Consider the following 56705-nt stretch of genomic DNA (forward strand, 5'->3'; position numbering starts at 1 on the left):
CATCTCGCGCTCCACATGCCCAAGAAAGCCCCCCAAAAGGAGGAACCCCGCTCCAGACTCCCCCCATCTCTTGGGCCCCCAACTCCACGCCTCACGCCACCCGGTCTACCCTCAGCGCCAACTGCACAGACGTCGTCGTCCTCAGCACCCCATCCAACTCACCAATCTCGTCCAACAACGCGTCTAAGCGTTGCGTGCTGGGTGCTCGGAGGATGGCCAGGTAGTCGAACTCGCCGCTGACTGCGGCCAACTGCCGAAGCTCCGGCAGAAGACTAAGCCGCTCGATCACCGCCTTGGCGGACTTGGGGCTCACCGACAGGTTGACGTAGGCCTGCACCCCTTGCACGCCTTGCGTCGCGCCCAACCGGACTGTGTAACCCACGATCGTGCCATTGCCTTCAAGGCGAGACAGACGAGCCACGATGGTCGTTCTTGCCACGCCCAAAGCACGCGCTAAGTCAGCCGTGCTGGTGCGGGCATTGGCTTGCAACAACGCCACCAAACCTCGGTCCAAGTCATCAAGCATCGCGCTCATGGTTTTCCCTATACATGGCAGATCGTCGAATCCGGAGGACGATTCGATGTTCGAAATGCCAGTATCGACGACTTGCTCATTTCTTTCGACGGCGACTTTTCCTAAAGTGGCAGTAGGGCCGCGCATACGCGGCAACACCACTGAACCCTCGGAGAACCCCATGAAGATTGCATTGCTCGGCGCCGGACACATCGGCCAAACGATCGCCCGTCTGTTGCACGCCACCGGCGACTACACCGTGACGGTCGTCGACAAGAACGCCAAGTACCTTGCCGTCTTGGCCGCCGAGGGCATCGCCACTGCGGAGATCGACACCGAGAACAAGGCCGCCTTGGCCGCGCAACTGCGAGGCAAAGACGCTGTCGTCAACGCGCTGCCGTACCACTTGGCAATCACCGCGGCAAGCCTCGCACTGGAATGTGGCTGCCACTACTTCGACCTGACCGAAGACGTCGCCGCCACCAAAGCCATCAAGGACATGGCCCATGGCGCGGCTACCGCCTTCATGCCGCAGTGCGGCCTTGCCCCGGGTTTCATCGGCATCGTGGCGCACCACCTGGCCAAGCAATTCGACGAAGTACGCGACGTGCAAATGCGCGTGGGCGCCCTGCCGGCCTTCCCGACCAACAAGCTCAAGTACAACCTGACCTGGTCCGTGGACGGCCTGATCAACGAGTACTGCCACCCCTGTGAGGCGATCCATGGCGGCGAGTTCATCTCGGCCTTGCCGCTGGAAGGCTTGGAGCACTTCAGCCTCGACGGCACCGAATACGAGGCCTTCAACACGTCTGGCGGCCTGGGAACCCTGTGCGAAACCTGGGCGGGCAAGGTGCAAAACCTGGACTACAAGACCGTGCGCTATCCGGGCCACCGCGACCTGATGAAGTTCTTGTTGGAAGACCTGGCCTTGGCCGGCGACCAAGAGAAGCTCAAGGACATCATGCGCAAGAGCATGCCGGCCACGATGCAAGACGTTGTGTTGGTGTTTGTGACCGTCAGTGGCATGAAGAACGGCGTGCTGCTGCAAGAAGTTTTTGCTCGGAAGATCTTCGCGGACCGCGACGTGAAGGCCCCGTTGAGCGCGATTCAAATCACCACTGCCGCCGGCATTTGCGCCGCCGTGGACCTGTTCCGTGAAGGAAAGTTGCCGCAGAAGGGCTTCGTTCGCCAAGAAGAGGTGGCATTGCCTGATTTCCTGGCCAACCGCTTCGGCAAGGCCTACCAGCAGTCGCGCCAAGTCGAATCCATCGCCTAAGCTGCCGCACCACCACCAGATCCACGCCGCCGCCCTGGCTTCCACGGCTGCGGCGTTTTGCCTTTCGAAAGTCGACCATGACCACCTCTTCTTCCCTCCAAGCCCAAACCTTGCTCGAGCGCTTGGGCGTTTCAACTGCGCTGTACACGCAAGGCACTTTGGTGGCGCGTTCACCCGTGGACGGCGCCGTCATGGGGCAAGTCGTCGAGTCGACCGCAGCCGACATGCAAGCTGTCATCGGCCGCGCTCATGCAGCTTTTCTTCAATGGCGCGTGATCCCCGCGCCCAAGCGCGGTGAATTGGTGCGTGTCTTTGGCGAAGTGCTGCGTGCGCACAAGGCCGACTTGGCGGCGCTGGTCAGCCTGGAGGCCGGAAAGATCGCCAGCGAAGGCCTCGGTGAAGTCCAAGAGATGATCGACATCTGCGACTTCGCCGTCGGCCTGTCGCGCCAGCTGCACGGCTTGACCATCGCCAGCGAACGCCCCGGTCACCGCATGATGGAGCAGTGGATGCCTTTGGGCGTCGTGGGCATCATCAGTGCCTTCAATTTCCCGGTCGCCGTTTGGGCATGGAACGCTGCGCTTGCGCTGGTTGCAGGCGACACCTGCGTCTGGAAGCCCAGTGAAAAAACGCCATTGACGGCGCTGGCGACCCAAGCGCTGTTCGACAAGGCCGTGGCGGCCTACGTCGCCGCGGGCCATGTGGCCCCTGAGGGCCTGAGCCAAGTGCTCAATGGCGGTGCTGCCGTCGGCGAGGCCCTGGTGACTGACGTCCGTGTGCCCCTGATCAGCGCCACCGGTTCGACGCGCATGGGCCGCATCGTGGGTCCTAAGGTGGCTGCGCGCTTCGGGCGCTGCTTGCTGGAACTCGGCGGCAACAACGCCTTGATCGTCAGCGACAAGGCCGATTTGGACCTGGCCGTGCGCGCCATTGCATTCGGAGCCTGGGGGACGGCAGGCCAGCGCTGCACCACGACCCGCCGGGTCATCGCGCACCACAGCGTGCACGACGCTTTGGTCGAGCGTCTGGAGAAGGTTCGGGTGCAATTGAAGATCGGACATCCGCTCCAAGAAGGCACCTTGGTCGGTCCCCTGGTGGATCGGTTGGCCTTCGACGCGATGCAGTCGGCGTTGGCGCAGGCCAAGGCCCAGGGCGGGACGGTCCGGGGGGGTGAGCGTGCGCTGGCAACGGAGATGCCAGAGGCCTATTACGCCGCGCCTGCGCTGGTGACGATGCCAGCCCAGACCGAGGTCGTGTGCCACGAAACCTTCGCCCCCATCCTCTACGTGCTGAAGTACAGCCAACTGGACGAGGCCATCGCGCTGCAAAACGGCGTGCCGCAGGGCCTGTCGAGCGCGATCTTCACCACCGACATCCGCGAGGCCGAGGCCTTCATGTCGGCCGCGGGCAGCGACTGCGGCATCGCCAACGTGAACATCGGCACGTCGGGCGCCGAGATTGGCGGGGCCTTCGGTGGCGAGAAGGAAACCGGCGGGGGGCGCGAGTCGGGCTCCGATGCGTGGCGCCAGTACATGCGCCGCGTCACCAACACGGTCAACTACAGCAACAGCCTGCCTTTGGCGCAAGGGGTGAAGTTCGATGTCTGAACAGGCTGCCAATGGCGTGTACCGCCTCGTGAAGGGGCTGTTGGGCGCTTCCGCGGCCGACGCCTTGTTCCTGCAGTTGGAGATCGATCCGCGCTTGGTGCGCCCATTGGGCGACACGGTGAGCCGGGCCGAGATGGCGCAAGCGCTGAACATGGCGCTGTTCTACGACCTGCACGAGCGCGTGCCCGAAGGGCACGATTACGTGCAGGATGTGATGGCGGCTGGTCAGAAAATCACCTTTGACCACGGTGCCTTGCGCACGGTGGCTTGGCCCAGCGGCGCCTTGCCGCCGGGCGAGGCGGCCATTTCCCGCGTGCTGCGCCCCTTGGGGTTCGCTGTGGCGGACACCTACCCCTTGCCGCGTCTCAAGATGACCGGCCGAGCGTGGGCGCATGCCGACTTCCCCGAGACCATCGCTCAGTTCTTCGTCAGTGAGCTGCACCCCGAGCGTTTCAGTGCAGAGTTCCAGGCCGCGGTGACCCGCGTACTCGCCGACAGCGTCGACCCGTTGGGACCGCAGGACATCGGACGGCTGGAACGGCTTGGCCGCGATGCCGTGCTGCCTTGGGCCGACGCCTTGGCGCTGATGCCCAAAATCGTCGCCTGCTTCGGCCGGCAACACGGTGGGTTCTCTCTGGCCGACTACGAGACCCTGCTGGCCGAATCGGCCGAAATGGCTTGGATCAGCACCGAGGGCAACGCCTTCAACCACGCCACCGACCGCGTGAGCGACCTGCAGGCCTTGAGCGACGGCCAGAAGCAACTGGGCCGTTCCATCAAAGACGCGATCGAGGTCAGCCAAAGCGGGCGGGTGATGCAAACCGCCTTTCGTGCGGCGCAAGTGGCACGCGAATTTCTGGGTGCCGACGGCGAGTGGGTCACTTGCCACGTGCCGGGCTCGTTCTACGAGTTCATCCAGCGAGAGCGCTTGCAATGCGGGCGCCTGGACCTGGCCTTCGACGCTGGCAATGCGACGGCCATTTTCAAGATGACGACGCACGAGGCGCTGGAGATCTTGAACTGATGAACATCGACGCGTTCCTGCGGGAGGCGGGGGCCTTGGCCACCACGGACGTGGAGCCGCGCTACCTGAGCGGTGCCCGGTACGCCGCCGGGCAGGCCCTCGCGGTGCTGCGTCCGAGCACGCCGGCCGAAGTGGCCCAACTGCTGGCGAGTGCGGCGGCCCACGGCGTGTCCGTGCTGACCCAGGGCGCACACACCGGCTTGGTGCAAGCCGCCACCCCGACAGGGCAGGTGCTGCTCAGCACCGAACGCCTGCGGGGCGTGTTCGAGCTCGACGTCTTAGACCGGACTTTGCGCGTCTCGACGGGTTACCGGCTGTCCGAGGTCAACGAGCGTCTGGCACCCCATGGCTTGCAGTTCGCCATCGACCTCAGCGCGGACCCCAGCATCGGGGGCATGTTGGCCCACAACACCGGTGGCACGCGCATGCTCAAGCACGGCGACGTTCGCGCCAACACCCTTGCGTTGGAGGCCGTTTTGCCCCGCGGCGAAGTGCTCCGGCTGGGCCGGGGCCTGGCGAAGGACAACGCGGCGCTGGCGCTGCAGCACTTGTTCATTGGCAGCAGCGGGGCGCTCGGCGTCATCACCGAGGCCACCCTGCGTTTGCAAGCCCTGCCAAAGCAAACCGCCGTGGCCCTGGTGGCTCCGGCCAGCTTGGACGCCGTTTGGCCGCTGTACCAACGTTGGACCCAAGCGTTCGGTGGGCTGATCTCGGCCTTTGAGGGGCTCAGCGATCGCGCCTTGGCCGCGGCCATTCACGTCCAGGGCGGGGCCTCTCCGTTCGCCGAAGGCCTGCCGCCCTACAGCCTGTTGATCGAACTGGCCAGTGACTTGTCGAGCGCGCAACTGGACCTGCGGGGCCTGTTGCACAGCGAGTTGGAAGCGGCGTTCGAGCGCGGCGACGTCGTGGATGCCGCCTTGGACAAGGACGAGGCCTTGTGGGGGCTTCGCCATGCGGTCAGCGAGGGCCTGCGCGAGCGCGGTTCGGTCATCGGTTTTGACATCAGCTTGCCTCGCCGGTCGGTTTGGGCCTTCCGCGAAGCGACCCGGGACTGGCTGGCTGCGGAGTTCCCGCCCGCCGAAGTCAGTGATTTCGGCCACCTGGGAGACGGTGGGCAGCATTTCAACCTGGTGTGGCCCCGCAGCTCGCCCCCCTTGGCGCCCGCGGACCTGAGGCGACTGCGCGAGGGGGTGTACGACCGCGTGGCCGCCCACGGGGGCAGCTTCAGCGCCGAGCACGGGTTGGGGCCCTTGCTACAAGCCACCTACCGACGGCACACCCCCGAAGCCGTGCGGCAGGCCAGCGCCCGCGTGATCCAAGCCCTGAGCGAGGCACCGACCTCACCGAACGCCCCCTTCGATTTCTCGTGATCGCGAAGGCGATTGCCCCCAGGGCCCGTCGGCGCGCCCACAATGCGCGCCCATCATGCTGAGCAAACGCGCCTTCACCACCCTCGCCGCCTGCGCGGCCTTCGCGATGGCCAGCGGCCCGGCCGTGGCGCAGGTCCCCGCCTCGGCGCCGTCGGCCAGTGCCCCTGCTGCCGAGAGCCCGACCGCTTGGATCGACCGATTCGTCACTCTCAACGTCGTGCCGCACCTGCGCATCCACGCGGCCCACGACGAGCTCACCAAGCAAGCCGCGCTGGCCATGGTCACCGAGCATCTGCCTCGCGTGCGGGCCCTCATGGCGGCTTGGTGGCAGCAAGAACTGGCCGCTGACCAGCCCCAACTCGCCGCCGACCGCACCATCGCCCGGCTGTACAACGAGTTCGCCCTGTGGAGCTTGGACAGCACAGGGCCGGCGCACGATGCCCTGGTGCTGCAGGCCCTGCAAAGCGAAACCGCCTGTCACCCCCTGGCGGAGCCCGTCACCGAGTTCGACCAGCGTCTCACCCGCCTGCGCAGCCTGCCACCGGAGGCGCTGACCCAGGCCCTGGGGCACGAGCGGGCCCTGCTGGCGCGTTGGGGGCAGCCCCGCCAATTGCCGACGGCCAAGTCCCTGCCGGTGGCGGCTTGGTTGGAAAAGGTTCGCAAGGGCGACACGGCCGGCCTGCTGCCCCTGCCCGGCACTTTGCGGGCCTACGGCCCCGACGCCCGGCCGGGCCAGCGCAAAGAGGCCTCGCGGGCCCGTGCATTGGATCGTTGCCTGCTGAACCATTGGGCTTTGCGCAGCGAGCTGGCGCGACCGGAGTTGCAAGCCGATGCCGCAGCGCGGGCCTTGGCCCTGGCGCGTTTTCGCGAGGGCGTGGCCATCCAGTTGCCGGAATTGCTCTGGACGAGTCGCGAGGCCGCGGGCACGCCGCTCAAGTCCGACGACGGCTACCCGGAATTGCCCAAGCGGTTTGGCGTCGAGGGCACGGTAACGTTGGTGGTGGAGTTGGACGGCAAAGGCAGCTTGCTCAACGCCCAGGTGCACGACCGGCAGTTGCGGGTCCCTGGCATTCCAGCCGATGTGCGGCCCGCCGCCTTCGAGGCCCTGCTGGACGAGGCCTCTTTGGCCAAGGCCAAAGCATTGACCTATCGCGCCCCCGTGGGCGACAAGCTCAAAGACGGCGTGATGCGGGCCACCCAGCCTTTCGTTTGGGCGCTGCAGTAACGCGGTCAGCTACCCAAACAAAGTTGTCAGGACTCTACTTTGACGACTGCAATAGACAGGTTGTCCCCAGCGCCCTGAGCGCGTTGGCGTGCCTTGTTGATGAGCAGCTCAACCGATTCGCGTGGGGGCAGTGTGGTGGTCACTGTCGCCAATTCCCGTTCATTGAAATAGTGCCACAGTCCATCGCTACAACACATCACAACATCGCCAGGCATCAGTTTGCCCAAGTCAGTTACTACGGGCTCAGGCTCTTGAACGGTCCCTAGGCAGGCTGTCAACAGGTTGCTTTGTGGGTGAGACTGAGCCTCAGCTTCGGTTAGTTGTCCTTGGTCGATCAGGCGCTGAACGTACGACTGGTCGTAGGTTCGGCGGATCATTTCCCCTTGACGGAACAGGTAGACCCTGCTGTCACCTGTGTGCAGCCAATGGCAGGCGAGGTCAGCCGTGATCAAGAAGCAAGCGAGTGTGCTGTGGGGCTCTTCTTCCGCAGAGAGCGCGGTGAGCTTGATCATCAAATGGGACTCACTGCAAATCTGCCGAAGCAGTCCCTCGCCCGACTCCTCGGAGGGGCTGTACCGTTCAAACAATTGCTGAGCGGTTAAGACGACTTGGTCCGCAGCTTTCCGGCCGCCGCTCTTGCCCCCCATCCCGTCGGCCACCAGTGCCAAAAGTGCGCCACTGCCGCGGTGATGCGGAATCACGCAAACCTGATCTTGTTGGTACTGTCGGTCGCCGCGGTGTGTTCCCGTGGCTGCGATGAGTCGGGGCGCTAGTGGCTTTCGGCTGCGCGGCTTGTTCTCGCTCATCGCAGTGGGGGCGGTGGGGATGATGGGTTTCACCACAGTTTCCACCACGGCTTGCGCTGCGCCGCCTCGTTCTCAAGGTAAGAACTGCGTGGAAAGTTCTTGCGCAAGACCTTCTCGGTGTCGGCCTGCAACTCAGGCATGTTGAGGGCGCGGTAGCTTTGGGCCATCAAAAACAAGGCTTCCTCTGCTGCCGGCGCGTACTGGTACTCAGTCAGTGCCGTTTGGGCGCGATTGATGGCGGCCAAGTAGGCACCGCGCTCGTAGTAGTAACGAGATACGTGAACTTCATGCCGTGCCAGCATGTTGGTGATGAAGTCGATCCGCAGTCGTGCATCGTCGGCGTAGCGCGACGAGGGAAAACGATCGACCAAATCCCGGAACGCGTTGAGAGCTTCTCGAGAGGCTTGCTGATCGCGCTCAGAAATGTCTTGGCCCGCCCAACGGCCAAAAAATCCGGTGTCTTCATTGAAGTTCACCAAGCCCTTGAGGTACAGCGCGTAATCGAAACCCGCGCTGGAAGGGTGCAGCTTGATGAAGCGGTCAAGCGTGGCGAGCGCGGGTGCTTTCTCGCCGCTCCGGAACTGAGCCCATGCAAGTTCGAGCATTGCTTGCTGTGCCAGCAGCGTGCCGGCCGCACGTCCCTCGATTCGCTCGAGCTTCTTGATGGCTGGCTCGAAGCTGCCAACGCTCAAGTCTTCTTTGGCCTCTGCATACAATTTGTCGAGGCTGGCTTGTGAACTCGGGTCGTCCTTGGGAGTGGTTCCACATCCCGCCAGCCCGGCCAACAGCCCGACGATCGCGACGGCTCGCAGCGTGTTGAGCTTGGCGCGCGAAGTGGTCTGGGTTGATTGCATCGAACGAGCGGTCATGAAACGGTTTTCTCAGTTTGCCCCGGCGGGCCATCGCGACGAGTTTATCGGATGGGCGAGGCATGCCAGCTAAGGGCATGGGTGGTTTGGCGCCACCGGAAGATCATGAGTTTGATGAGGCGGTCGACGGTGAATTGCACTCGGTGATCGCTGAGGTGTCCGTCGGGTTGAATTTGCAAGGCGCGAGGCTCGACCAGTGCTTCACAGAGGATGCTCGTGCCCATTCCCGGGCCTATGTGCAGGACCTGATTGAGCAAGGCGCAGTCATGATTGACGGCGTCGTCTGTCGGCAGGCGTCCAAGCGAGTTCGGCTCGGTCAAGGGCTTCGCATCGAATGGCGGACGCCAGAGTCCGAGATGGCGTTTGTGCCAGAGCCGGTACCGCTCGATGTCGTGTTCGAGGACGAGACCTTGATGGTGGTGAACAAGCCAGCTGGCTTGGTCGTGCATCCGGCCGCGGGCAACTGGCGCGGGACCTTGTTGAATGGGCTGCTGGCACATCACACGGCGGCGGCTCACTTGCCCCGAGCGGGGATCGTCCACCGCTTGGACAAGGACACTAGTGGTCTCATGGTCGTCGCGAAGACCTTGGGGGCGTGCCAAGCGCTTGTGAAGGCGATCGCAGCGCGAGAGGTTCAGCGAGAGTACTTGGCGCTTTGCCATGGGGCTTGGAAGACGGCCGAAGCCGTTGAATTGCCGATCGGTCGGGATCCGCAGTCCCGCGTTCGCATGGCTGTGGTTCCAAACGGGCGCGCAGCACGCACGGATTTCACCCCGCTGGCAGTCAACGAGCGCTTCTCGCTGGTGCATTGCAAACTGCACACCGGTCGCACGCATCAGATTCGCGTGCATGCAGCCAGCCGTAAACACCCGCTGGTGGCAGACGGTGTTTATGGCGGCGCGTCTGCGCTGGGCATGGGCCGGCAGGCACTGCATGCGACTCGTCTCGGATTCGCGCACCCTTCGACAAAGCGTGCCATGCAATGGCAGCAACCGCTGCCAATGGATATGCAAGCGGCATGCGATTCACTTTGGCCCGACCGATTTACGGGCGAGTGGCCTTAGGCAGTAGAATCACGGCCCATTTGGCGCACGGACGACCGATCGAGGTCGTGGCAAGAGCGCAGTGGTGGTTGGGCGCCGGTTGGCGCCCTGGGTTGGTCACCGTGGGCTTCGGCCCTCTTCGCGGTTAGGACGCGTCGCCGACGAAATTGGCGATGTCGGTCTGTTTGGCCAAGATCCCCATGGCAGGGGCGGTCCAAAAGGGGTCGTCCCGCAGAGCAGAACGGTTGCGATCAAGGATGCATGAGCTTGAGGCCAGGGCCATCGTGGAGGCTGCGTTGCTGACAGCGCAGCGGCCGCTGGCATTCAAAGAGTTGCAGACCTTGGTTGGCGAACGACTTGGGCGTGAAGAGCTCAAGGACGTGTTGGCCGCATTGGCAGAAGAGTGGCGGCAGCGAAAGAGCCTGGAGTTGGTCGAGTCGGCGATGGGGTGGCGATTCGCCACCCAGCCTGGTGTCAGAGCGCACTTGGAGCCGCTGCATGCAGAACGGCCGCAGCGGTATTCACGCGCTGTGATGGAGACCCTGGCCGTGATTGCGTACCGCCAGCCCGTCACTCGTGGCGACATCGAGGATATTCGCGGTGTGGTGATTGGTTCGCCGATCATCAAGCAGTTGGAGGATCGCGGTTGGATCGATTGCATCGGTCATCGCGATGCGCCTGGGCGGCCCGCGCTGTATGCGACAACGCGCCAGTTTCTGGATGATCTGGGGTTGGCCTCTTTGTCCGAACTGCCGCCCTTAGAAGGGCCCGATGGCACGCCTGTGCTGCCGGATTTGCCTGCGCAGGCCAGCTTGCTTCCGCTTGCGGAGGTGGATTTGCTGGTTGCGGGAGATGTGGTCGATGCCGAAAGTCCCGAGCTACGGGCCGGCGTCGAGGAGGGATCCGCCGCGGCGGAGCCCACTGCGAGGCAGGAATCGGAGGCTGATGCAATGCAATCGAGTAGCAGCCCAAAACCCGGCGAGTACCCAGAGACAAACCCGCCCAATGGCGGCATCCATTTTCTTGACAAGTCGAGCGACGCATGACTGACGAAACCCAAGGACCGACGAGCCCGGCGGACGACGACGCAACCAAGGCGCCGAAGCCCAAGCGTCGCACGCGCAAGGCGGTTGAGTCCGTGGACTCGGTGGTGCCGCCAACTGGCGACGCACAACCCGCGCTAGACGAGGCGCCTGCGGCGCCTGCTCGCAAACGCACGCCACGCAAGCCCAAGGCGGCGGCGCCTGAGGAAATCCAGGGTGCCACTCCGCTTGCGGAGGTCGGGCCGAGTTCCGAAGGTGTGACCTTGGTGGAGACGGGCGACGCGCGAGCCGACGACGAACCGGCTGCCCCATCTCACGCACCGAGCTTGGTTCTCGCCAGCGAATTGGCGGCCCAGGCGGTGGAGGCCCAGCTGAAGGGTTTGTTTGCGGAAGGTGATGCACCTGCTGCCGATGCAGCCACCCATGCTGAGCAAGTGGCAGAGCCCGATCGGCGTGTCCTGGCGCCGGAGCCCGATGCGCCGAAGTTGCAAAAGGTGCTGGCCCAATCCGGGGTTGGATCGCGTCGCGATATTGAGGCTTGGATTGCTGATGGCAAGGTCGAGGTCAACGGCGAGCCTGCGCACATCGGGCAGCGCGTGGTGCACGGTGATCGAATCGCCATCAATGGCAAACCAGTCAAAGTTCGCATTGCGCCGCCGCTGCCTCGGATCTTGGCCTACCACAAGCCAGTCGGAGAGATCGTTACGTTCAACGATCCGGAGGGGCGCCCGACGGTTTTCCGTTCGTTGCCCAAGTTGCCCATGGGGAAGTGGCTGTCGGTCGGGCGGTTGGACATCAACACCGAGGGTTTGCTGCTTTTCACGAACAGCGGTGACTTGGCCAACCAGCTCATGCATCCGCGATTCGGGGTGGAGCGCGAGTACGCGGTCCGCACGCTAGGGACGCTGGAAGACGAGCAGAAGGCCAAACTGTTGGCTGGGGTGGAAGTGGACGGTCAAACGGCCGCGTTCAAGAGCATCGAGGCTGCCGGCGGTGAGGGTGTGAACCGCTGGTATCGCGTCGTCATTACCGAGGGGCGCAACCGCGAAGTGCGCAAGTTGTTCGACACCGTGGGGCTCACGGTCAGTCGCTTGATCCGCGTGCGCTACGGCAACCTTGTTCTTCCCCTGGGGCTGAAGCGGGGCGTTTGGGTGGAGTTGTCGGGCTGGGACGTGAAGCAAATCCGTCGCTTGGCAGCACCGGCAGGCCAGGGATCGGCGCGCGACGAGGGGGGGCGCCAGCGCGACGGCAAGGTGCAGGAGCGAGGGCGCGACAAGGGGCGTGGTCCCCGGGGGGATGGTCTGCCTCGTCCGGAGCGTGACGACCGGCCGCCGCGTCCAGAGCGTGGGGGCATGGCGCCGCGCCAGCCTCGACCGGAGGACGACGATGACTTCATGCCCAGGGACATCAATCCCTTGGAGCAGACCTTCGATCGGCGTTTTGCCAAGAACAAGGGGCGTGGCATTCCACAGGGCTTCGGACACGGCGCGAATTCGCCCTATGCGCGGCAGGAGCAGCAGCGGGGGGGCGGTCCTCGCGAACCCGACCCGCTGCAGACCTCCTTGGGCTATATCGGGGCTGACAGCTTCTTGCGTCGTGGCGGCGGCGGCGGTGGTGGAGGTGGTGGTGGTGGTGGTGGTGGTGGACGTGGCGGCAAACGTCGCCGTTGATTTCCATCTCAGCATCGGGGAAACCCGAGCTTTCGCCTTCTCGACACTACAATCGCGGGCTTTGCCCGATGCCCCCATGTGGGGCGCCAACCAGGAGAACTCAAATGGCGCTCGAACGCACCCTCTCGATCATCAAACCCGATGCCGTGGCCAAGAACGTGATCGGCCAAATCCTGTCGCGCTTCGAAGGCGCCGGCCTGAAGATCGTGGCGGCCAAGCTCGTTCAACTCTCTCGCGCTGATGCCGAAGCGTTCTACGCCGTGCACAAGGCCCGTCCGTTTTTCAACGACTTGGTCAACTTCATGATCTCGGGTCCGGTCATGATCCAAGTGTTGGAAGGCGAAGGCGCCATCGCAAAGAACCGCGAACTGATGGGCGCAACCGACCCGAAGAAGGCCGAAAAGGGCACGATTCGCGCTGACTTTGCCGACAGCATCGATGCCAACGCTGTGCACGGCTCCGACGCTCCGGAAACCGCCGCGGTTGAAGTGGCGTTCTTCTTCCCGGGCATGAACGTCTACGCGCGCTGAAACGCCTGACGTGACCGCAGACGCCACCAACCTGCTCGGGCTCGACCTCGACGGTCTGGTGGCGTTTTGCCAGCAGCTGGGCGAGAAGCGCTTCCGCGCCGTTCAGCTTTATCGATGGATTCACCAGCGCGGGGTTGCTGATTTCGCGTTGATGACCGACTTGGCCAAGTCCCTGCGCGACAAGCTTTCTGGCGTCGCTGTGGTGGAGGGCCTGAAGGTGCTCACCGAGCAGAGGTCGTCCGATGGGACGATCAAGTGGCTGTTCGACGTTGGGCAAGGCGATGCCGTTGAGGCCGTTTACATCCCCGAGGACGATCGCGCCACCTTGTGCATCAGCTCCCAGGCGGGGTGCGCCGTGGGTTGCCGCTTTTGCTCCACCGGGCACCAGGGGTTCAGCCGCAACCTCCGCACCGCTGAAATCGTCGCGCAACTCTGGTTTGCCGAACACCTGCTGCGCAAAGAGCGAGGCAGCGACGACCGCGTCATCTCCAACGTCGTGATGATGGGCATGGGCGAGCCGCTGCAGAACTACGCGGCGTTGGTCCCCGCGCTCAAGACGTTCCTGGACGACCATGCGTACGGCCTCTCGCGTCGACGTGTGACCGTCTCGACCAGTGGGGTCGTGCCGATGATCGAGCGCTTGCGTGAAGACTGTCCAGTGGCGCTGGCGGTTTCGCTGCACGCTCCGACGGATCCGTTGCGCGATCAATTGGTGCCGCTGAACAAGAAGTACCCCATCAAGGAGTTGCTCGCCGCTTGCAATGCCTACCTCAGTGCGGCGCCGCGTGACTTCATCACCTTCGAGTACTGCATGCTGGACGGGGTGAACGACAGCCCCGATCAGGCCCGTGAATTGGTGCAATTGGTCAAAGGCAAAGTGCCTTGCAAGATCAACCTGATTCCTTTCAACCCGTTCCCGGCCAGCGGCTTGCTTCGCAGCCCGCGAGAGCGCGTGACTGCCTTTGCCGATGTGCTGCTGCAGGCCGGCATCGTCACCACGGTGCGCAAGACACGCGGCGACGACATCGATGCCGCCTGTGGCCAGTTGGCGGGCGAAGTGCAAGATCGCACGAACGCACCGCAGCGCATGACCCGCGCTCCGGTCCATGTCCATCGGCCGTCCAGGCCTTCGCATTGACCCATGCCCCTTTTGGAGTGCTCCATGCGCTTGCGCCTTTCCCTGCTTTTGGTCATTGCGATGCTCGCGACCCTCGTCGGGTGCGTGCAGACCGGTGGTGCCAGTGGTGCTCGAGAGGTGCCCAAAACCGACATCGACAGCAGCGACTTGGAGCGCCGCGCGGCCATGCGCTTGGAGCTGGCGGCCGGTTACTTGGCTCGGGGGCAACATGCGGTGGCTTTGGACGAGGTCAAGCAGGCCCTGTCGCTGCGCCCCGATTCGAGGGAGGGGCTCAACTTGCGAGCCCTGGTGCTCGCTGCCATGGGCGAGCGCGCTGCAGCCGAGGAAGGCTTTCGGCGCACGCTCGCGCTTTACCCTCGCGACCCCGATACCTTGCACAACCAAGGCTGGTTCTATTGCCAACAAGGGCGATTCCAAACGGCGCAGGCCAGTTTTGCCGAGGCATTGACGCAATCGGAGAATCGCGCGCCCGCTCGCACGTGGTTGGCCAAGGGCGTGTGCGAGGGCATGGGGGCGCAATGGGCTGAAGCGCAACAGAGCCTGCAACGCGCGTTCGAGCTTGATCCGGGCAATCCGGCCGTCGCCTTCAACTTGGCCGAAGTTCTGCTGAAGAACGGGCAACTGGAGCGGGCCCAGTTTTACGTGGCGCGTGTGAACGCCCAACGGGAAACTGTGAATGCGCAGTCGCTATGGCTGGCAGCTCGCATCGAGCACCGGCGGGGCAACATGGCCGGCGCCACGGAGTGGGGGGAGCGACTGGTCCGTGAGTTCCCGCAGTCGAAGGAGGCCCTGTCCTATGGAGCACGCCGGTTCGACGAGGGTGGCGCATGAACCCTGGTGCAAGCGGGGAGGGCGCAGGCGCCCAACTCAAGGCCGCGCGGGAACAGCAAGGGCTGGACTTGGGCGTGTTGGCCGCGCAGTTGAAGGTGCCAGTGGCTCGGTTGGAGGCCTTGGAATCCGGCAACTGGTCAGCCTTGCCCGATGGCCCGTACGCGCGAGGCTTGGCCAAAGCGGTTTGCCGGGTGCTGCAGATCGATGCCGGTCCTCTGTTGCAGGCGATGCCGGGGACGGAGTCGAACGCGCTGGAGCGCGTGTCCTCAGGACTGAACCAGCCGTTTCGTGAAGATGGTGCTGTATCGACCTGGCCGAAATGGTTGGGTGTCGCGATTGTCTGCACGGCGGCGGTCTTCGCTGCCTTGATTTGGTGGTCACCGATCGCGGATTGGCAGCCCTGGCGTGCCGATCCGCAGGTCGTGGTGCCCATCGGGCAAGCCGTGCCTGAGGGAGCTGACTCCCGAACTGAAGTGCGCATGGCCCCCGCCACGTCGGCGTCTGCACCGTCCGCGGCACTGCCGGCTTCGACGGCCAGTGTCGTCACGCCCGTGCCGCGCCCGGAGACCGATCAGGCGGGCGGAACTTCGTCCACCGTGTCCGCAGGCGCATCCGTGCCGGCGCAAGGGCCAGAGCGCGCAGCGCCATCGGACGGTTCGTTGCGCATCGTGGCGCAGCAAGCCACTTGGCTCAGTGTGATCGACGGCCGTGGCCAGAGCTTGACGTCCCGGCTCGTGCCGGCTGGCGAGACGGTGCTCTTGGACCCCGTGGCGCCCGTGCGCTTGACGATTGGCAATGCCCCAGGCGTGCGCTTGGAGTGGCGGGGTCAAAGCCAAGATTTGAGTGCCTTTGCACAAGTGCGCGTCGCGCGCCTGGAGTTGCGTTGATGGAATCCCTCAGCCCGATCTTGCCAACCGCCACGCCGGTGCGGCGGAGCCTGCAAGCCCGTGTCCGCTGGGGCGATCGGCTCGTCACCATCGGCGGCGATGCCCCGGTTCGCATCCAGTCGATGACCAACACCGACACGGTGGACGTGATTGAAACGGCCATCCAGGTCAAGGAACTCGCGGTGGCGGGGTCGGAACTGGTGCGCATCACGGTGAACACCCCTGAGGCGGCGGCTGCGGTGCCGCACATCCGTGAGCAACTCGACCGCATGGGCGTCGACGTGCCTTTGGTGGGGGACTTCCACTACAACGGACATCGCCTTCTGATGGATCACCCGGCCATGGCGTCGGCCCTGAGCAAGTACCGGATCAACCCGGGCAACGTGGGCAAAGGGGACAAGAAGGACAAGCAGTTCGCGCTGATGATTGAGGCGGCCCTTCGCCACGACGTGCCGGTGCGCATCGGCGTCAATTGGGGCAGCTTGGACCAAGAATTGCTCGCCGAACTGATGGACGAGAACGGCCGGCGTTCGGCCCCTTGGGACGCAAAAAGCGTGATGTACCAGGCCTTGGTCGATTCGGCCTTGGGGTCGGCGGCCTATGCCGTCGAATTGGGCATGGCGCCTGAGCAGGTCATCGTCAGCTGCAAGGTCAGTGGGGTCCAGGACTTGATCGCGGTGTACCGGGAGCTCAATCGACGCACGAGGCACCCTTTGCACTTGGGGCTGACCGAGGCGGGCATGGGCACGAAGGGCACGGTCGCCAGCGCCACGGCCTTGGCCATCTTGTTGCAAGAGGGCATTGGCGACACGATTCGCGTCAGCCTGACGCCGCAGCCCGGTGAAGCCCGGACGCAGGAGGTGGTGGTTGCCTCGGAGATCTTGCAGTCCCTGGGGCAACGCACGTTCAATCCCAGCGTCACGGCCTGCCCGGGCTGTGGGCGCACCACCAGCACCACCTTCCAAGAACTGGCCAAGCAAATCGATGACTTCCTGCGGGGTCAGATGCCCGTGTGGCGGGCCAAGTACCCTGGGGTGGAAGCGATGAAGGTGGCGGTGATGGGATGCATCGTCAACGGGCCCGGCGAAAGCAAGCACGCCGATATCGGCATCAGCCTGCCGGGCACCGGGGAAGCCCCGGCGGCGCCGGTTTTCATCGACGGTGAGAAGGCCTTGACCCTACGAGGGGAAGGGATCGCCCGGGAGTTTCAAGTTCTCGTCGAGAACTACATCGAAAAGCGCTTTGGCAGCGCGGCGCAGAACGCATGACTGAACCCAAAAAGCCAGCCCCCTTGACCGGGGTGAAGGGCATGAACGACACCTTTGCTCCAGAGTCCGACCGCTGGGAGTGGCTGGAGGGCGAGATGCGCCAGTTGCTCCGCCTGTATGGCTACCGCAACCTGCGCACGCCCATCGTGGAGCCTACTGCGCTGTTCGTGCGGGGTATCGGCGAGGTGACCGACATCGTCGAGAAGGAGATGTACACCTTCACCGACAAGCTCAATGGCGATGAGTTGGCCCTGCGCCCTGAGATCACGGCGGGCATCGTGCGCGCCACCATCGAACACAACGCGCTTTACGACGGTCCGCTGCGCGTCTGGTCCATCGGCCCGGTGTTTCGCCACGAGCGACCGCAGAAGGGTCGCTACCGACAGTTTCACCAGTTGGACGTGGAGGCCTTGGGCTTCGCGGGTCCGGATGTTGATGCCGAGTTGATCTTGCTCACCCGGGCACTCTGGCGTTGCCTGGGTTTGGTCGAGGGCGAAGACATTCGCCTGGAGATCAACAGCCTGGGGGAGCCCGAGGAGCGTGCAGCGCACCGCGCGGCCTTGGTGGCCTACTTGGAGGCGAACCGCGACCAACTGGACGCCGACGCACAGCGCCGCTTGCACACGAACCCGCTGCGCGTGTTGGACACCAAGAACCCTGCCATGCAGGCCCTGGCCGACGGCGCGCCGCAATTGCTGGACTTTCTGGGGGCGGAGTCGCAGGCGCATTTGAGTGCCGTGCGTGCGGTTCTGGACGCCGCCGGTTTGGCTTACACCGTGAACCCCCGTCTGGTTCGCGGCCTGGACTATTACAACCGCACCGTCTTCGAATGGGTCACGCCCCACTTGGGCAGCCAGGCGACGGTGTGTGGCGGTGGACGGTATGACGGACTCATCGCTCAATTGGGTGGCAAGTCGGCACCGGCCGTGGGCTTCGGCTTGGGCATGGAGCGCCTGTTGTTGTTGCTTGAAGCAATGGGCAAGACCGCGCCACCCGATGCGCCAGACGTGTATGCCGTCGTGCCCGACCCCAGCGTCATGCCGGTTGTGGCTCCTGCGGTGGAGGCAATGCGCGCCCAGGGTCTGTCGGTCTTGTGGCACGCTGGCGGCGGCAGCATGAAGTCCCAATTCAAGCGGGCCAACGCAAGTGGCGCCCGCTGGGCGTTGATCTTCGGTGGCGACGAACTCGCCCGTGGAGAGGTGGCCATCAAAGACCTGCGGGACGCCTCGGTGGTGCAGGTCTGTCGAGCACTCGACGACGTCTCAGGATGGACGTCTGAGTTGAAGACCCGCGCCGCATAATGCCGCGCCTATTTTTCTCTTTCCGATAGCGAGCGCCGCATGGCCACTTTGGACCTCGAAGAACAACAACAACTCGACAACCTGAAGGCCTTCTGGGCCAAGTGGGGCAACCTCATCACCGGGGTGCTCACGGTCATCGTTGTGGCTGCGGCGGGCTGGAACCTGTGGACCGAATGGCAGCGCCGCGAGGCCCAGGCGGCAGGTACCGCGTACGACGCTGTGGAAGCCGCCCTCCAAAAGAAAGACCTGAAGGCTGCGGGCGACCTGTTGGCCCAAATGCAAGCCGAGCACCCGCGCACCACTTACACGACCCAGGCGGCTCTCGTGCTGGCTCAGGGGCATTTGGCCGCAGGCAAAGCCGAGGATGCCGGCAAGACGCTGGCGTGGGTGACCACCCAGGGCCAGCCGGCGCTTTTGCGCGATTTGGCCCAATTGCGTTTGTCTGGGGTGCACCTCGAAGCAGGCCGCTTCGCAGAAGCCGAGGCGGCCCTGGCGGCTGTCAAGGAGTCCGCTTACGCTGCGCTGGTGGCGGACCGCCGGGGCGATGCAGCCCAACTGCAAGGTAAGGTCGACGAGGCGCGTGCGCAGTACAAAAAGGCCTACTTGGCCATGACCGAGCAACAGGGCTACCGCCGTATCGTGGAAGCCAAGCTTATGGCCTTGGGTGTGGACCCGGCCACCTTGACGCCGGTGGAAGTGAAATGATGCACCGTGCTGCTGCGTCCGGCTTGCTGAGCCTGTCCGTCTTGCTGGGATTGAGCGCCTGCTCTTTGTTTGGCAGCGACGCCCCCAAGCCCAAGCCCTTGGCGCCCGTGGAAGCCACCATGGCTGGTCGCGTGGTGTGGACAGCGCGAATCGGGGCGGTTGACTTCCCGATGGCGGTGGCGACGGCGGGGGAGCGCTTCACCGTGGCCGACTCCAGCGGTGTCGTGACTGCCCTCCGGGCCAACGACGGGGCTGAGTTGTGGCGCACGTCGGTGGGTGAGAAGTTGAGTGCAGGGGTGGGCAGTGACGGTCGCTATGCCGCCGTCGTCACTCGAAACCAAGAATTGGTGGTGCTGGATGGCGGGCAGGTGATCTGGCGCAAGGCCTTGCCGTCGCCGGTGCACACCTCGCCCCTGGTGGCGGGCGAGCGCGTGTTCGTGCAGGGGGTGGACCGCGCCGTTCAAGCCTTCGACGTGCTCGATGGCCGGAAGCTTTGGGACATGCGCCGACCCGGCGATGCATTGTTGCTGGCCCATCCTGGCGCGCTATTGCCCTACAAGGACACCTTGGTGGTTGGGCAAGGCCCGCGTTTGGCCGGTGTTGACCCCCTGCGGGGCACTTTGCGTTGGGAGGTGAACTTGGCCAACCCGCGCGGTACCAACGAGGTTGAGCGGTTGGCCGACGTCGTGGGTCCTCTGGTGCGGGTGGGCGACTTCATTTGCGGCCGCGCTTTCCAATCGGCGGTGGGCTGTGTGAACGCCACCCGCGGCAACTTGGTGTGGAACCGCCAAAGTGCTGGGGCCGTGGGCGTGGGGGCTGACGCTGAGGCGGTGGTCGGCGTCGACGCTTTGAGCCGCATCAGTGCCTGGCGCACCACGAATGGCGAATCGCTGTGGACCTCCGAGGACTACCAGTACCGTCAGATGACGGCCCCCCTGATGCAGGGGAAAACGGCCGTTGTCGGGGACTTTGAAGGGGTGGTGCACTTCCTGGACCGCAACACAGGCAAGCCGCAGTTGCGCGTGCAAGCCGGCAGCAGTCCGTTGGTGTCTCAGCCTGTGCTCTCTGGCAACACGATTCTCGTGGTCGCGAAAGACGGCGGCTTGCACGCCCTGAGGACCGAGTAAGGAGCCCGCCACATGAAGCCGGTCATCGCACTGGTGGGCCGGCCCAATGTGGGCAAGTCCACGCTCTTCAATCGCTTCACCAAGAGCCGCGACGCGATCGTGGCCGATTACGCTGGTTTGACGCGCGATCGCCATTACGGCGACGGCCGCGTGGGCAAGCGCGAGTACATCGTGATCGACACCGGCGGTTTTGAGCCAACGGCTGAGACCGGGATCGTGAAGGAGATGGCCAAGCAAACGCGGCAGGCGGTGGCCGAGGCGGATGTGGTCATCTTTGTCGTCGACGTTCGCGGGGGCTTGTCAGCCCAAGACCACGACATCGCGCGCTACCTTCGCACCGCCGGCAAGAAGGTGTTCTTGGCCGTGAACAAGGCGGAGGGCATGCGCGATTCGCCCTTGTTGGCGGAATTCCATGAGCTGGGTATCGGCGAGCCCATCCCCGTTTCAGCCGCGCATGGGCAGGGGGTTCGCAGTTTGCTGGACCTCGCCTTGGATGACTTCTTTGGTGACGAGGACGACAGTCTCGAAGAAGCGGACGAGGGCGAGCACCCCATTCGATTGGCTGTGGCTGGACGCCCTAACGTTGGCAAGAGCACCCTGATCAACGCTTGGCTGGGCGAAGAGCGACTGGTGGCTTTTGACATGCCGGGCACCACACGGGATGCGATCCATGTGCCTTTCGAGCGCAACGGCCAGAAGTTCGAGTTGATCGACACCGCCGGATTGCGCCGCAAGGGCAAGGTGTTCGAGGCCATCGAGAAGTTCTCGGTGGTCAAAACCTTGCAAGCGATTGCCGATGCGAACGTGGTCCTGTTGCTCTTGGATGCGACCCAGGGGGTCAGCGACCAAGATGCGCACATTGCCGGCTACATCCTGGAGAGCGGCCGGGCCGTGGTGCTGGGCATCAACAAGTGGGACGCGATCGACAGTTACCAGCGCCAGATGCTGGAGCGTTCGATCGAAGCCCGCCTGTCCTTCTTGAGGTTCGCGCCGATTCTTCACCTCTCGGCGCTGAAACGACAGGGTTTGGGGCCGCTGTGGAAAGCACTTGGCGAGGCCTACGCCTCTGCGTTCAAGAAGATGAGCACGCCGGTGTTGACCCGGTTGGTGCACGACGCCGCCCAGCACCAGGCTCCGAAGCGATCTGGCGCCTTCCGCCCCAAGATGCGCTATGCGCACCAAGGGGGCATGAACCCGCCGATCGTGGTGATCCATGGGAACTCGCTGGATCACGTCGACGACAGTTACAAGCGCTACCTGGAGGCGCGCATCCGGGCCCATTTCGGTCTGGTGGGCACGCCCCTCCGGATCGAAATGCGATCGGCCGACAACCCCTTCGACGACCGCGAGCGCTGAACCGAAATCGGCCCTGTGTTAAGGTCTTCCGCCTCTCCATCAACGAACACGGAACATATCGTGAGCAACAAAGGCCAATTGCTGCAGGATCCCTTTTTGAACCTGCTGCGCAAGGAACACGTGCCGGTGTCGATTTACCTGGTCAACGGCATCAAGCTGCAAGGGCAGATTGAGTCTTTCGACCAGTACGTCGTGCTGCTGCGCAACACGGTGACGCAAATGGTCTACAAGCACGCGATTTCCACCGTCGTGCCGGGCCGAGCGGTGAACTTCAACCCCGCTGACAACGCGGCCCCCTGATCTTTGGCGTCGGCGCAGGCGCTCTCATTGCATTGAACCCCCATTTGGATCCAGCGGCCGGCCCCGCGCGGGTCGTGCTGGTCGGGGTGGACTTCGGTCGCGACCCCGACTTTGACGATTCGCTGGACGAGTTGGCGTTGCTCGCGTCAACGGCCGGAGACGAAGCGGTGGCCCGGGTGATCGCCCGCCGCAAGGCGCCTGACGCAGCCCTGTTCATCGGTAGCGGCAAGGCCGACGAGATCAAGGCGTTGGTGCTTGGCCATGAGGCCGAAGCCGTGCTGTTTGACCAGGCCCTGTCACCCGTGCAGCAACGAAACCTTGAAGTGCACCTAGGTGTGCCAGTGTCGGATCGCACGGGCCTGATCCTGGAAATTTTTGCGCAGCGTGCTCGCAGCCACGAGGGCAAACTGCAGGTCGAGTTGGCGCAGTTGCAGTACCTCGCGACCCGCTTGGTGCGCCGCTGGAGCCACTTGGAGCGCCAACGCGGCGGCATCGGCACGCGGGGTGGGCCGGGTGAGCGCCAGATGGAGCTCGACCGGCGGATGATCGAGCAACGCATCAAGCAGTTGAAGATCAAGCTGCACAAGGTCGAGCGCCAGCGGGATACCCAACGGCGTGCCAGGGCGCGTGGCGGCAGCCTCCGCGTGTCCCTCGTGGGTTACACGAACGCAGGAAAGTCCACCTTGTTCAATGCCTTGACCAAGGCGGGCAGCTACGCGGCCGATCAGTTGTTTGCCACCTTGGACACGACGACTCGCGGCATGTACTTGGGCGAGGGCGTGCCCCAGCTGGTCCTGAGCGACACGGTCGGGTTCATTCGCGACTTGCCCCACAAGCTGGTGGATGCCTTCAAGGCCACCTTGCAAGAGGCCTCTGAGGCACAACTTCTGCTGCACGTCATCGACGCCAACAGCCCCAAATTGCACGAGCAATGGGCAGAGGTGGAACGTGTCTTGGAAGAGATCGGCGTGGACGAGACCCCGCAGGTGGTTGTCTTCAACAAGATCGATGCGTTGCCCGCTCACCAACAGCCGCGCAGTGCGTTGGACTGGGTGGAACGCCCCAATGGCACCCGTGTTGCGCGGGTTTTCGTAAGTGCCCATTCCGGCGAAGGTTTGGCCAATCTGCGCCAATTGCTCGCCCGCGCCGCGCTGGACGAGCCCTTGATCCCCGACGTGCCGCCTCCATCTGCGCAGCCTGACCTCTTTGCCCCCCCTCACTGACCATTTGACTGCCCCCATGCGTGTCCCCCAATCACTTTTCAGCCGCCTGCGGGCGCACTTCCCGGGCATGAAGGCGCAGCAGGAGGGTCCGCCCGACTTGGACGAGCTGTGGCGCGACTTCAAGCGCAAATTGAGCAACCTAGTGCCTGGTGGAGGCGCCGGTGGTGGTGGGCGCCGCGACGAAGGGGGGGATCCCGACTTCAAGGCCGCAGGCGCAGGCTTGGCAATTGCCGCCGGCATCGTGGCCTTGGGCTGGTTGGGCAGTGGCTTCTTCATCGTGCAGGAGGGGTCGCAAGCGGTGATCACCTCGTTTGGCAAGTACAGCAAGACCGTCGATGCGGGCATCCAGTGGCGCCTGCCTTACCCGTTCCAAGCCCACGAGCTGGTGCAGTTCAGCCAAGTGCGCACCAAGGAGATCGGCGCGTCGACGGTCGATGCGTCGACCGGGTTGCGCGACTCGTCCATGCTGACGCAAGACGAAAACATCGTGGACATCCGCTTTTCTGTGCAGTTCCGCATCAAGGATTCGAGAGACTTCCTTTTTGAAAACAACCGGGCCGATGACGCCGTGGATCAAGCGGCCGAAACGGCCGTGCGCGAGATCGTTGGGCGTTCCAACATGGACTCGGTGCTGTACGAGCAGCGCGATGCCATTGCCAACGATCTGGCGAAATCCATCCAGACACAGTTGGACACGCTGAAGGCGGGCGTGCAGATCGTGAACGTGAACGTCAGCAGCGTGCAAGCACCGGAGCAGGTGCAGGCGGCTTTCGATGACGCGTTCCGTGCCGGCGCAGACCGCGAGCGGGCGAAGAACGAAGGCGAGGCCTACGCAAATCAGGTCATTCCCACGGCCAAGGGCATGGCTGCGCGCCTCTTGCAGGAGGCCGAGGGCCATCGCGCACGCGTCGTGTCGGTGGCCGAGGGCGATGCCCAGCGTTTCCGTTCGGTGTTGGCGGAGTACCAAAAGGCGCCTGCGGTGACCCGAGATCGTCTCTACACCGAGACCATGCAGCAGGTTTACAGCAACGTCAGCAAGGTGCTCGTTGATGCGAAGTCGGGCTCCAATCTCCTTTACTTGCCCTTGGACAAACTGATGCAAGCCGCCGGCGCGCCTGCACCTGTGGCGGCCCCTCCTGCGTCGACTGTGACGCCGGCGCCCGCTGCGCCTGCGGACATCGTTGGTGGCTCGGATCCCCGCTCACGCGATGGCGCACGGGGCCGTGATCGCGAAGGCCGTTGAGCTTCGAGTCGAAAGAACGAGACATGAACCGAATCATTCCCTTCGTGCTGGCGGCCCTGTTGGCCTTGGTCTTGGCCAGTTCCACACTGTTCATCGTCGATCAACGTCAGTTCGCTGTCGTGTACTCGCTCGGTGAGATCAAATCGGTGATCACCGAACCCGGCCTGAAGTTCAAGCTGCCGCCACCTTTCCAGAACGTGGTGATGATGGATCGGCGGGTTCAAACCCTGGAGAGCCGCGAGCCTCGTTCCATCTTCACGGCCGAAAAGAAGAGCGTGGTTGTCGACTGGTTGGTCAAGTGGCGCATCAGCGACGCGCGGACCTTCATTCGCAACAGCGGGACCACGATGGGCAACCTCGAGACGCGCCTGGCGCCGATCGTTCAGGCCGCGTTGAACGAAGAGGTTACCAAGCGGACCGTGCAAGGAGTGTTGTCGACCGAGCGCGATGCCGTCATGCGCGGCGTCGCCAAGCGCCTGACTGAAGATGCCAAGCAGTTCGGTGTCGAAATCGTGGACGTGCGAGTGAAGCGGGTTGATTTCTCTCGAGAGATCACGGATGCCGTTTACCGCCGAATGGTGTCGGAGCGGCAGCGCGTGGCCAACGAGTTGCGATCGACCGGCAGCGCATTGGCCGAGGAGATCAAGGCCAAGGCCGACCGTCAGCGCGAAGTCATCGTTGCGGAGGCTTATGCCGAAGCGCAGCGCATCAAGGGTGAGGGGGATGCCAAAGCCTCGGCCATCTACGCCGATGCCTTCGGCCGTGACCCGCAGTTCGCGCAGTTCTACCGGCAGCTGCAGGCCTACCGAGAGTCGTTCCGGGCCAAGACCGACGTGATGGTCATGGACCCGAACAGCGAGTTCTTCAAGGCGTTGCGCACCGGAGGCCCCGCAGCCGCCGCGGCTCAGCGGAAGTGACCGACTTGCAGGACTGGTGGTGGGCGGCGCTGGGGCTCATGCTGGTGGCGGAGGGCCTGATGCCCCTGCTCAGTCCCGGAACTTGGCGTGAGTGGTTCGCCAAGTTGGTTCGCCTGAGTGACGGTCAACTGCGCTTCGTCGGCCTGTCCAGCGTCCTGTTGGGACTGTTGTTCCTCGCCCTCGCCAGGTAGTCGGTGCTAGGGCAGGCCCCTAGAATGCCGTTTTTAATCCCCGGCGTTTTTTGCATGAGTTCGGCTTGGCTGTTGCCTGAGCATGTTGCCGATGTGCTGCCTGCCCAAGCCCGTCGCATTGAAGAGATGCGGCGCCGGCTGCTGGATCTGGCGTACCGCTACGGCTGTGAGTTGGTGATGCCTCCCCTGGTGGAGCACTTGGAGTCTTTGCTGAGCGGCGCGGGTCGAGGGCAAGAACTTCGCACCTTCAAGCTGGTAGACCAACTGTCTGGCCGCACCCTGGGATTGCGGGCTGATACCACGCCGCAAGTGGCGCGGATTGACGCCCACCTGCTGAATCGGCAAGGGGTGACGCGGCTTTGCTACTGTGGTCCCGTTGTTCACACCCGACCGAGTGGGCCTTTGGCGTCGCGAGAGCCTCTGCAATTCGGCGTAGAGGTTTACGGCCATGCGGGGCTGGAAGCCGATCTCGAGGTGCTGGAGTTGGCCTTGGATGCGCTATCAGTGCTGTCTGTGCCAGAGCCCTTCCTGGACTTGGGCGACGCGCGTTGCTTGGATGCGCTGCTGGATCACGCTGCCGCTTCCCCGGCACAGCGAGGCGCAGTGCTTCAAGCCCTGGCCGTTCGCGAGCCGGCGCATTTGGCCCGAGCCTCCGAAGGTCTGCCGGAGCTTGTTCGGCATGGCTTGCGAACGCTGCTGGATTTGGAGGGCGGGGCGGAGGTCCTGTCGAATGCCCGTTCAACCTTGCCGGCGCTGCCTGGGATTGCTGCAGCCCTTCATGATTTGGCTTGGTTGCACGAACAGTTGCTGCGCAGTCACCCAGCCTTGCGCATCGGCATCGATCTGGCGGCTGTTGCCGGGAATGCCTACTACACGGGCGTTTGCTTCTCGGTGTACGGGGCGGCGCAGCACCAGCCCTTGTTGCGAGGGGGGCGCTATGACGAGGTGGGCGCCGCTTTCGGTCGTCGACGGCCCGCTGCAGGGTTCAGTTTGGACTTGAAAGCTTTGGCTGAGGCCATGCCTGGTGAGCGGCAGCGGCCGGCGGTGCGTGCGCCCTGGGGCGACGATGCCGGCCTTCGCGAGGCCATTCGCAGGCTTCGCGACGCCGGCGAAACCGTGGTGTGCATCTTGCCTGGACACGAGGACGAAGGCGAAGAGTACGCCTGCGATCGCGAGTTGATTCGTGACGCGGCGGCTCAACGATGGATCTTGAGGGCCTTGCCCTCCAATTGACGGAAGAACTTCCATGAATGCAAGCAAGCGCGGCCGCAACGTGGTGGTCGTTGGCACCCAGTGGGGCGACGAAGGCAAAGGCAAGGTGGTCGACTGGATGACCGACCACGCTCAGGCGGTGGTTCGATTCCAAGGAGGGCACAACGCCGGCCACACCCTCGTGATCAAAGGCGTCAAAACGGCCCTGCAACTGATTCCGTCGGGGGTGATGCGAGACGGCGTGCGCTGCTACGTCGGCAATGGCGTGGTCGTGGATCCGGCCCACCTGCTCTCAGAGATTCAGCGCCTTGAATCGGCCGGTGTGGAGGTCCGCTCTCGGCTGCGCATCAGTGAGGCCTGCCCGATGATCTTGCCTTTCCACGTGGCCGTGGACAAGGCGCGGGAAGCGCTGCGTGAAAGCAGCGGCAGCGGGAAGATCGGCACGACGGGCAAAGGCATTGGGCCGGCCTACGAAGACAAGGTGGCGCGCCGTGCCTTGCGTTTGCAGGACCTCAAGCACCCTGAGCGCTTTGCCAACAAGTTGAAGGACTTGCTCGTGCTGCACAACGAGGCGCTGACGGGCTACTTGAATGCCGAGGCACTCGACTTTGATGCCGTCTATGCCGGCGCGATGGCGCTGGCGGCCGAGGTCACGCCTATGCTGGCGGACGTGGGCTACGAGTTGCATCAAGCGCACCAGCGCGGCGACAACATCTTGTTCGAGGGGGCGCAGGGCACCTTGCTCGACATCGACCACGGCACCTACCCTTATGTCACCAGCTCCAACTGCGTGGCGGGCAATGCCGCCGCCGGTTCGGGGGTGGGCCCCCAAATGCTGCATTACATGCTGGGCATCACCAAGGCGTATGCGACACGGGTCGGCAGCGGTCCTTTCCCGACGGAACTCGATTGGGAAACTGAAGGCACGGTGGGATACCACTTGTCCACGGTGGGGCAAGAGCGGGGCACTGTCACTGGCCGGGCCCGGCGCTGCGGCTGGATCGATGCTGCCGCCTTGAAACGGGCCATGATCATCAATGGCATTTCGGGTTTGTGTTTGACCAAGCTGGATGTGCTGGATGGGCTCGATGAGGTGATGATGGCCGTGGGTTACGAGCTCAACGGCCGTCGCATCGACATCTTGCCCATGGACCCCGCAGAGATCGCCGCTTGCAAGCCCATCTACGAGACCTTCAAAGGCTGGAAGGGCACGACCTTCGGGGTAACCTCGTTGGACGGTTTGCCGTCCGAGGCGCGACAGTACCTGCGGCGGATCGAAGAAGTGGTGGGTGTGCCCATCGCGATGATCTCGACCGGCCCGGACCGTGAGCACACCATCGTGCTTCAACACCCCTACCAAGCCTGAAGTCAAGGAGCTCGAAACCATGCTGACCGACGACGGCAAGCACCTGTACGTCTCTTGGGACGAGTACCACCTGCTCATCGAGCGATTGGCCCTCAAGGTCCACGCTTCGGGCTGGGAGTTCGATCAAATCTTGTGTCTGGCGCGAGGCGGCCTGCGTCCCGGTGACGTGCTGTCGCGGGTGTTCGACAAACCCCTGGCCATCATGTCGACCAGCAGCTATCGCGCCGAGGCGGGTACCGTGCAGGGACGCTTGGACATTGCCGAAACCATCACCATGCCCAAGGGCAAGCTGGCGGGGCGCGTGCTGCTGGTGGATGACTTGGCCGATTCCGGCGTCACCCTGAAAGCGGTGGTTGAGCGCCTTCGGGCCTCACCGGCCATTGAAGAACTGCGTTCTGCCGTGATCTGGACGAAGGCCGTGAGCGTGTTCCAGCCCGACTACCAGGTCGAGTTCTTGGACACGAGTCCGTGGATCCACCAGCCCTTTGAGGACTACGACACCCTGCGTCCTGAGGATTTGAAGCGAAAGTTGTCGTACTGATGTCGCTAGCACCGGCCCGCCTCGGCGGGCCTTGTCTTCAGTCAGAAATGAAAAAAGCCGGCTGCTTTCGCAACCGGCTTTTCCTGTTCTTCTTCTGTTCTGGTGCCCAGGAGAGGACTCGAACCTCCACGGAGTTACCCGCTAGTACCTGAAACTAGTGCGTCTACCAATTCCGCCACCTGGGCTTTGCTTTCACGCCTGGCGGCGATCAGCGAAGAAAGAGACTATACCATCAAAAAAATTGACTCCGCAAGCCCCCTGAGTGCCCAGCTGGGGCTTTTGCAAGAAATCACGGGCACTTTGCAGGGCCACCGGGACGGGCATGGCTTCGTCCTCAATGCGGCGGGCCCTGACGTTTTCTTGCCTCCGGCTGAAATGCGGGCGGCCTTGCACGGGGACACCGTGCGGGTGCGGGTGGTTCGCATGGACAAGCGAGGCCGCCCAGAAGGGCGCGTGATCGAGATCGTGGAACGACGGGCGCGACCCTTGATCGGGCGACTGTTGTTGGAGGGAGGCGTCTGGCTCGTGGCGCCCGAGGACAAGCGTTTCGGTCAGGACATCTTGGTGCCCAAGGGGGCGACGGCGCAAGCTCGACCCGGGCAGGTGGTGTCGGTCGAACTCACCGAGCCCCCCACCCTGTATGCCCAACCGGTCGGCCGCATCACCGAGGTGCTTGGGGACATCGACGATCCGGGCCTGGAGATCGAGATTGCGGTGAGGAAGTACGAGGTGCCGCATCGCTTCAGTGCCGAAACGCTGGCCCAAGCGGCGAAGTTGCCGGACCGGTTGCGAGCGGTTGACTTGAAAGGGCGCGTGGACTTGCGCGACGTCGCGTTGGTGACGATCGACGGCGAAGACGCACGGGACTTTGACGACGCGGTGTACTGCGAACCGGTCAAGGTCGGGCGCGGTAAGGCGGCGCCCATGGGGTGGCGCCTGTTGGTGGCAATCGCCGATGTCAGCCACTATGTGAAGCCCGGCGAGCCCTTGGATCAGGATGCTTTGGAGCGCGCCACGTCGGTCTACTTTCCCCGACGCGTCATTCCAATGCTGCCGGAAAAGTTGTCGAACGGCCTGTGCTCGCTGAACCCAATGGTTGAGCGCTTGTCGATGGTCTGCGACATGCTGGTGGAGCCGGATGGAGAAACCTTGGCCTACCAGTTCTACCCTGCGGTCATTTGCTCCCAGGCGCGCTTCACGTACACGGAAGTGGCGGCCATTTTGGCCAACACGCATGGTCCGGAAGCCATGCGTCGTAAGGAGCGGGTTCAGGATCTGTTGAACCTTCATGGGGTCTACCAGGCCCTTTTGTCTGCGCGAGGGCGGAGAGGGGCGGTCGATTTCGACACCCCGGAGACGCAGATCGTGTGTGACGACAACGGCCGGATCGAAAAAATCGTGCCTCGCACGCGCAACGAAGCGCATCGCTTGATCGAAGAGGCCATGCTCGCGGCCAACGTCTGCGCTGCGGAGTTCATCGCGCTGGCCGAGCACCCTTGTGTGTTCCGCGTCCACGAGGGACCCACCGTGGAGAAGCGGCAGACTTTGCAGGCGGCGCTGCGGGCCTTGGGCATCAACGTCACCCTGCCTGAGAAGCTAACGCCGAATGATCTGCAGCAGTTGGCGCAGTCCACCAAGGAGCGCCCGGATCATCAGCAAGTGCACATGCTGCTGCTCAGGTCCATGCAGCAAGCCCTGTACACGCCCTACAACAACGGTCACTTTGGCTTGGCGTATCCGGCCTACACCCACTTCACCAGCCCGATCCGCCGCTACCCAGACCTGCTGGTTCATCGAACCATCAAGGCCATCTTGGCGGGGAAGAAGTACGGGCTGAAGGGGGGGGCTGGCGATGCGCTCGCGGCCTGGGAGCAGATTGGCCTGCACTGTAGTGCGAACGAGCGGCGAGCCGACGAGGCCTCGCGCGACGTCGAAGCGTGGTTGAAGTGCCGTTACATGCGCGATCGCTTGGGCGAGGACTACCTGGGGCACGTGACCTCGGTGACGCCGTTTGGGTTGTTCGTGCAACTGGAATCCTTGTTCGTCGAAGGCTTGGTGCACATCACGGAGTTGGGAGGCGAGTACTTCCGGTTCGACGAGGCGCGGCAAGAGTTGCGGGGCGAGCGCACGGGCATTCGCTATGGCTTGGGTGCCCGTCTGCATGTCCAAGTCGGGCGCGTTGACTTGGACGGGCGGCGCATCGAATTCCGTTTGTTCAAGGACGGTGAAGGCCGAGCAGTGCCGAAGCCAGCCAAATCACGCAGTGACGACGCCGGTGAGGCCCTCCCGGCCTCCGTGGTGCTAGACGACCTTCGGCTTCAAGATCGGCAGGCGAAGTCGGAGAAGGCGGCGCGCGCCAAGCAACGGCGCGCTGCGCAGGGCGGAGGTTCCGGGCAGGAGGGGCCGAGTCGCAAGAAGTCGGGCAAGCGGCGCCGGACTTGATGGCGTCACGCCGGGTGCAACGCGGCCATCCGAGCAATCAGTTGACTGGCCACCAAGGGGCCGCCTGCCAAGGGGCACCCCTCGGCGGCGGCGCCGTGCCACGCGACGGCGAGTGCCGCCAACTCGTCCGTGGGTGCTTGAGGGGCTTGGGCCATCAAGCCCCCAAGCCAGCCTGCCAAAACGTCGCCCGTGCCCGCCGTGGCCAAAGCGCTGTGGCCTGTCGTGTTCAGCCAAGGTGGGCGTCCTGGGTGGGCCACGATGGTGCCTGAACCTTTGAGCACCACGGTGCATTGGGCGTTGTCTGCCAGAGTTTGAGCGCAGGCCAACCGGTTGGCCTGCACGTCTGCCGTCGTGCACTTCAACAAGCGCGCTGCTTCGAGCGGGTGGGGTGTCAGCACGGTGGGTCGTCCTCGCCGAGCTTGCAAGTCGGCGGCCCAGTCGTGCTGGCTGGCCAGCGCATTGAGGGCGTCCGCGTCCAGCACCAATTGCGCGGCGTTGAGCAACAATTCGGGGAGGTGTTGATCGATGGTTGGGCCTGCGCCGCAACCGGCCACCACGGTTTGCGCGACGGGGATCTGCCTTCGTTGCATCAACTCCGGTTGTGCGGGATCGCCTGCGCAGCCCACCAAGTACACGCGGCCGGCACCGGCGGCCAAGGCGGCTCGCCCCGCCAACCGGGCGGCACCTTCCATCCCGGGTGAGCCGCCCAAAATCCAAGCGTCACCCTGGCGCCCCTTGTGGCCTCCGTGTGGCATCGCCGCCCGAGGCGACCAGCGAGCCCATTCCTGCAACTGCGTCGCGCCGACCAGGCGAGTGATGCCGGGCGCGCTGGGCGCTGCCCCAAGGTCGGCCAGCCACAGGTCACCGCACAGGTCTCGACCTGCGCCCGTGAACAGGCCAGGCTTGGCGGCGATGTAGCTGAGGGTCCAGCGGGCGCGGGCTGCGCCGTGGTCTTGGCCCGAGTCGATGTCCAGCCCGCTCGGGGTGTCCAGGGCCAGTATGGGAGCGTGGCTCGCACGGAGCACTTCAATGGCTTGGGCCATGGCGCCCCCGGGTGCTTCGCGCAGTCCGATGCCCAGCAATGCATCGATCACGCAATCGGCGTCTGCGCCGGGCGCAGTGCCGTGGCTCAGTGCCACGCCGGCGTCCAAGGCGCCGGCCAGTGCCTGTGCGCGGTCGGGCTGAGCGCTCGGCCTGCCCCATTGGTGGACGGTGACGCGAAGCCCCTGCGCATGCAGCAAACGAGCCAGGACCAAGCCGTCGCCGCCGTTGTTGCCAGGACCGCACAGGACGTCAACTTGGCGCGCATGGGGGTGCACCGCCCGCAGCAGCTGCGCCCCCGCCAGACCCGCTAGCTCCATGAGCGACGGGCGCTCGGCAAGCGTTGACGCAGCTCGTTCCATCGCGCGAATGCGGGCCGTGTTGTGCGCCCATGTGGCGCGGGGCAGGGGAACGAGTCGCTCTGGCATGGGGTGCCTCGTAGAAACCCGCTATACTCTTTGGGTTTTGCAATTCGCTGCCTCGCGGCAAGCTTGCAAATCGTCCTCAACTCGCGGGCCGGGAACCGAATGGTGCCACTGCCGATCGGCAATGGTCGCTCCCTGGCCTCAGACCCAACCTTCGGAGAGAAGATCCATGTCCGTCACCATGCGTGAAATGCTGGAAGCCGGTGTCCACTTTGGCCACCAAACGCGCTTCTGGAACCCCAAGATGGCCCCGTTCATTTACGGCCATCGCAACAAGATTCACATCATCAACCTGGAAAAGAGCCTCCCGGCCTTCCAGGACGCGCTGAAGTTCGCTCGCCAGCTGGCCAGCAAGCGCGGCAACATCCTCTTCGTGGGCACCAAGCGCCAGGCGCGTGACATCGTCGCCATGGAAGCCCAGCGCGCCGGCATGCCTTTCGTCGAGCAGCGCTGGTTGGGTGGCATGTTGACCAACTTCAAGACCGTCAAGGGCTCCTTGAAGAAGCTGAAAGACATGCAGGCCTCCAAGGATGCCGGCAGCGAGCCGAAGATCAAGAAAGAAGCCTTGATGTTCGACCGCGATATCGCCAAGCTGGAAAAGAACATCGGCGGCATTCAGGACATGGGCGCTCTGCCCGACGCCCTGTTCATCATTGACGTGGGCTACCACAAGATCGCTGTGGCCGAGGCCAAGAAGCTGGGCATCCCCGTGATCGCCGTGGTCGACACCAACCACTCGCCCGAGGGCATCGACTACGTCATCCCCGGCAACGACGACTCGGCGAAGGCCATCGAGTTGTACGCCCGCGCCATGGCCGATGCCATCCTCGAAGGCAAGGCCAACGCCAGCAACGACGTCGCTCAATCGGCGGCCGCTGGTGACGAGTTTGTCGAGGTCGCCGAAGGCGTCTAAGCCCTTCCGCACTCACACCACAAGGGGGCTCGTGAGCCCCCTTTTTCCAAGTTGATTTTCTGGAGAGATTGATGGCTGCAATCACCGCAAGCATGGTCGCCGAGCTGCGCGCCCGCACCGACGCCCCGATGATGGAGTGCAAGAAGGCCCTGACCGAGGCCGATGGCGACCTGGCCCGCGCTGAAGAAATCCTGCGCGTGAAGTTGGGCAACAAGGCTGGCAAGGCTGCTTCGCGCGTCACGGCCGAAGGCGTGATCGCCGCTGCCGTGGCGGGCGACGTGGGCGCGCTGATCGAGATCAACTGCGAGACCGACTTCGTCAGCAAGAACGATGCGTTCTTGGCCTTCACCAACGCGCTGGCCGCGCTGGTGGTGGAGCACAACCCGGCGGACGTCGCCGCGCTGTCGGCGCTGCCGCTGAGCCAAGAAGGCTTCGGCCCGACCGTGGAAGACGTTCGCAAGGGCCTGATCGGCAAGATCGGCGAAAACATGAGCATCCGCCGTTTCCAGCGCTACGCCGGCGCTGGCAAGTTGGCGCACTACCTGCACGGCACCCGCATCGGTGTGCTGGTGGCCTTTGACGGCGACGACGTCGCCGCCAAGGACGTTGCCATGCACGTGGCGGCCATGAAGCCGGTGGCTTTGTCGGGTTCGGAAGTGTCGGCCGAGTTGATCGCCAAGGAGCGTTCGATCGCTGAGCAGAAGGCCGCCGAGTCGGGCAAGCCTGCCGATATCGTCGCCAAGATGGTCGAAGGCTCGGTTCAGAAGTACCTGAAAGAAGTCAGCCTGCTCGACCAAGTCTTCGTCAAAGCGGCCGACGGCAAGCAAACCGTGGCCGGCATGCTCAAGGACAAGGCCACGACCGTGAAGGCCTTCACCTTGTACGTGGTGGGTGAGGGCATCGAAAAGAAGGTCGACGACTTCGCCGCCGAAGTGGCCGCGCAAGTGGCCGCCGCCAAGGGCCAGTAAGCCGCCTCTGGCACGATCCCAGCAAAGGGCGCCTCAGGGCGCCCTTTACACTGGTGAAATCCCTCGAAACCGACGTCTCCTCATGCCCGCTCACAAACGCATCTTGCTGAAACTTTCCGGCGAAGCCCTGATGGGTGACGACGCCTACGGCATCAACCGCGCCACCATCGTCCGCATGGTGCGCGAGATCCAGGAAGTGACGCAGTTGGGCGTGGAAGTCGCGGTGGTGATTGGCGGCGGCAACATCTTCCGGGGCGTGGCCGGCGGATCGGTCGGCATGGACCGCGCGACCGCCGACTACATGGGCATGCTGGCCACCGTGATGAATGCTTTGGCCTTGGCGGACACGATGCGCCAAGAGGGCATGACGGCCCGCGTGATGTCGGCCATCGGCATTGAACAGGTGGTCGAGCCCTACGTGCGGCCGAAGGCGCTGCAGTACCTCGAAGAGGGCAAGGTCGTGATCTTTGGCGCCGGCACCGGCAACCCATTCTTCACGACGGACACTGCCGCGGCGTTGCGGGGTGCGGAGATCGGGGCCGAGATCATGCTGAAGGCCACGAAGGTGGACGGCGTCTACACCGCCGACCCCAAGAAGGATCCGAACGCGACCCGGTATGCCAAGCTGAGTTTCGACGAGGCGATCACCAAGAATTTGGCCGTTTTGGACGCCACGGCGTTCGCCCTGTGCCGCGACCAAAAACTCCCGATCAAGGTCTTCAGCATTTTCAAGCCGGGCGCGCTCAAACGCGTGGTCATGGGTGAGGACGAAGGAACCTTGGTTCACGTTTGACTTTTTGCATTGAGTGTTGCCATGACGATTGCTGACATCAAGAAGAACGCCGAAGCCAAGATGGCCAAGTCCATCGAGGCTTTCAAGAGCGAGTTGCAAAAGATCCGCACGGGCCGGGCCCATCCGGGCATCTTGGACCAGGTGCATGTCGACTACTACGGCTCGATGGTGCCCATCAGCCAGGTGGCGAACGTGAGCTTGCTGGATGCCCGCACGATCAGCGTCCAGCCCTGGGAAAAGGGCATGGGCGCCAAGATCGAGAAGGCCATCCGCGAAAGCGATTTGGGCCTGAATCCTTCGAGCCAAGGCGACCTCATTCGCGTCCCCATGCCGCCTTTGAGCGAAGAGCGGCGCAAGGACCTGGTCAAGGTCACCAAAGGCGCGGCCGAGGACGCGAAGGTGGCCATTCGCAACCTGCGTCGCGACGCCAACGAACAGGCCAAGAAACTGCTCAAGGACAAGTTGATCACCGAGGACGACGAGCGTCGCAGCCTCGATGAGGTCCAGAAATTGACCGACCGCACGATTGCCGAGGTCGACAAGCTTTTGGCGGCCAAGGAAACCGAAATCTTGGCGGTGTGACCGGGATGCCCGCAGAGTCGGTCGGACCGCGGCACATCGCCATCGTCATGGATGGCAATGGGCGATGGGCCAAGAAGCGATTCCTGCCTAGGTTCTTTGGTCACAAGGCGGGCGTTGACGCCTTGGTACGGGTGGTCCAGGCCAGCATCGATCGCGGCGTGGAGCACCTGACGGTCTTCGCCTTTTCGTCGGAGAACTGGAAGCGCCCCAGTGACGAGGTCAGCGGTCTGATGGGTTTGGTCTTGGCGGCGGTGAGTCGTTACTTGGCCCGCATGGGGGCCATGGGCGTGCAAATTCGCATCGTTGGAGATCGTGAGGCGGTCTCCGACAAGCTCCGCAAGGCCTGGAGCGAGGCCGAATCGGCCACCCAGCACAACCGAAAGTTGATCCTCAACGTGGCCTTCAACTACGGCGGGCGTTGGGACATCGTCCAGGCGGCCAAGCGGGCCATTGCAGATGGCGTGCCCGCCGATTCGCTGACGGAAGCCAAGTTGGGGGCCTACATGGCCATGGCGGGCTCTCCCGACCCCGACTTGTTCATCCGCACGGGCGGCGAGGTTCGCATCAGCAACTTTCTGCTTTGGCAGGTCGCCTACACCGAGTTTGTGTTTTCGGACTGTCTTTGGCCTGACTTCGGCGAAGCCGAACTCGATGCGGCGATCGCGTCGTTCCATGAGCGAGATCGCCGCTTCGGTGGCGTGAAGGCGGCCTGATGCTTGGACAACGCGTGATCACGGCCCTGGTGTTGCTGGCCGTCCTGCTGCCCACGCTGTGGGTGGCTTCCCCTTGGCCCTTCACCGCGTTTGTGGCCTGTGCGATGGCGGCGGCAGGATGGGAGTGGGCCCGCCTGAACGGACTCCAAGGGGCAGCAGCACTGGGATTTGGGGCCCTTGTGTTGGCCTTGGGCGTGGCGGGGCATGCCTTGGTTGCGCCCGTCGCGTTTTGGTCGGCCTGGGTGAGCGTGGCGTGGGTGCTCGGCGGATCCTGGGCCTTGCGGGGCGCATCACCGGCTTGGGCGGCGCTGCCTCAATGGGGCCGCCTCGTCTTGGGGCCGCTGGTTTTGCTGCCCGCTGGGTGGGCGCTGCTGGCCTGGAAGGCGCAAGGCTTGAACGCCCTGCTGTCGGTGCTGTGCCTTGTGTGGGCGGCGGACGTGTTCGCTTACTTTGCTGGGCGCCAGTTTGGGCGGCGCAAGCTGGCCCCCGCCATCAGTCCCGGCAAAAGTTGGGAAGGCGTCTGGGGCGGCATGCTCGGCGTGCTTTGCGTCGCGGTGGTCTGGTCGCTTTGGGTGGATCCACTTTTGCAAGCGCAGCACGGGCTGAGCCTATTCAGCCAGCTTCGTGCTGGGCTTGGGTGGCCGTTGGCGATGCTGGCTGGTTTGGCCCTGGTGACGCTGAGTGTGATGGGAGACTTGTTCGAGTCCTTGCTCAAGCGGGCCGTGGGCGCCAAGGACAGCAGTCAACTCTTGCCGGGGCATGGTGGCGTGCTGGACCGCATTGATGCGCTACTGCCAGTTTTGCCGGCCGCCCTGGCCTTGGCGCAGTTCGCGAACCTGGGGGCGTGATGGGAAGGATGCGCGTGGCCGTGCTGGGGGCCACAGGGTCGATCGGCGGCAACACGCTGGACGTGCTGGCACGCCACCCAGACCGTTTCGAGTTGCAAGCCGTCAGCGCCCACAGCCAGGTGGATGTGCTGGAGGCCATTTGCCGGCAACACCGGCCGAAGTGGGCGGTCCTGCCCAAGGCCGACGCCGCCCAGTCTTTGCAACGCGCGCTCCAAGCCGCTGGCTGTCCGACCGAAGTGCTGGTGGGGCCCGAGGCCTTGGTGCAAGTGGCGCAGAGCCCGGAAGTCGATGCGGTGATGGCGGCGATCGTGGGGGCGGCTGGCTTGGCGCCTTGCTTGGCCGCAGCACGGGCGGGCAAGCGCCTCATGCTGGCCAACAAAGAGGCCCTGGTCGTCGGGGGCGCATTCTTCATGCGCGCGGTCGCGGAAGGGGGCGCCATGCTCCTGCCGGTCGACTCAGAGCATTCGGCCATTTTCCAGTGCCTGCCCTTGAACGCACGCGCGTGGCCCGAGACCATCGACCACATCGTGCTGACCGCATCCGGTGGTCCATTCAGGCAGCGCGACCCGGACAGCTTGCACGCCGTGACACCGGATGAGGCCTGTGCGCACCCCAACTGGGTCATGGGCCGAAAGATCAGCGTGGACTCGGCCACGATGATGAACAAGGGCCTCGAAGTGATCGAAGCCAAATGGCTGTTTCACTTGGCGCCCGACCAGATCCAGGTGCTGATCCATCCACAAAGCATCGTGCACTCGATGGTGGTGTGTCGCGATCAGTCGGTGCTGGCCCAGCTGGGGACGCCCGACATGCGGGTGCCCATTGCGTACGCGCTGAGTTACCCAAATCGTGTGGCGTCGGGGGCCTCGCGCCTGGATCTGCGGCAGACGGCCTCTTTGAGTTTCGAGGCCCCCGATCCTCGGCGGTTCCCGGCGCTACAACTAGCCTGGGCGGCCTTGCGTGGCCCCGAGGGCAGCACGGCCGTGCTGAACGCGGCCAATGAAGTGGCCGTTGACGCCTTCCTGGCGCGCCGCTTGCCATTCACGGGCATTGCCGCCTTGGTGGCCGAGGTCCTGTCTCGCCTTTCGCCCAGCGCGGCGGACGTGGGCAGCGTGGGCGACTTGATGGCGCTCGACGCGCGGGCACGCGCGATCGCCCGTACCGTCTTGCCCAATTGAACTGCATGGCGGCGCTATCATCCCGCGCGTTTCTCAGGGCAGGGCGGCTGCATTGCAGCGCCGCCAGCGGCTCCCCAGTTTTTCAGTTCCTTGCCCTCTAGCGATCCCTTTGCATGGCTGCCTCTGACCGTTCGCGTTCGCGCCTCCACTCGTCCTTCTTGACCCTGTTGTTGTGCGGCGCGATTCACGCCAATGTGTGGGCAGTGGATCCCTTCGTCGTCAAGGACATTCGGGTGGAAGGCCTGCAGCGGACCGACCCGGGCACGGTGTTCGCTAGCCTGCCCTTCCGCATCGGCGACAACTACAACGACGACAAAGGGGCTGCGGCCCTTCGCGCGCTGTTTGCGACCGGTCTGTACAAAGACGTCCGCATTCAGATCGACGGTGCAGCGGTGGTTGTGGTCATCGAAGAGCGCCCGATCATCGCGACGGTGAGCTTTGTCGGCATCAAGGAATTCGACAGCGAGGCGCTGCAGAAGTCCCTGAAGGAAATCGGCATTGGCGAGGGGCGCCCGTTCGACCGGGCCTTGGCCGATCGCGCCGAGCAAGAGCTCAAGCGTCAGTACCTCACGCGCAGCCTTTACGGGGCGGAGGTCAGCACGACGATCACGCCTTTGGAGCGCAATCGCGTCAACGTCAGCTTCAACGTCTCGGAGGGCGAGCCGGCCAAGATCGCCGACATTCGCATCCAAGGCAACAAGGCCTTCAGCGAAGGGCAACTGCGCGATTTGATGGGCCGCACCCCCAGTGGCTGGCTGACTTGGTACACCAAGACCGATCGCTACTCTCGCACCGAGTTGAATGCCGACTTGGAGGCCCTGCGCTCGCACTACCAGAACCGCGGTTACTTGGAGTTTGCGGTCGACTCGACGCAGGTGACGATTTCCCCCGACAAGCAGCGCATCGGTGTCACGATCACCGTCAATGAAGGCCAGCCCTACAAGGTCGCCGAGGTCAAGTTGGAGGGCGAGTTCCTGGGCCGCTTGGAAGAGTTCAAGCGCCTGATCGCCATCAAGCCGGGTGAGGCCTACCAAGGCGAGACGGTGGCCGCCACGACGCGGGCATTCAGCGACTACTACGGCATTTTCGGCTTCCCTTTCCCGCGCGTGGACGTTCGCCAGGACATCGACCGGGCCACGGGCTTGGTGACCCTGACCATCGTCGCCACGCCAGAGCGTCGGGCGTACGTGCGCCGCGTGCTGGTCACCGGCAACAGCAAGACCCGGGACACCGTGGTCCGCCGAGAGTTCCGCCAGTTTGAAGGTGCCTGGTACGACGGCGCCCGCATCAAGGCGTCGCGGGATCGAGTGGAACGCCTGGGGTACTTCAAAGACGTCACCGTGGACACGACCGAGGTGCCGGGTGCACCGGACCAGGTGGACGTGACCCTCAACGTCACCGAGCAAAGCACGGGCAACATTTCCTTGGGCGCGGGCTACTCCAGCCAAAACAAGGTGTCCTTGGTGGGCTCGGTCAAGCAAGACAACTTCTTGGGCTCGGGCAATGCGGTCGAGGTGGAGCTCAACACGTCCAAGCAGGCGCGGTCTTTGGTGTTCAGCTTGGTGGATCCCTACTTCACGGAAGATGGGGTGTCTCGCGCCACGCGGGTCTACTACAGCACGGCCAAGCCCTACAACAACCTGGGCGAGACGTACGAGTTCGCCTCACAAGGCCTGAGTTCCACCTTCGGCGTGCCGATTGCCGAGTTCGACACTGTGTTTTTGGGCTTGGGCTATGAGCGCACCAAGATCACCAACACGACGGGTGTGCCCAACTACATCGCCGATTACGCGAACCGATTTGGGCGCTCCAGCGTCGCCATCCCATTGACCCTGGGTTGGAGCAAGGACAGTCGCGACAACTTGCTGTCGCCCAGCAAGGGCCAGTACTACCGCGTCAACCTTGAGTTCAGTCCCTTGGGTGACGCACGGTTCGGTCGCTTGAACCTGCAAGGCCAACGTTTCTTCGACCTGGGTGCCAAGTTCAGCCTGATGCTCAACAGCGAAGTTGGCTACGGCACTGGGTTGAGCGGGCGCACCTACCCTGTGTTCAAGAATTTCTACGGCGGCGGCCTGGGTTCGGTCCGTGCTTTCGAAGGCGGCACCTTGGGTCCGGTGGACGTGACCGGCTCTCGCAGTGGCGGCAACTTGAAGATCAACTTCAACAGCGAGCTCTACATCCCTGTGCCGGGGGCCGGCAAGGATCGCACCTTCCGCTTGTTTGCCTACGCGGATGCGGGCAACGTGTGGAACACCAAGAGCAGCTACGAGAAGGTCGACCCCAGCAGCCTGCGTGTGTCGGCGGGCTTGGGCCTGTCTTGGATGTCGCCGGTGGGGCCGCTGCGTTTGAGCTGGGGCAAGCCGTTGCGCAAAGAGCCCACCGATAGAATCGAACGTTTCCAATTCCAGATCGGGACTGCTTTCTGATGATCTCCTTTCGCCAATTCCTGCGCACCGTGACTTTGGCTGCGCTGGCCACCTTGCCAGCCGTCGGCGTGATGGCGCAGGACCTGAAGATCGGCTACGTCAGCCTGGAGCGCGTGCTGCGCGACTCGAACGCGGCCAAAGCAGCGCAGGCCAAGCTGGAAGCCGAGTTCGGCAAGCGCGAGCGCGAGTTGTCGGACATGGCCAATCGTCTGAAGAACGCGCAGGACAAGCTGGAGAAGGACGGCCCCACCCTCCCGCAAAGCGAGTTGGGTCGCCGCCAGCGCGACTTGGTCGAGCAAGACCGGGACTTTCAGCGCCGCCGCCGCGAGTTCCAGGAAGACATCCAAGTTCGCAAAGGTGAAGAGCTGCAGGCGGTGGTCGAGCGTGCCAACCGTGTGATCAAGGACATCTTTGAGAAGGAAAAGTTCGACTTGATCCTCCAAGACGCCGTGCATGCGGGGCCCCGAGTCGACATCACCAAGCGCGTGGTCGACGCGCTGAACGCCAGCAAGTGACCCCGTGATCGCCCGGCTCGCGCACATCGTCGAGGCCCTCGGCGGCGAGCTGATCGGCGATCCAAGCACCCCGGTGGCCCGTTTGGCCACTTTGGCGGCGGCGGACGCGCAGGCGCTGAGCTTCGCAGTGGGCCCCAAGTACCGGGAGGCCATGCTGGCCAGCCGCGCGGGGGTTCTGGTTGTTCCGCCTGTGCTTCAGGCCGAGGCGGTCGCGCAGGCCGCGGTCGTCGTCGCATCGAACCCTTACCTCTACTTCGCCCGCCTGACCCAGTGGTGGGTGGCCCGAGACCGTGCCGCTGGGCCAGCACCGCAAGTTCACCCTTCGGCGGTGGTGGATCCATCGGCTCGCCTTGGCGCTCGCGTTGCCGTGGGCCCTTTTGCCGTGATCGAGGCGAATGTTGAGATTGGCGATGACGCGGTGATCGGCGCCCACACGGTGGTCGAGCGCGAAGCGGTGGTGGGGGCCGGCACAAGACTGGCGCCTCGGGTTCAGCTGGGGGCCCGTTGCCGCATCGGCGCCCGTGGTTTGGTGCATTCGGGCGCGGTCATCGGGGCGGATGGCTTCGGTTTCGCGCCGGACGGTGGCGCCTGGGTCAAGATCGAGCAGTTGGGCGCCGTGGCGATCGGCGACGACGTCGAGGTCGGCGCCAACTGCACCATCGACCGGGGCGCTCTGGATGACACCGTCATCGAGGACGGCGTCAAGCTCGACAATTTGATTCACATTGGCCACAACGTGCACATTGGTGCGCACACCGCCATGGCCGGTTGCGCGGCCGTGGCCGGCAGCGCGCGGATCGGACGCGGCTGCACGATTGGCGGCGATGCCAAGATCCTGGGGCACCTGACTTTGGCCGATGGCGTGCACATCTCGGCCTGCTCGGTGGTCACCCGCTCCATCCTGCAGCCGGGCACCTACACCGGCTTTTTCCCCATCGACGACAACGCCACCTGGGAGAAGAACGCCGCGTCGCTGCGCTCACTCCACAAGCTTCGAGAGCGCGTCCGCGCTCTGGAGCGGATTCCTCACAACAAAGACTGAGTCATGGACATTCACGAGATCCTCCGGCGCTTGCCCCACCGCTACCCCATCTTGCTGGTGGATCGCGTGCTTTCCGTGGACAAGCAGCGCATCAAGGCCATCAAGAACGTGTCGATCAACGAGCCGCAGTTCCTGGGCCACTTCCCGCACCGGCCGGTGATGCCGGGCGTGATGATCTTGGAGTCGATGGCCCAAGCGGCCACGCTCTTGGCCTTGCACAGCGCTGACGCTGTGCTGGACGACAAGAGCGTCGTTTACTTCGCGGGCATCGATGCCGCACGCTTCAAGCGACCGGTGGAGCCGGGCGACCAGATGGTGCTCGACGTGGAATTGACCCGCGCCAAGGCCGGCATCTACAAGTTTGCCGGCAAGTGTTTTGTGGGGGACGACTTGGCCGCTGAGGCCGAGCTGATGTGCACGATGCGCCGCATCGACTGAGGCCAACTCGCCCATGACGCGCATCCATCCCACTGCCATCGTCGACCCCAAGGCCGAGCTGGACGACAGCGTCAGCGTTGGGCCCTACGCCATTGTTGGACCCCACGTGCGCATCGGCGCGGGGACCGTGGTGGGCGCGCACTGTGTGATCGACGGCAAAACCACCATCGGGCGTGACAACCGTTTCCATCCCAGCAGTTCCATCGGGTGCATGCCGCAGGACATGAGCCACGGCTTGGCGCTCACCGAATTGCACATTGGTGACCGAAACACAGTGTTTCAGTACTGCACCTTCAGCACCGGGACGCACAAAGAGGACGGCGTCACGAGGGTGGGCAGTGACAACTGGATCATGGCCACGGTGCACCTCGCGCACGATGTTCAGTTGGGCAATCACTGCGTGTTGGCCAACAGCGCGACCCTGGCGGGTCACGTGCGAGTGGGCGACTGGGCGGTGATCGGTGGGCTGACCGGCGTGCACCAGTTTGTGCACATCGGGGCCCACAGCATGATTGGGTTCCAAGCGCACGTTTCGCAGGACGTGGCGCCCTACATGACGGTGGACGGGAATCCCTTGGCCGTTCGGGCGGTCAACGTGACGGGCCTGAAGCGCCGTGATTTCAGCGAAGCGCGGATCCGTGCCATCCGCCAGATGCACAAGTTGCTGTTCCGTCAGGGCTTGACCTTGGACGAGTCCAAGGCCGAGATCGCCGCCTTGCAAGGGCAGGGCGCTGACGAGGATGTGCGCTGCATGCTCGACTTCTTGGCCGCGTCCAAGCGCGGCCTGGTCCGCGGCTGATGGGTCCCGGCCTCCGCCTGGGCCTGGTGGCCGGCGAGGCCTCCGGCGACCTGATCGGCTCGCTGCTGCTGCAGTCGCTGCAGCAGCGAGGCGCTCTGTCCGGTGCGATGGGCATCGGAGGACCTCGCATGCAGGCCTTGGGTTTCGAGGCTTGGTGGCCTTCCGAGCGGCTGTCGGTGTTCGGGTTCACGGATGCTCTCAAGCGCTTGCCCGAATTGCTGTGGATTCGCCGCCGCTTGGGCACGCGTCTGCTGCGAGAGCGACTGGATGCTTTCGTGGGCATCGATGCGCCGGACTTCAATTTCGGCTTGGAGCGTCGACTGCGCCAGGCGGGCGTGAAGACGGTGCATTACGTGTGCCCGTCGATCTGGGCATGGCGTCCTGAACGCGTCGAAACCATCCGTCGTGCAGCGGACCATGTGCTGTGCCTGTTCCCGTTCGAGCCGGCCCTGCTTCAAGCCGCGGGCATCGCCGCCAGCTTCGTGGGCCACCCCCTGGCGGAGGTCATTCCCATTGAACCCGACCGGGCCGCCGCACGAGGCCGACTTGGTCTGGCCGAGGAGCGACGGGTCCTCGCCTTGTTGCCCGGCAGCCGGGCCAGCGAGATCGATCTGATCGCGCCTGCCGTGCTGGGGGCAGCACAACGGCTGCAAAACAGCGACCCGGGGCTGCAGTTGGTACTTCCCTGCGCCCCGGGCATGTCAAGTCGCTTGCAGCCGCTGATTCCCGCTGGGCTGGCGAACCTGCAGGTGCTGGAGGGTCAGGCGCACGATGCCTTGGCCGCTTGCGATGTGGCCATCGTCGCCAGCGGCACCGCCACCCTAGAGGCGGCCTTGTTCAAGCGACCGATGGTCATCGCCTACCGCGTCAGCCCCGCCAACCATCGACGCATGAAGAAGCTGCAGCTGCAACCGTGGGTCGGCCTGCCCAACGTGTTGGCGCGCGAGTTTTTGGTGCCGGAATGCCTGCAGGACGCATGCACCCCCGAAACCTTGGCCCGCGAGGTCCAGGCTTGGTTCGACCACCCGGCCCGGGTTGCCACGACGGTGACTCGATTCCACGAGATCCACGATGCGTTGCGCGCAGACACCGCGCAGCGGACCCACGATGCCATCGCGCAGCTCACGCGTCGCTAAGCGGCCGCCGGTACCGTACACGCCCGATCTGTTTTCCGCCGAACCCAGCCTTTGGGTGGCCGGGGTGGACGAGGCCGGGCGCGGGCCGCTGGCCGGCCCGGTGGTCGCTGCAGCCGTGATGCTTCACCCGGACCGCCCGATTCCCGGCTTGGCCGACTCGAAGACGCTCAGCCCCCGCAAGCGCGAGGTCTTGGCCACGGCCATCCGAGAACATGCGCTGTGCCTCAGCGTGGCAGAGGCCAGCGTTGAAGAGATCGACCGCCTCAACATCTTGCAGGCCACCCTACTGGCCATGCAGCGTGCCGTGGCCGGGCTGAGGCTGAAGCCCGGCGAAGTGTGGGTGGATGGCAACCGATCACCGGTGTTGCCCATGCCGGTGCACACTTTGGTCAAGGGCGATGCGTTGATGCCGGCCATCTCGGCCGCCAGCATCTTGGCCAAGGTGCACCGCGATGCCTGGTGCGACGAAGTGCATGCCCTCGCCCCCGAATATGGCTTTGCCGCCCACAAGGGCTACGGCACGGCCGATCACATCGACGTTTTGCGCCGCTTGGGCCCCAGTCCGTGGCACCGCCGAAGCTTTGCCCCCCTGCGCGAGTGGCTGCACGCCGCCCGCTGAAAGCCCCCCATGAGCACCGCCCGCGTCGAAGCCATCAGCTCCAGCTCCAATCCCACGCTGAAGGCGCTGCGAGTCTTGGCCCAAGACAACGCCGCCTACCGCACCCAAGGTCGGGTGTGGTTGGAGGGCGACCACCTGATGCGGGCCGCCTTGCAGCGCGGTCAGGATTTGGAATTGGCTGTCATCACCGAGGCGGCCATGCACGATCGACCCGCCTGGCGAGACTTGGTCCTGCACGCGCCGCGCGTGCTGATGGTGAGTCAGAAGGCCTTTGAGCAGCTGTCGGGGCTCTCCTCGGCCGCCCAGGTCGCGGCGGTCATCCGCCTGCCGGTCGCGCCGGTGTTGGATCCCACGGCGCCCAGCCTGGTGCTGGACCGCTTGCAAGATGCGGGCAACGTGGGGGCCATATTGCGCAGCGCGTCGGCCTTTGGGGTTCGGCAAGTCTTGGCGATGAAGGGCACCGCGGCCTTGTGGTCCCCCAAGGTGCTGCGCGCTGGGATGGGGGCGCATTTCGCGCTGGGGCTGCACGAGGGGCTGAGCGTCGACGAGGTGCTGGCCCTGCGCGTGCCCCTGGTTGCCACCAGCTCCCACGCCACCGTCGACTTGCCGCAAGCCGACCTGCCCCGCCCCTGCGCGTGGGTGATGGGGCACGAAGGGCAGGGCGTCAATGCGGCCCTGATGGCTGCTTGCGCCCTGAAGGTGCGCATCCCTCAGCCCGGTGGCGAAGAGTCGCTCAACGTCGCCGCGGCCGCCGCGGTGTGCCTGTACGAGGCCGCTCGTCGGGCCGCCTGATCGGGCAAACTCGAACGCAGCCATGACCGCTGCGCTCTCCATCCCCCCACTGCGCGTGCTGCAAGTCAGTGCCGAACTGGTGCCTTACGCCAAAACCGGTGGCTTGGGCGATGTCACGGGCGCCCTGCCGGATGCGCTTCGCGCCCTTGATGTGGACCTGCGCTTGCTGGTGCCGGGCTATCCCGCCGTCTGCGAGGCGCTTCAGCAGGCGGTGCCTCTGCGGACGCTGTCCTTGCCCTGGGGGGGCAGCGTGCGATTGTTGCGGGGCCAATTGCCGGGCTTCGAAGGCCGGCCGAGCTACGTGCTGGAAGCGCCTGCGTTGTTCCACCGACCCGGAACGCCCTATGCCAACCCGGATGGCACTTTGTTCCCCGACAACTTCTGGCGCTTTGCGGCCCTGAGTTATGCGGCGGCACAACTCGGACTCGGTTGGGACGGGGCCTGGTGGCCTGCGGTGGTGCACGCGCACGATTGGCACACTGGACTGACGCCGGCCTACCTGACCCACGCACGTGGGCAGTCCTTGGGGACCGCGCGCAGCGTTTTCACGGTGCACAACCTCGCGTACCAGGGGCTGTTTCCGGCCGAGGTCTATCCCCAACTGGGCCTGCCGCCCGATGGCTTCGCGATGGAAGGGGTTGAGTTCCATGGCCAAGTCGGCTTCATGAAGGCCGCGCTGCACCATGCCGATGCCATCACCACGGTGAGTCCCACGTACGCCAAGGAGATCCAAACCCCGGCTTGGGGATGTGGGTTGGACGGATTGCTGCGCCGTCGCGCAGCTCAAGTCCACGGCGTGCTCAATGGGGTGGACCCGCGCGTGTGGCGCCCTGCCAGCGACCCTCACCTGGCGTGTGGGTACACGGTGGACGATCTTGCGGGCAAAACCGTCTGCAAGACCGATTTGCAACGCAGCTTGGGTCTCTCGATGCAGACCGATGCGCCCTTGTACGGCGTCGTGAGTCGGCTGGTTTCGCAAAAGGGCATGGACTTGGTTTTGGCGGGCCTGGATGCCTTGCTGGTCGGCGGGGCCCAACTGGTGGTGCTCGGCCAGGGCGATGCGACGCTCGAGGCGGGCTTCGAAGCCGCGGCCCAGGCCCACCCTGCGCGCGTGGCCCTCATGCGCGGCATGGACGAAGGCCTGGCGCATCGCGTGATGGCCGGGGCCGATGTTGTGCTGGTGCCGTCGTTGTTCGAGCCCTGTGGCCTCACCCAGATGTACGCCTTGGCCTACGGCAGCTTGCCTTTGGTCCGAAGGGTGGGGGGCTTGGCCGACACGGTGGCCGATTGCAGCTTGGAGAACCTGGTGGACGCCCGCGCCACGGGCATCGTGTTCGAGCGCTTCGACTTGGTTGACTACACCCAGGCCTTGCGTCGCGTGCGTACGTTGTGGTCCGACCCGGCGGCTTGGCGCCGGGTTCAACAGGTGGCGATGGCCCAGCGCCACGGCTGGGACTTGGCCGCCCAAGCCTACGCAGCGCTGTACCGCTCGGTGCTTCAGTAAATCAGGCGATCGGGGCGGATGTCGCGCAGGATGGTGGTGGCGATTTCTTCGATCGACTTGTGCGTGCTCGACAGCCAAGCAATGCCTTCGCGCTTCATCATCTTCTCGGCCTCGTTGACCTCGTAGCGGCAGTTCATCGGGTCGGCGTACTTGCTGCCGGGGCGGCGCTCTTGCCGGATTTGGGACAGGCGGTCTGGGTCGATGGTCAGCCCAAAGCATTTGCGGCGGTACTCGGCCAAGGCACCCGGCAACTTGCTGCGTTCAAAGTCTTCCGGAATGAGGGGGTAGTTCGCCGCCTTCACACCATGCTGCATGGCCAAGTAGAGCGACGTGGGGGTCTTGCCGGACCGCGACACGCCCACCAAGATGACGTCGGCCGCGGCCAGGTTCTTGGCGCTTTGCCCGTCGTCGTGCGCCAGGCTGAAGTTGATCGCCTCGATGCGGTCGTGGTACTCCTGACTCTTGGCCACGTCGGAGAAGCGGCCCACGCGGTGGTTGCTCTTCAGGCCGAACTCTTCTTCGAGCGGCGCAATGAAGGTGCCGAACATGTCCAGCAACAGCCCTTTGCAATGTTCGCGCACGATGGCGAGCACCTCGGGGTTCACCAAGGTGGCGAACACGACCACGCGCTGGCCTTCTGCCACGCCGGTGGCTTCGATTTCGCGGCAGACCTCGTAGGCCTTTTCGGCCGAATCGATGAAGGGGCGGCGCACGTGCCGCGGCTTGCCGCCGAACTGGGCCAGGATGGAGTTGCCGAAAGTCTCGGCGGTGATCCCGGTGCCGTCCGAGAGAAAGTACACGGTGCGATTGGGCATGCGCTCTAAACCTGCAAAGGGGTGGTTACGGGCGGTTTCCATCCTACGGGCCAATCCCTAGAATCGACTGCATCTTGCGACCGAACTCCCTCATGCCGCGCTGCCCCCATCACAAGTCCAACACGCCGGGCAGCGTGCGCGTTTTGTCGCCCCAGTTTTTTTACTCTCTAGGAACCTTCCCATGTCTTCACGCTTTGAGCCGACCGCCCTGGTCGTCCCGTTTGACCATTTGAGGATGGACGACGTCGAGGTGGTTGGCGGCAAGAACGCCAGTCTCGGCGAAATGATTTCGCAACTCAGCGAAACCGGCGTGCGCGTGCCGGGTGGCTTTGCCACCACCGCCCATGCCTTTCGCGAGTTTTTGAAGCTCGACGGGCTGGATGCGCGCATCACCGCGAAGCTCGAAGCCTTGGACACCGACGACGTCCGCGCCCTGGCCGAGGTGGGGGCGGAGATTCGGGGCTGGGTCATGGCCCAGCCGTTCCCGCCGGCGCTTGAAGCCGCTGTTCGCACTGCCTTTGCGGCGCTGGACGCGAGTGGCCAAGGCTCGTTCGCGGTGCGTTCCTCGGCCACGGCCGAGGACCTGCCCGATGCTTCTTTTGCTGGCCAGCAGGAAACCTTCCTGAACGTGGTCGGCATCGACGACGTGCTGCACAAGATGCGTGAGGTGTTTGCCTCGCTGTACAACGACCGGGCCATCAGCTATCGCGTGCACAAAGGCTTCGTGCACAGCCACGTCGCCCTGAGTGCCGGGGTGCAGCGCATGGTGCGTTCCGACCTCGGATCGGCGGGTGTCATGTTCACCATCGACACCGAGTCGGGCTTCAAAGACGTGGTCTTCATCACCAGCAGCTACGGTCTGGGCGAAACCGTGGTGCAGGGCGCAGTCAACCCCGACGAGTTTTACGTGTTCAAGCCCAGCTTGAACAAAGGACTGCAGGCCATCGTTCGCCGCAATTTGGGCTCGAAGCTGCTCCGCATGGGCTTTGCCACGGAGGCCGAGCGTGCCGCCAGCGGCAAGCTCGTGAAAACCGAAGACACGCCGGTCGAGCTTCGCAACCGTTATTCATTGACGGATGCCGATGTGGAAACCTTGGCCAAGTACGCGCTGATCATCGAGCAGCACTACGGCCGGCCGATGGACATCGAATGGGGCAAGGACGGACAAGACGGCCAGTTGTACATCCTGCAGGCGCGCCCAGAGACGGTGAAGAGCCAAAGTCAGGTCGAGCACCGCTACAAGCTCAAGGCCAGCAAGGACAGCGTGGTGCTGGTCGAGGGCCGCGCCATCGGGCAAAAGGTCGGGACGGGTCCGGTCCGGGTGGTGCACAGCACGGCCGAAATGGAACGCGTGCAGCCCGGTGACGTGCTGGTGACCGACATGACCGACCCCAACTGGGAACCGGTGATGAAGCGCGCGGCGGCGATCGTCACCAACCGGGGCGGCCGCACCTGCCATGCGGCCATCATTGCCCGTGAACTCGGCATCCCAGCCGTGGTGGGCTGCCACGATGCCACCGACAAACTGGTGGACGGTCAGCTGGTGACCGTGGCTTGCAGCGAAGGCGATACCGGCTACGTGTACGACGGCTTGATCGAGGCCGAGGTCAGCGAGGTCGAGCAACGTGAACTGCCGTACTGCCCGGTCAAGATCATGATGAACGTGGGCAACCCCCAGCTGGCGATGAACTTCGCCCAGATGCCCTCGGGCGGCGTGGGTTTGGCACGCTTGGAGTTCATCATCAACAACAACATCGGCGTGCACCCCAAGGCCATCTTGGATTACCCCGCCATCGATGCCGACTTGAAGAAGGCCGTCGAGTCGGTGGCCCGCGGCCATGCCAGCCCCCGCGCTTTTTACGTGGACAAGTTGGCAGAAGGGGTCGCCACCATCGCGGCGGCTTTCTACCCACGACCGGTGATCGTGCGCCTGTCGGACTTCAAGAGCAACGAGTACCGCAAGCTGATCGGTGGGTCGCGTTACGAGCCCGACGAAGAGAACCCCATGCTGGGCTTCCGAGGCGCGAGCCGCTACATCAGCGGCGAGTTCTCGGATGCCTTTGCCATGGAATGCGAAGCCTTGAAGCGGGTGCGGCAGGCCATGGGTCTGACCAACGTCGAGATCATGGTGCCGTTCGTACGCACCGTGAAGCAGGCGGAGCGCGTGGTGGCCATGTTGGCCGATCGAGGCTTGAAGCGCGGCGTGGACGGTTTGCGCGTCATCATGATGTGCGAGGTGCCGAGCAACGCCATCTTGGCCGACCAGTTCCTCGAGCACTTTGACGGCATGTCCATCGGGTCCAACGACCTCACCCAGCTGACCTTGGGCCTCGATCGCGACTCGGGCTTGGAGCAACTCGCGGGCGATTTCGACGAGCGCGACCCGGCGGTGCGCAGCCTGATCAGCCGCGCCATCAACGCCTGCCGGGCCACGGGCAAGTACGTCGGCATTTGCGGACAAGGCCCCAGCGATCACCCCGACTTCGCCGACTGGCTGGCCGCCGAGGGCATCACGTCGATCTCACTCAACCCGGACAGCGTGGTCGAGACCTGGACGCGCTTGGCCGGGCAAAAGTAAGTCGCCGCAGCGTCGCTGCATCGGCCCACCGGCATCCGGGAGAACCCGGTTATACTGGTGGGCTTTCCCCTTGCTGGGCCTCGAATTCGACGCCGAGCCCAGCTTCCTCGCCGAACCCGGCGGAATCCACAAGGAGTTTTCATGCGTCACTATGAAATCGTGCTGTTGATCCATCCGGATCAAAGCGAGCAAGTTCCGGCCATGCTGGAGCGCTACAAGGGCATCGTCACCGCCGCCGGCGGCAAGGTGCACCGCGTGGAAGATTGGGGCCGTCGCCAGCTGGCCTACATGATCCAGAAGCTCGCCAAGGCCCACTACGTGTGCCTGAACATCGAAGCCAGCAAGGAAACGCTGGCCGAGCTGGAAACCGGCTTCCGCTACAACGATGCCGTGTTGCGTCACCTGACCAGCAAGCGCGACGCCGCGGAAACCGCGCCGTCGATCATGATGAAGGCGGTCGAGCGCGAAGAGTCGCGCAAGTCCAACCAGGAAGTCGCGGCCTAAGGCCCGACGAACCGAAAGGAACCGAACTGCCCACCTTGCCCGAGGTTTCGCACAACGCGCTGGTGATCACCGCGCGATGGGTGGAACGAGGCGCAGTGCGCTACACGCCCGCCGGCTTGCCGGCTGTGGATTTGACGCTCGAGCACCAGAGCACGACCTTGGAAGCGGGAAGCCCGCGCCGCGTCGAGCTCCAACTCAAAGCCGTCGCCCTGGGGCCTGTGGTGCAACGCGTGCAGGCGTTGTCCAGCGATGGCTTGGCTCATTGGAGCGGCTTCCTGGCACCGACCCGCAACGGCAAAGGGGTCACGATGCACGTGACGCAGGTCGATTCCGCGGTTTAACCCCACACACGTACACGAGGATTCAACATGGCACTCGCCCGCGGTAAGGGTCGCTTCTCCAAAGACAAGAAGCCCAAGCGCAACCAACAATCGCTGCTGTTCCGTCGCAAGCGCTTCTGCCGCTTCACCGTCGCCGGTGTCGAGCAGATCGACTACAAGGACGTCGACACCCTGCGCGACTTCATCGCCGAAAACGGCAAGATCACGCCGGCTCGCCTGACGGGCACCCGCGCGATCTTCCAGCGTCAACTCACGACCGCCATCAAGCGCGCTCGCTTCCTGGCCCTGCTGCCGTACAGCGACCAGCACAAGGCCTGATAGGAGCTCACGAACATGCAAGTCATCCTGCTCGAAAAAGTCGCCAACTTGGGCAACCTGGGCGACATCGTCAAGGTCAAAGACGGCTACGCCCGCAACTTCCTGATCCCGACGCGCCAGGCCCGCCGTGCCACGGAAAGCGCCATCAAAGAGTTCGAAGCCAAGCGCGCTGAACTTGAGAAAGTGGCTGCCGCCAAGCTGGCCGCTTCGCAAGCCTTGGGCGAGAAGCTGACCGGCAAGACCGTGCGCATCGCCCAGAAGGCGGGCGTGGACGGTCGCCTGTTCGGCTCGGTCACCAACGCCGACATCGCCGACGCCCTCAAGGCCGAAGGCCACGACGTGGTCAAGGCCATGGTGCGTTTGCCCAATGGCCCGTTGAAGCACGTGGGCGACTTCGCCATCTCGCTGGGTCTGCACACCGACGTCACGGTCGAAGTCAGCGTTCAAGTGGTGGCCGCTGCCGAGTAAGTTCGGCTAAGCTACTTCTCGCTGTTTCAGCAAGGCCGGCTCCCGCAAGGGGGCCGGCCTTGTGCTTTTCTGGCAGGGCACTTGTCCGCTGTCATCCCCAGTTTTTGCACCCTGTATCCACAGACTTGTCCCCATGAGCAGTCACCCCTACGCCCCCCCGCGTGACGAGGACATCGCCCGTTTGCGCGTGCCGCCTCATTCGATCGAAGGCGAGCAGTCGGTGTTGGGCGGCCTGCTGATCGACAACAGTGCCTGGGACCGCGCCGCGGATTTGGTCAGCGATACCGACTTCTACCGCCTCGAACACAAGCTGATTTTCACGGCCATCGGCAAGCTCATCGTGGCGGGCAAGCCGGCCGACGTGATCACGGTCTACGAGGAACTGAACAGCCTCGGCAAGGCGGAGGATTGCGGGGGGCTGGACTACCTCAACGCCTTGGCGCAGTCGGTCCCCAGCGCGGCCAACCTGCGTCGGTATGCCGAAATCGTGCGCGAGCGGGCGGTGCTGCGCAAGCTGGTCACGGCCAGCGACGAGATCGCTTCGGCCGCCATGGCGCCTCAGGGGCGCAGTGTGTCGGCCATCCTGGACGACGCCGAGGGCAAGATCTTGCGCATCGGCGAGGAAGGGGCCCGGGGCACGCAGGGCTTCCACCGCATGGACAAGCTCATGGTCCAGCTGATGGACCGCGTGAACGAGCTGGCCGAAAACGGCGCCGACGACGTGACCGGGGTGCGCACCGGCTTCTACGACTTGGACCGCATGACGGCCGGCCTGCAGCCGGGCGACATGCTGGTGCTGGCCGCCCGCCCGTCGATGGGCAAAACGGCATTCGCCGTCAACATCTGTGAGCACGTGGCGGTCAACGAAGGCTTGCCCGTGCTGATCTTCTCCATGGAAATGGGCGCCTCGCAGTTGGCCCTGCGGATGGTGGGCTCGATCGGCCGCGTGGACCAGAGCCATTTGCGCACCGGTCGTTTGGCAGACGACGAATGGGGACGACTGCTGGAGGCCACCGAGAAGCTGGGCCGCGCCAGCATCTTCATCGACGAAAGTCCCGGCCTCAGTCCAGCCGAGGTGCGGGCCCGGGCACGACGCCAAGCTCGGGAATGCGGTCAACTGGGCCTCATCGTCATCGACTATTTGCAACTGATGGCCGGCGACGGCGGCAACGAAGAGAACCGCGCCACGGTGTTGGGTGAGATTTCGCGGGGCATGAAGGGGCTGGCCAAAGAGCTCAAGTGCCCTGTGATTGCCTTGTCGCAGCTGAACCGCTCGGTGGAGCAGCGACCCGACAAGCGCCCCATGATGTCCGACCTGCGGGAATCGGGCGCCATCGAGCAGGACGCCGACGTGATCATGTTCATCTACCGCGATGAGTACTACACGAAGGACGAGTGCAAAGAACCCGGTGTGGCCGAGATCATCATTGCCAAGCAACGTAACGGTCCAGTGGGAACGGTGAAGCTCGGGTTCCAGCGCATGCACACCAAGTTCGAGAACTTGGCGCCCGAGTACAACGGCGGCGGGGACTACTGAATTGAGATCAGGTCGGCATACTGTATAAATAAACAGTATGCCGACAGACTCAACCCCCACCCAGCCCGCGTCCTTGGCGCCCAAAGGGCGAGGGAGCCGGCTGCAGGTTCCGTCGCGCTTTCAAGCCGTTCACCGCGCCGAAGAAGCCGATGGTTGGCCGGCCGACGATGAGACGCCCTTGATCGCACCGCAAACGCAGGTGCGCGAGGAATGGGCCCGGAGCATCCTGAGTCGCAACGATTCTCCGGACATCGGCTTCGAGACCTCGCTGAACCCCTACCGCGGTTGCGAGCACGGCTGTGCCTACTGCTACGCCCGCCCCAGCCACAGTTGGCTGGATCTGTCGCCGGGCCTGGATTTTGAAACCCGCTTGGTGGCCAAGGTGAATGCCGCTGGCCTGCTGCGCCAGGTCTTGCGCCGCCCGGGCTACCGTCCCCAACGGCTTTGCATCGGCACCGTGACCGATGCGTACCAGCCGATCGAGCGACGCTACCGGCTGACCCGGGCAGTGATCGAGGTGCTGTCGGAGCATCGCCATGCCTTCAGCTTGATCACCAAAGGCAGTGGCGTCGAGCGCGACCTTGACCTCATCGCGCCCATGGCTGCCCACAACCTTGCGGGCGCGTACGTGAGCCTGACGACTTTGGATCCGCTGTTGGCGCGCCGCCTCGAGCCAAGAGCGCCCAGCCCGGCGCGCCGCTTGAAGACCATCCAGCGTTTGGCGGCAGCCGGGGTGCCTGTTGGCGTCAGCGTCTCGCCCACGATTCCCTTCTTGAATGAGCCGGAGCTCGAGCAGGTCCTGCAAGCCGCTCGGGATGCAGGTGCCACCCGGGCCTTCACCATTCCCTTGCGCTTGCCGTGGGAGTTGGTCGAATTGTTTCGTGATTGGTTGGTCGCGCACTACCCAGACCGCGCAGAGCGGGTGATGGCGCGGGTGCGCGACATCCACGGTGGTCAAGACTACCGGAGTGAATACGGACTGCGGTTCACGGGCGATGGCGTGTGGGCCGCCATGGTGCACCAACGATTCGAGCGGGCTTGTCGCCGGCTTGGGCTGGGCAGGGAGCGTTTTGCCTATGCACTGGAGGCCTTCCAGGCGCCCGAAGTGCCGTTCCAGCCGACGCAGCAGGTCCTGTTCTAGCCGGCTCAGCCGCTGGCGCCCGCCCCGCGCAGCGCCAATCCTCCCACCGCACGAGCGCGGTTGGAGGCCACTTGTTGTGGCCGGACATAGCGATCTTGCAAGACCGTGATCTCTGCCTCCATCGGCCCGGCGTTGTCGATCTTGGCTTGGTGACGCTTCAACACCGACAACGCCATGTCAATGAGCTTGGTGTTGCGCGTGGTGCTGCCTTCTTGGATGAGCAGTTGCACCGAGTGGTCGGGCTGGCCCCGCATGCTCAGTTTCATCGCCGTCTCGGCGATCTCGAAGATCTTGCCGTGGCATTCGCGCAAGGTGGCGGCGGCTTTTTCGTTTTTCTCGCACATCGCCACCAAAATCTCGGTCGCCGCCTTGGCGGTGCAAAAGCGCATGCCGATGCTCAAGATGAGGTCGTCCATTTCCTCGAGTTGCATGTCGCCAGCCGCGAGGCGGATCCACACGGCCACCACCAAACTGGCCGACTCGTGATCGGCGTTGTCGCGCTGCAGGTCGCGCGCCAACTCTCGAGCGGCGGTCAAGGCGTCGGCAGATCGTCGCTCTTGCATGGCCACCAAGGACTCGATCACCAACTTGAGACGCTGAATCCGGGCCGAGTTGGGCACACGCTCCAACTCATTGGCCATGGTGTCGAGCGTTTGGCGGACCCCTTTGGCGTCCCGCTTGTCAAAGCGCATCAACGCGATCATCACGACCGTGAACAAGTCGAACAATTTGGAGCGCAGGCCATTGATCATGGTGCGTTCCAGCAGGCGAAGGGCTTCCGCTCGCTCGCCGTTGTAGAAGGCCAAGGTGCCTGCGCGCTGGCCCCGCATCAAGCAGCCCGGGGTCAGTTCGGCGGCGCTGCGGTAGGTGGCCAAGGCCTCGGCAATGTCGCCTTGTTCCATGTGCACGCGCCCCAGGACGTCGTGCGAATCGGCGAAATCGGGCGATTCGCCGATCAGGTTTTCCAAGGTGCGACGCGCTTGGCTCAAGTTGCCCTTGCCCAGGTCGGCCCGGGCCACGCCCAGTTTGGCCCAGGGCAGGGTCTTGGCGGCCACGATGGCCTCGTACAACTCCTTGGCCTCGTCATAACGTCGAAGTCGCAACAGCAACTCCGCACCGATGCGGGCCGCAAACAGCCAGAACTCGGCGCGGGCGTGGAAGCGTTCCAAACACAGTCCAGCCGCCTTCTCGAACTCCTGGGCTTCGATGGCTTCAAAGATGCCCTTCAAGATGCGCTTGCGGTGAC

At 64.3% G+C, this 56705-nt stretch carries 55 protein-coding genes and 1 tRNA gene (1 of these 56 running past the window's edge); 49 read left to right on the forward strand and 7 right to left on the reverse strand.

Annotated elements, in window-relative coordinates; all coding sequences use genetic code 11:
* Positions 1-91: 91 nt before the first annotated feature.
* Positions 92-535, reverse strand: coding sequence for an Lrp/AsnC family transcriptional regulator (locus tag EOD73_RS00005; protein ID WP_127682339.1), 444 nt, complete (start codon positions 533-535; stop codon positions 92-94).
* A gap of 160 nt (positions 536-695) precedes the next feature.
* Here EOD73_RS00005 and EOD73_RS00010 point away from each other — a divergent pair, with 160 nt between their 5' ends.
* The 5 genes from EOD73_RS00010 to EOD73_RS00030 all read left to right on the forward strand — a co-directional run bounded on the left by EOD73_RS00010 (position 696) and on the right by EOD73_RS00030 (position 7016).
* Positions 696-1790, forward strand: a complete 1095-nt coding sequence (locus tag EOD73_RS00010; protein WP_127679646.1) for a saccharopine dehydrogenase family protein — start codon at positions 696-698, stop codon at positions 1788-1790.
* A 77-nt stretch (positions 1791-1867) separates the two neighbouring features.
* On the forward strand, positions 1868-3397 hold the full coding sequence (amaB, locus tag EOD73_RS00015; protein WP_127679648.1) for an L-piperidine-6-carboxylate dehydrogenase: 1530 nt from the start codon (positions 1868-1870) through the stop codon (positions 3395-3397).
* A gap of 133 nt (positions 3398-3530) precedes the next feature.
* Entirely contained in the window at positions 3531-4421 is an 891-nt protein-coding gene (locus EOD73_RS00020; protein ID WP_240660628.1) for a DUF1338 domain-containing protein, read from the forward strand.
* Positions 4421-5791, forward strand: a complete 1371-nt coding sequence (locus EOD73_RS00025; protein ID WP_164845902.1) for an FAD-binding oxidoreductase — start codon at positions 4421-4423, stop codon at positions 5789-5791. Before EOD73_RS00020 ends, EOD73_RS00025 begins: the two co-directional genes overlap by 1 nt.
* A gap of 55 nt (positions 5792-5846) precedes the next feature.
* Positions 5847-7016: an energy transducer TonB gene (locus tag EOD73_RS00030; RefSeq protein WP_127679654.1), complete on the forward strand. Its 1170-nt coding sequence runs from the start codon at positions 5847-5849 to the stop codon at positions 7014-7016.
* Between the two features lie 26 nt (positions 7017-7042).
* Here the strand turns inward: EOD73_RS00030 and EOD73_RS00035 are convergent, their stop codons facing one another.
* Both EOD73_RS00035 and EOD73_RS00040 read right to left on the reverse strand, forming a co-directional pair.
* Positions 7043-7822 carry a PP2C family protein-serine/threonine phosphatase gene (locus EOD73_RS00035; protein ID WP_127679656.1) on the reverse strand — a complete coding sequence of 260 codons (780 nt, stop codon included), beginning with the start codon at positions 7820-7822 and terminating at the stop codon, positions 7043-7045.
* Between the two features lie 29 nt (positions 7823-7851).
* Positions 7852-8676, reverse strand: a complete 825-nt coding sequence (locus EOD73_RS00040; protein ID WP_127682340.1) for an outer membrane protein assembly factor BamD — start codon at positions 8674-8676, stop codon at positions 7852-7854.
* A 77-nt stretch (positions 8677-8753) separates the two neighbouring features.
* Between EOD73_RS00040 and EOD73_RS00045 the strand changes: the two genes are divergently transcribed.
* From EOD73_RS00045 to EOD73_RS00140, 20 genes are all read left to right on the forward strand, one after another.
* On the forward strand, positions 8754-9755 hold the full coding sequence (locus EOD73_RS00045; protein WP_240660533.1) for an RluA family pseudouridine synthase: 1002 nt from the start codon (positions 8754-8756) through the stop codon (positions 9753-9755).
* A 236-nt stretch (positions 9756-9991) separates the two neighbouring features.
* Positions 9992-10780: an SMC-Scp complex subunit ScpB gene (scpB, locus tag EOD73_RS00050; RefSeq protein WP_127679658.1), complete on the forward strand. Its 789-nt coding sequence runs from the start codon at positions 9992-9994 to the stop codon at positions 10778-10780.
* Positions 10777-12447, forward strand: a complete 1671-nt coding sequence (locus tag EOD73_RS00055; protein WP_127679660.1) for a pseudouridine synthase — start codon at positions 10777-10779, stop codon at positions 12445-12447. Before scpB ends, EOD73_RS00055 begins: the two co-directional genes overlap by 4 nt.
* Positions 12448-12551: 104 nt before the next feature.
* On the forward strand, positions 12552-12977 hold the full coding sequence (ndk, locus tag EOD73_RS00060) for a nucleoside-diphosphate kinase (RefSeq protein WP_127679662.1): 426 nt from the start codon (positions 12552-12554) through the stop codon (positions 12975-12977).
* 10 nt (positions 12978-12987) lie between these two features.
* The gene (gene rlmN, locus EOD73_RS00065; protein WP_127679664.1) at positions 12988-14115 is read left to right on the forward strand and encodes a dual-specificity RNA methyltransferase RlmN; all 1128 of its coding nucleotides are present in this window, start codon (positions 12988-12990) and stop codon (positions 14113-14115) included.
* Between the two features lie 24 nt (positions 14116-14139).
* Positions 14140-14946 (forward strand): type IV pilus biogenesis/stability protein PilW, encoded by an 807-nt coding sequence (pilW, locus tag EOD73_RS00070; RefSeq protein WP_127679666.1) that lies wholly within the window; start codon positions 14140-14142, stop codon positions 14944-14946.
* Positions 14943-15833, forward strand: coding sequence for a helix-turn-helix domain-containing protein (locus EOD73_RS00075; protein ID WP_127679668.1), 891 nt, complete (start codon positions 14943-14945; stop codon positions 15831-15833). The genes pilW and EOD73_RS00075 overlap by 4 nt, the downstream gene beginning before the upstream one ends.
* Positions 15833-17101, forward strand: coding sequence for a flavodoxin-dependent (E)-4-hydroxy-3-methylbut-2-enyl-diphosphate synthase (ispG, locus tag EOD73_RS00080; RefSeq protein ID WP_127679670.1), 1269 nt, complete (start codon positions 15833-15835; stop codon positions 17099-17101). Before EOD73_RS00075 ends, ispG begins: the two co-directional genes overlap by 1 nt.
* Positions 17102-17142: 41 nt before the next feature.
* Complete coding sequence (gene hisS / locus EOD73_RS00085; RefSeq protein ID WP_240660534.1) at positions 17143-18402, forward strand: histidine--tRNA ligase; 1260 nt, start codon at positions 17143-17145, stop codon at positions 18400-18402.
* 39 nt (positions 18403-18441) lie between these two features.
* Positions 18442-19107, forward strand: a complete 666-nt coding sequence (locus EOD73_RS00090) for a YfgM family protein (RefSeq protein ID WP_127679674.1) — start codon at positions 18442-18444, stop codon at positions 19105-19107.
* On the forward strand, positions 19104-20234 hold the full coding sequence (gene bamB / locus EOD73_RS00095; RefSeq protein ID WP_240660535.1) for an outer membrane protein assembly factor BamB: 1131 nt from the start codon (positions 19104-19106) through the stop codon (positions 20232-20234). The genes EOD73_RS00090 and bamB overlap by 4 nt, the downstream gene beginning before the upstream one ends.
* A 12-nt stretch (positions 20235-20246) precedes the next feature.
* Positions 20247-21590 (forward strand): ribosome biogenesis GTPase Der, encoded by a 1344-nt coding sequence (der, locus tag EOD73_RS00100; protein WP_127679676.1) that lies wholly within the window; start codon positions 20247-20249, stop codon positions 21588-21590.
* Between the two features lie 60 nt (positions 21591-21650).
* Positions 21651-21890, forward strand: a complete 240-nt coding sequence (gene hfq, locus EOD73_RS00105; protein WP_127679678.1) for an RNA chaperone Hfq — start codon at positions 21651-21653, stop codon at positions 21888-21890.
* A gap of 26 nt (positions 21891-21916) precedes the next feature.
* Positions 21917-23113: a GTPase HflX gene (gene hflX, locus EOD73_RS00110; protein ID WP_375137431.1), complete on the forward strand. Its 1197-nt coding sequence runs from the start codon at positions 21917-21919 to the stop codon at positions 23111-23113.
* Positions 23114-23129: 16 nt separating this feature from the next.
* Positions 23130-24356: an FtsH protease activity modulator HflK gene (hflK, locus tag EOD73_RS00115; protein WP_127679680.1), complete on the forward strand. Its 1227-nt coding sequence runs from the start codon at positions 23130-23132 to the stop codon at positions 24354-24356.
* Between the two features lie 23 nt (positions 24357-24379).
* Positions 24380-25273 (forward strand): protease modulator HflC, encoded by an 894-nt coding sequence (gene hflC / locus EOD73_RS00120; RefSeq protein WP_127679682.1) that lies wholly within the window; start codon positions 24380-24382, stop codon positions 25271-25273.
* Positions 25270-25464, forward strand: coding sequence for a DUF2065 domain-containing protein (locus EOD73_RS00125; protein ID WP_259370318.1), 195 nt, complete (start codon positions 25270-25272; stop codon positions 25462-25464). Before hflC ends, EOD73_RS00125 begins: the two co-directional genes overlap by 4 nt.
* Positions 25465-25518: 54 nt before the next feature.
* Positions 25519-26697, forward strand: a complete 1179-nt coding sequence (locus EOD73_RS00130; RefSeq protein WP_127679684.1) for an ATP phosphoribosyltransferase regulatory subunit — start codon at positions 25519-25521, stop codon at positions 26695-26697.
* A 13-nt stretch (positions 26698-26710) separates the two neighbouring features.
* Positions 26711-28042 (forward strand): adenylosuccinate synthase, encoded by a 1332-nt coding sequence (locus EOD73_RS00135; protein WP_127679686.1) that lies wholly within the window; start codon positions 26711-26713, stop codon positions 28040-28042.
* A gap of 19 nt (positions 28043-28061) precedes the next feature.
* Entirely contained in the window at positions 28062-28583 is a 522-nt protein-coding gene (locus EOD73_RS00140) for a phosphoribosyltransferase (RefSeq protein WP_127679688.1), read from the forward strand.
* Between the two features lie 100 nt (positions 28584-28683).
* Here the strand turns inward: EOD73_RS00140 and EOD73_RS00145 are convergent.
* Positions 28684-28768, reverse strand: a tRNA-Leu gene (locus EOD73_RS00145).
* A gap of 94 nt (positions 28769-28862) precedes the next feature.
* Between EOD73_RS00145 and rnr the strand changes: the two genes are divergently transcribed.
* The gene (gene rnr, locus EOD73_RS00150) at positions 28863-31025 is read left to right on the forward strand and encodes a ribonuclease R (protein ID WP_240660629.1); all 2163 of its coding nucleotides are present in this window, start codon (positions 28863-28865) and stop codon (positions 31023-31025) included.
* A 5-nt stretch (positions 31026-31030) separates the two neighbouring features.
* Here rnr and EOD73_RS00155 read toward each other — a convergent pair whose 3' ends face one another.
* Entirely contained in the window at positions 31031-32494 is a 1464-nt protein-coding gene (locus EOD73_RS00155; RefSeq protein WP_127679690.1) for an NAD(P)H-hydrate dehydratase, read from the reverse strand.
* Positions 32495-32660: 166 nt separating this feature from the next.
* On the opposite strand from EOD73_RS00155, the gene rpsB reads away from it, so the two are divergent.
* The 16 genes from rpsB (at position 32661) to glgA (ending at position 47757) form a co-directional block, all read left to right on the forward strand.
* Positions 32661-33404 carry a 30S ribosomal protein S2 gene (gene rpsB, locus EOD73_RS00160; protein ID WP_127679692.1) on the forward strand — a complete coding sequence of 248 codons (744 nt, stop codon included), beginning with the start codon at positions 32661-32663 and terminating at the stop codon, positions 33402-33404.
* Positions 33405-33475: 71 nt separating this feature from the next.
* Positions 33476-34372, forward strand: a complete 897-nt coding sequence (gene tsf, locus EOD73_RS00165) for a translation elongation factor Ts (protein ID WP_127679694.1) — start codon at positions 33476-33478, stop codon at positions 34370-34372.
* A gap of 82 nt (positions 34373-34454) precedes the next feature.
* Positions 34455-35165, forward strand: a complete 711-nt coding sequence (gene pyrH / locus EOD73_RS00170) for a UMP kinase (protein ID WP_127679696.1) — start codon at positions 34455-34457, stop codon at positions 35163-35165.
* A gap of 21 nt (positions 35166-35186) precedes the next feature.
* Positions 35187-35747, forward strand: coding sequence for a ribosome recycling factor (gene frr, locus EOD73_RS00175; protein ID WP_127679698.1), 561 nt, complete (start codon positions 35187-35189; stop codon positions 35745-35747).
* Between the two features lie 5 nt (positions 35748-35752).
* On the forward strand, positions 35753-36460 hold the full coding sequence (uppS, locus tag EOD73_RS00180) for a polyprenyl diphosphate synthase (protein WP_127679700.1): 708 nt from the start codon (positions 35753-35755) through the stop codon (positions 36458-36460).
* Positions 36460-37308 carry a phosphatidate cytidylyltransferase gene (locus EOD73_RS00185; RefSeq protein ID WP_127679702.1) on the forward strand — a complete coding sequence of 283 codons (849 nt, stop codon included), beginning with the start codon at positions 36460-36462 and terminating at the stop codon, positions 37306-37308. The genes uppS and EOD73_RS00185 overlap by 1 nt, the downstream gene beginning before the upstream one ends.
* Complete coding sequence (locus tag EOD73_RS00190; protein WP_127679704.1) at positions 37308-38486, forward strand: 1-deoxy-D-xylulose-5-phosphate reductoisomerase; 1179 nt, start codon at positions 37308-37310, stop codon at positions 38484-38486. Before EOD73_RS00185 ends, EOD73_RS00190 begins: the two co-directional genes overlap by 1 nt.
* Positions 38487-38599: 113 nt before the next feature.
* A complete protein-coding gene (gene bamA / locus EOD73_RS00195; protein ID WP_127679706.1) occupies positions 38600-40912 on the forward strand; it encodes an outer membrane protein assembly factor BamA in 2313 nt (770 codons plus the stop codon).
* Positions 40912-41427: an OmpH/Skp family outer membrane protein gene (locus tag EOD73_RS00200; protein WP_127679708.1), complete on the forward strand. Its 516-nt coding sequence runs from the start codon at positions 40912-40914 to the stop codon at positions 41425-41427. The genes bamA and EOD73_RS00200 overlap by 1 nt, the downstream gene beginning before the upstream one ends.
* A gap of 4 nt (positions 41428-41431) precedes the next feature.
* Entirely contained in the window at positions 41432-42469 is a 1038-nt protein-coding gene (gene lpxD, locus EOD73_RS00205) for a UDP-3-O-(3-hydroxymyristoyl)glucosamine N-acyltransferase (RefSeq protein ID WP_127679710.1), read from the forward strand.
* Between the two features lie 3 nt (positions 42470-42472).
* A complete protein-coding gene (gene fabZ / locus EOD73_RS00210) occupies positions 42473-42907 on the forward strand; it encodes a 3-hydroxyacyl-ACP dehydratase FabZ (protein ID WP_127679712.1) in 435 nt (144 codons plus the stop codon).
* A 13-nt stretch (positions 42908-42920) separates the two neighbouring features.
* The gene (gene lpxA, locus EOD73_RS00215) at positions 42921-43706 is read left to right on the forward strand and encodes an acyl-ACP--UDP-N-acetylglucosamine O-acyltransferase (RefSeq protein ID WP_127679714.1); all 786 of its coding nucleotides are present in this window, start codon (positions 42921-42923) and stop codon (positions 43704-43706) included.
* Entirely contained in the window at positions 43706-44842 is a 1137-nt protein-coding gene (gene lpxB, locus EOD73_RS00220) for a lipid-A-disaccharide synthase (RefSeq protein ID WP_127679716.1), read from the forward strand. Before lpxA ends, lpxB begins: the two co-directional genes overlap by 1 nt.
* A complete protein-coding gene (gene rnhB / locus EOD73_RS00225) occupies positions 44814-45461 on the forward strand; it encodes a ribonuclease HII (protein ID WP_127679718.1) in 648 nt (215 codons plus the stop codon). Before lpxB ends, rnhB begins: the two co-directional genes overlap by 29 nt.
* Before the next feature lie 9 nt (positions 45462-45470).
* Positions 45471-46253 (forward strand): TrmH family RNA methyltransferase, encoded by a 783-nt coding sequence (locus EOD73_RS00230; protein WP_127679720.1) that lies wholly within the window; start codon positions 45471-45473, stop codon positions 46251-46253.
* 49 nt (positions 46254-46302) lie between these two features.
* Complete coding sequence (gene glgA, locus EOD73_RS00235; protein WP_127682346.1) at positions 46303-47757, forward strand: glycogen synthase GlgA; 1455 nt, start codon at positions 46303-46305, stop codon at positions 47755-47757.
* Here the strand turns inward: glgA and ppsR are convergent.
* Positions 47751-48572 (reverse strand): posphoenolpyruvate synthetase regulatory kinase/phosphorylase PpsR, encoded by an 822-nt coding sequence (gene ppsR, locus EOD73_RS00240; protein WP_127679722.1) that lies wholly within the window; start codon positions 48570-48572, stop codon positions 47751-47753. The genes glgA and ppsR overlap by 7 nt on opposite strands.
* A 181-nt stretch (positions 48573-48753) precedes the next feature.
* Here ppsR and ppsA point away from each other — a divergent pair, with 181 nt between their 5' ends.
* The 7 genes from ppsA (at position 48754) to EOD73_RS00275 (ending at position 55459) form a co-directional block, all read left to right on the forward strand.
* Entirely contained in the window at positions 48754-51150 is a 2397-nt protein-coding gene (ppsA, locus tag EOD73_RS00245) for a phosphoenolpyruvate synthase (RefSeq protein ID WP_127679724.1), read from the forward strand.
* 141 nt (positions 51151-51291) lie between these two features.
* Complete coding sequence (gene rpsF, locus EOD73_RS00250; RefSeq protein ID WP_127679726.1) at positions 51292-51654, forward strand: 30S ribosomal protein S6; 363 nt, start codon at positions 51292-51294, stop codon at positions 51652-51654.
* A 35-nt stretch (positions 51655-51689) separates the two neighbouring features.
* Positions 51690-51995, forward strand: a complete 306-nt coding sequence (gene priB / locus EOD73_RS00255; RefSeq protein ID WP_240660538.1) for a primosomal replication protein N — start codon at positions 51690-51692, stop codon at positions 51993-51995.
* Positions 51996-52022: 27 nt separating this feature from the next.
* Entirely contained in the window at positions 52023-52313 is a 291-nt protein-coding gene (gene rpsR, locus EOD73_RS00260) for a 30S ribosomal protein S18 (protein ID WP_127679728.1), read from the forward strand.
* Between the two features lie 15 nt (positions 52314-52328).
* Positions 52329-52781 carry a 50S ribosomal protein L9 gene (gene rplI, locus EOD73_RS00265; protein WP_127679730.1) on the forward strand — a complete coding sequence of 151 codons (453 nt, stop codon included), beginning with the start codon at positions 52329-52331 and terminating at the stop codon, positions 52779-52781.
* A 133-nt stretch (positions 52782-52914) separates the two neighbouring features.
* Positions 52915-54318, forward strand: a complete 1404-nt coding sequence (gene dnaB, locus EOD73_RS00270) for a replicative DNA helicase (RefSeq protein ID WP_127679732.1) — start codon at positions 52915-52917, stop codon at positions 54316-54318.
* Positions 54319-54355: 37 nt separating this feature from the next.
* Positions 54356-55459, forward strand: a complete 1104-nt coding sequence (locus EOD73_RS00275; protein WP_127679734.1) for a PA0069 family radical SAM protein — start codon at positions 54356-54358, stop codon at positions 55457-55459.
* A gap of 5 nt (positions 55460-55464) precedes the next feature.
* On the opposite strand, the gene EOD73_RS00280 is transcribed toward EOD73_RS00275, so the two are convergent.
* Positions 55465-56705 carry the 3' portion of a response regulator gene (locus tag EOD73_RS00280; protein WP_127679736.1) on the reverse strand. It continues 391 nt past the right edge of the window, so the window shows 1241 of its 1632 coding nt (coding positions 392-1632); its start codon lies off the right edge, out of view; the stop codon is at positions 55465-55467.

This window comes from Inhella crocodyli (genome assembly GCF_004004565.1).
Taxonomy (GTDB): domain Bacteria; phylum Pseudomonadota; class Gammaproteobacteria; order Burkholderiales; family Burkholderiaceae_C; genus Inhella; species Inhella crocodyli.

Excerpts from the sequence above, each read along its gene's own strand:
- EOD73_RS00200 (WP_127679708.1), top strand. The coding sequence starts at position 40,912 with ATGATCTCCTTTCGCCAATTCCTGCGCACCGTGACTTTGGCTGCGCTG.
- EOD73_RS00055 (WP_127679660.1), top strand. The coding sequence starts at position 10,777 with ATGACTGACGAAACCCAAGGACCGACGAGCCCGGCGGACGACGACGCA.
- rplI (WP_127679730.1), top strand. The coding sequence starts at position 52,329 with ATGCAAGTCATCCTGCTCGAAAAAGTCGCCAACTTGGGCAACCTGGGC.
- hisS (WP_240660534.1), top strand. The coding sequence starts at position 17,143 with ATGAACGACACCTTTGCTCCAGAGTCCGACCGCTGGGAGTGGCTGGAG.
- scpB (WP_127679658.1), top strand. The coding sequence starts at position 9,992 with ATGCATGAGCTTGAGGCCAGGGCCATCGTGGAGGCTGCGTTGCTGACA.
- EOD73_RS00020 (WP_240660628.1), top strand. The coding sequence starts at position 3,531 with ATGGCGCAAGCGCTGAACATGGCGCTGTTCTACGACCTGCACGAGCGC.
- pilW (WP_127679666.1), top strand. The coding sequence starts at position 14,140 with ATGCGCTTGCGCCTTTCCCTGCTTTTGGTCATTGCGATGCTCGCGACC.
- uppS (WP_127679700.1), top strand. The coding sequence starts at position 35,753 with ATGCCCGCAGAGTCGGTCGGACCGCGGCACATCGCCATCGTCATGGAT.
- EOD73_RS00040 (WP_127682340.1), bottom strand. The coding sequence starts at position 8,676 with ATGCAATCAACCCAGACCACTTCGCGCGCCAAGCTCAACACGCTGCGA.
- pyrH (WP_127679696.1), top strand. The coding sequence starts at position 34,455 with ATGCCCGCTCACAAACGCATCTTGCTGAAACTTTCCGGCGAAGCCCTG.
- tsf (WP_127679694.1), top strand. The coding sequence starts at position 33,476 with ATGGCTGCAATCACCGCAAGCATGGTCGCCGAGCTGCGCGCCCGCACC.
- hflC (WP_127679682.1), top strand. The coding sequence starts at position 24,380 with ATGAACCGAATCATTCCCTTCGTGCTGGCGGCCCTGTTGGCCTTGGTC.
- EOD73_RS00090 (WP_127679674.1), top strand. The coding sequence starts at position 18,442 with ATGGCCACTTTGGACCTCGAAGAACAACAACAACTCGACAACCTGAAG.
- hflK (WP_127679680.1), top strand. The coding sequence starts at position 23,130 with ATGCGTGTCCCCCAATCACTTTTCAGCCGCCTGCGGGCGCACTTCCCG.
- EOD73_RS00025 (WP_164845902.1), top strand. The coding sequence starts at position 4,421 with ATGAACATCGACGCGTTCCTGCGGGAGGCGGGGGCCTTGGCCACCACG.
- ppsR (WP_127679722.1), bottom strand. The coding sequence starts at position 48,572 with ATGCCCAATCGCACCGTGTACTTTCTCTCGGACGGCACCGGGATCACC.
- der (WP_127679676.1), top strand. The coding sequence starts at position 20,247 with ATGAAGCCGGTCATCGCACTGGTGGGCCGGCCCAATGTGGGCAAGTCC.
- EOD73_RS00185 (WP_127679702.1), top strand. The coding sequence starts at position 36,460 with ATGCTTGGACAACGCGTGATCACGGCCCTGGTGTTGCTGGCCGTCCTG.
- EOD73_RS00130 (WP_127679684.1), top strand. The coding sequence starts at position 25,519 with ATGAGTTCGGCTTGGCTGTTGCCTGAGCATGTTGCCGATGTGCTGCCT.
- ppsA (WP_127679724.1), top strand. The coding sequence starts at position 48,754 with ATGTCTTCACGCTTTGAGCCGACCGCCCTGGTCGTCCCGTTTGACCAT.
- fabZ (WP_127679712.1), top strand. The coding sequence starts at position 42,473 with ATGGACATTCACGAGATCCTCCGGCGCTTGCCCCACCGCTACCCCATC.
- lpxB (WP_127679716.1), top strand. The coding sequence starts at position 43,706 with ATGGGTCCCGGCCTCCGCCTGGGCCTGGTGGCCGGCGAGGCCTCCGGC.
- amaB (WP_127679648.1), top strand. The coding sequence starts at position 1,868 with ATGACCACCTCTTCTTCCCTCCAAGCCCAAACCTTGCTCGAGCGCTTG.
- ispG (WP_127679670.1), top strand. The coding sequence starts at position 15,833 with ATGGAATCCCTCAGCCCGATCTTGCCAACCGCCACGCCGGTGCGGCGG.
- EOD73_RS00190 (WP_127679704.1), top strand. The coding sequence starts at position 37,308 with ATGGGAAGGATGCGCGTGGCCGTGCTGGGGGCCACAGGGTCGATCGGC.
- dnaB (WP_127679732.1), top strand. The coding sequence starts at position 52,915 with ATGAGCAGTCACCCCTACGCCCCCCCGCGTGACGAGGACATCGCCCGT.
- lpxA (WP_127679714.1), top strand. The coding sequence starts at position 42,921 with ATGACGCGCATCCATCCCACTGCCATCGTCGACCCCAAGGCCGAGCTG.
- bamB (WP_240660535.1), top strand. The coding sequence starts at position 19,104 with ATGATGCACCGTGCTGCTGCGTCCGGCTTGCTGAGCCTGTCCGTCTTG.
- EOD73_RS00230 (WP_127679720.1), top strand. The coding sequence starts at position 45,471 with ATGAGCACCGCCCGCGTCGAAGCCATCAGCTCCAGCTCCAATCCCACG.
- EOD73_RS00140 (WP_127679688.1), top strand. The coding sequence starts at position 28,062 with ATGCTGACCGACGACGGCAAGCACCTGTACGTCTCTTGGGACGAGTAC.
- EOD73_RS00275 (WP_127679734.1), top strand. The coding sequence starts at position 54,356 with ATGCCGACAGACTCAACCCCCACCCAGCCCGCGTCCTTGGCGCCCAAA.
- EOD73_RS00155 (WP_127679690.1), bottom strand. The coding sequence starts at position 32,494 with ATGCCAGAGCGACTCGTTCCCCTGCCCCGCGCCACATGGGCGCACAAC.
- EOD73_RS00135 (WP_127679686.1), top strand. The coding sequence starts at position 26,711 with ATGAATGCAAGCAAGCGCGGCCGCAACGTGGTGGTCGTTGGCACCCAG.
- rpsR (WP_127679728.1), top strand. The coding sequence starts at position 52,023 with ATGGCACTCGCCCGCGGTAAGGGTCGCTTCTCCAAAGACAAGAAGCCC.
- EOD73_RS00030 (WP_127679654.1), top strand. The coding sequence starts at position 5,847 with ATGCTGAGCAAACGCGCCTTCACCACCCTCGCCGCCTGCGCGGCCTTC.
- EOD73_RS00045 (WP_240660533.1), top strand. The coding sequence starts at position 8,754 with ATGCCAGCTAAGGGCATGGGTGGTTTGGCGCCACCGGAAGATCATGAG.
- rpsB (WP_127679692.1), top strand. The coding sequence starts at position 32,661 with ATGTCCGTCACCATGCGTGAAATGCTGGAAGCCGGTGTCCACTTTGGC.
- EOD73_RS00035 (WP_127679656.1), bottom strand. The coding sequence starts at position 7,822 with ATGAGCGAGAACAAGCCGCGCAGCCGAAAGCCACTAGCGCCCCGACTC.
- rpsF (WP_127679726.1), top strand. The coding sequence starts at position 51,292 with ATGCGTCACTATGAAATCGTGCTGTTGATCCATCCGGATCAAAGCGAG.
- ndk (WP_127679662.1), top strand. The coding sequence starts at position 12,552 with ATGGCGCTCGAACGCACCCTCTCGATCATCAAACCCGATGCCGTGGCC.
- EOD73_RS00075 (WP_127679668.1), top strand. The coding sequence starts at position 14,943 with ATGAACCCTGGTGCAAGCGGGGAGGGCGCAGGCGCCCAACTCAAGGCC.
- frr (WP_127679698.1), top strand. The coding sequence starts at position 35,187 with ATGACGATTGCTGACATCAAGAAGAACGCCGAAGCCAAGATGGCCAAG.
- bamA (WP_127679706.1), top strand. The coding sequence starts at position 38,600 with ATGGCTGCCTCTGACCGTTCGCGTTCGCGCCTCCACTCGTCCTTCTTG.
- EOD73_RS00005 (WP_127682339.1), bottom strand. The coding sequence starts at position 535 with ATGAGCGCGATGCTTGATGACTTGGACCGAGGTTTGGTGGCGTTGTTG.
- rnhB (WP_127679718.1), top strand. The coding sequence starts at position 44,814 with ATGCCATCGCGCAGCTCACGCGTCGCTAAGCGGCCGCCGGTACCGTAC.
- EOD73_RS00010 (WP_127679646.1), top strand. The coding sequence starts at position 696 with ATGAAGATTGCATTGCTCGGCGCCGGACACATCGGCCAAACGATCGCC.